This window comes from Erwinia sp. GW821-FHT03D09, assembly GCF_059420805.1.
In genome coordinates, this window is record NZ_JBWKUK010000002.1 from 31,382 (window position 1) to 88,558 (window position 57,177).

The 57,177-nt window shown below is 56.5% G+C and carries 54 protein-coding genes (1 of these 54 running past the window's edge); 36 read left to right on the top strand and 18 right to left on the bottom strand.

What is annotated here, in order from left to right; translation table 11 throughout:
* The coding region (locus AC07U6_RS01860) for an FKBP-type peptidyl-prolyl cis-trans isomerase N-terminal domain-containing protein (protein ID WP_494764783.1) at positions 1-1,767 on the top strand (1,767 nt) is incomplete at its 5' end.
* A gap of 79 nt (positions 1,768-1,846) precedes the next feature.
* Here AC07U6_RS01860 and AC07U6_RS01865 read toward each other — a convergent pair.
* Complete coding sequence (locus tag AC07U6_RS01865) at positions 1,847-2,107, bottom strand: FaeA/PapI family transcriptional regulator (RefSeq protein WP_494761133.1); 261 nt, start codon at positions 2,105-2,107, stop codon at positions 1,847-1,849.
* 365 nt (positions 2,108-2,472) lie between these two features.
* On the opposite strand from AC07U6_RS01865, the gene AC07U6_RS01870 reads away from it, so the two are divergent.
* Positions 2,473-3,300, top strand: a complete 828-nt coding sequence (locus AC07U6_RS01870) for a winged helix-turn-helix domain-containing protein (RefSeq protein ID WP_494761134.1) — start codon at positions 2,473-2,475, stop codon at positions 3,298-3,300.
* Complete coding sequence (locus tag AC07U6_RS01875; protein ID WP_494761135.1) at positions 3,297-3,767, top strand: FidL-like protein; 471 nt, start codon at positions 3,297-3,299, stop codon at positions 3,765-3,767. The genes AC07U6_RS01870 and AC07U6_RS01875 overlap by 4 nt, the downstream gene beginning before the upstream one ends.
* Before the next feature lie 64 nt (positions 3,768-3,831).
* Here AC07U6_RS01875 and AC07U6_RS01880 read toward each other — a convergent pair whose 3' ends face one another.
* The 4 genes from AC07U6_RS01880 to AC07U6_RS01895 all read right to left on the bottom strand — a co-directional run bounded on the left by AC07U6_RS01880 (position 3,832) and on the right by AC07U6_RS01895 (position 8,926).
* Positions 3,832-4,833, bottom strand: a complete 1,002-nt coding sequence (locus tag AC07U6_RS01880; RefSeq protein ID WP_494761136.1) for an ABC transporter permease — start codon at positions 4,831-4,833, stop codon at positions 3,832-3,834.
* On the bottom strand, positions 4,830-6,335 hold the full coding sequence (locus tag AC07U6_RS01885; RefSeq protein ID WP_494761137.1) for a sugar ABC transporter ATP-binding protein: 1,506 nt from the start codon (positions 6,333-6,335) through the stop codon (positions 4,830-4,832). Before AC07U6_RS01885 ends, AC07U6_RS01880 begins: the two co-directional genes overlap by 4 nt.
* Positions 6,336-6,724: 389 nt before the next feature.
* A complete protein-coding gene (sodA, locus tag AC07U6_RS01890) occupies positions 6,725-7,342 on the bottom strand; it encodes a superoxide dismutase [Mn] (protein ID WP_105593634.1) in 618 nt (205 codons plus the stop codon).
* 243 nt (positions 7,343-7,585) lie between these two features.
* On the bottom strand, positions 7,586-8,926 hold the full coding sequence (locus AC07U6_RS01895) for an aspartate aminotransferase family protein (RefSeq protein WP_494761138.1): 1,341 nt from the start codon (positions 8,924-8,926) through the stop codon (positions 7,586-7,588).
* Between the two features lie 182 nt (positions 8,927-9,108).
* On the opposite strand from AC07U6_RS01895, the gene AC07U6_RS01900 reads away from it, so the two are divergent.
* Positions 9,109-9,885: a DeoR/GlpR family DNA-binding transcription regulator gene (locus tag AC07U6_RS01900; protein ID WP_494761139.1), complete on the top strand. Its 777-nt coding sequence runs from the start codon at positions 9,109-9,111 to the stop codon at positions 9,883-9,885.
* Between the two features lies 1 nt (position 9,886).
* Here AC07U6_RS01900 and fdhD read toward each other — a convergent pair whose 3' ends face one another.
* The gene (gene fdhD, locus AC07U6_RS01905; RefSeq protein ID WP_494764406.1) at positions 9,887-10,672 is read right to left on the bottom strand and encodes a formate dehydrogenase accessory sulfurtransferase FdhD; all 786 of its coding nucleotides are present in this window, start codon (positions 10,670-10,672) and stop codon (positions 9,887-9,889) included.
* A gap of 183 nt (positions 10,673-10,855) precedes the next feature.
* Between fdhD and fdnG the strand changes: the two genes are divergently transcribed.
* From fdnG to ghrB, 16 genes are all read left to right on the top strand, one after another.
* A complete protein-coding gene (gene fdnG, locus AC07U6_RS01910; protein WP_494761140.1) occupies positions 10,856-13,903 on the top strand; it encodes a formate dehydrogenase-N subunit alpha in 3,048 nt (1,015 codons plus the stop codon).
* Positions 13,904-13,906: 3 nt separating this feature from the next.
* Positions 13,907-14,791 carry a formate dehydrogenase subunit beta gene (fdxH, locus tag AC07U6_RS01915; protein WP_494761141.1) on the top strand — a complete coding sequence of 295 codons (885 nt, stop codon included), beginning with the start codon at positions 13,907-13,909 and terminating at the stop codon, positions 14,789-14,791.
* Complete coding sequence (gene fdoI, locus AC07U6_RS01920) at positions 14,788-15,438, top strand: formate dehydrogenase cytochrome b556 subunit (protein WP_494761142.1); 651 nt, start codon at positions 14,788-14,790, stop codon at positions 15,436-15,438. Before fdxH ends, fdoI begins: the two co-directional genes overlap by 4 nt.
* Complete coding sequence (gene fdhE / locus AC07U6_RS01925) at positions 15,438-16,364, top strand: formate dehydrogenase accessory protein FdhE (RefSeq protein WP_494761143.1); 927 nt, start codon at positions 15,438-15,440, stop codon at positions 16,362-16,364. The genes fdoI and fdhE overlap by 1 nt, the downstream gene beginning before the upstream one ends.
* Before the next feature lie 58 nt (positions 16,365-16,422).
* Positions 16,423-17,802: an L-seryl-tRNA(Sec) selenium transferase gene (gene selA / locus AC07U6_RS01930; RefSeq protein ID WP_494761144.1), complete on the top strand. Its 1,380-nt coding sequence runs from the start codon at positions 16,423-16,425 to the stop codon at positions 17,800-17,802.
* Entirely contained in the window at positions 17,799-19,637 is a 1,839-nt protein-coding gene (selB, locus tag AC07U6_RS01935) for a selenocysteine-specific translation elongation factor (RefSeq protein WP_494761145.1), read from the top strand. Before selA ends, selB begins: the two co-directional genes overlap by 4 nt.
* A 151-nt stretch (positions 19,638-19,788) precedes the next feature.
* Positions 19,789-20,976, top strand: coding sequence for a NapC/NirT family cytochrome c (locus AC07U6_RS01940; RefSeq protein WP_494761146.1), 1,188 nt, complete (start codon positions 19,789-19,791; stop codon positions 20,974-20,976).
* Positions 20,966-23,440, top strand: coding sequence for a trimethylamine-N-oxide reductase TorA (torA, locus tag AC07U6_RS01945; protein ID WP_494761147.1), 2,475 nt, complete (start codon positions 20,966-20,968; stop codon positions 23,438-23,440). The genes AC07U6_RS01940 and torA overlap by 11 nt, the downstream gene beginning before the upstream one ends.
* 44 nt (positions 23,441-23,484) lie before the next feature.
* Positions 23,485-24,048, top strand: a complete 564-nt coding sequence (locus AC07U6_RS01950) for a DNA-3-methyladenine glycosylase I (RefSeq protein WP_494761148.1) — start codon at positions 23,485-23,487, stop codon at positions 24,046-24,048.
* Between the two features lie 109 nt (positions 24,049-24,157).
* Positions 24,158-24,820 (top strand): OmpA family lipoprotein, encoded by a 663-nt coding sequence (locus AC07U6_RS01955; protein ID WP_494761149.1) that lies wholly within the window; start codon positions 24,158-24,160, stop codon positions 24,818-24,820.
* A 127-nt stretch (positions 24,821-24,947) separates the two neighbouring features.
* On the top strand, positions 24,948-25,934 hold the full coding sequence (locus AC07U6_RS01960) for a LacI family DNA-binding transcriptional regulator (protein WP_494761150.1): 987 nt from the start codon (positions 24,948-24,950) through the stop codon (positions 25,932-25,934).
* Positions 25,935-25,993: 59 nt separating this feature from the next.
* Complete coding sequence (locus AC07U6_RS01965) at positions 25,994-27,022, top strand: LacI family DNA-binding transcriptional regulator (protein WP_494761151.1); 1,029 nt, start codon at positions 25,994-25,996, stop codon at positions 27,020-27,022.
* A 197-nt stretch (positions 27,023-27,219) separates the two neighbouring features.
* Positions 27,220-27,969, top strand: a complete 750-nt coding sequence (locus AC07U6_RS01970; RefSeq protein ID WP_494761152.1) for a sugar phosphate isomerase/epimerase family protein — start codon at positions 27,220-27,222, stop codon at positions 27,967-27,969.
* Positions 27,970-27,972: 3 nt separating this feature from the next.
* Positions 27,973-28,926 (top strand): sugar kinase, encoded by a 954-nt coding sequence (locus AC07U6_RS01975; protein WP_494761153.1) that lies wholly within the window; start codon positions 27,973-27,975, stop codon positions 28,924-28,926.
* Between the two features lie 133 nt (positions 28,927-29,059).
* Positions 29,060-30,301: an MFS transporter gene (locus AC07U6_RS01980; protein WP_494764407.1), complete on the top strand. Its 1,242-nt coding sequence runs from the start codon at positions 29,060-29,062 to the stop codon at positions 30,299-30,301.
* Between the two features lie 53 nt (positions 30,302-30,354).
* Positions 30,355-31,335 (top strand): glyoxylate/hydroxypyruvate reductase GhrB, encoded by a 981-nt coding sequence (gene ghrB / locus AC07U6_RS01985; RefSeq protein ID WP_494761154.1) that lies wholly within the window; start codon positions 30,355-30,357, stop codon positions 31,333-31,335.
* A 565-nt stretch (positions 31,336-31,900) separates the two neighbouring features.
* Here the strand turns inward: ghrB and AC07U6_RS01990 are convergent.
* Both AC07U6_RS01990 and AC07U6_RS01995 read right to left on the bottom strand, forming a co-directional pair.
* Positions 31,901-32,143, bottom strand: a complete 243-nt coding sequence (locus AC07U6_RS01990; RefSeq protein WP_105593615.1) for a DUF1158 family protein — start codon at positions 32,141-32,143, stop codon at positions 31,901-31,903.
* Positions 32,144-32,204: 61 nt separating this feature from the next.
* Positions 32,205-33,092: a LysR substrate-binding domain-containing protein gene (locus tag AC07U6_RS01995; RefSeq protein ID WP_494761155.1), complete on the bottom strand. Its 888-nt coding sequence runs from the start codon at positions 33,090-33,092 to the stop codon at positions 32,205-32,207.
* 101 nt (positions 33,093-33,193) lie between these two features.
* Here AC07U6_RS01995 and AC07U6_RS02000 point away from each other — a divergent pair, with 101 nt between their 5' ends.
* The 3 genes from AC07U6_RS02000 (at position 33,194) to AC07U6_RS02010 (ending at position 35,479) form a co-directional block, all read left to right on the top strand.
* Positions 33,194-33,790 carry a short chain dehydrogenase gene (locus tag AC07U6_RS02000; protein WP_494761156.1) on the top strand — a complete coding sequence of 199 codons (597 nt, stop codon included), beginning with the start codon at positions 33,194-33,196 and terminating at the stop codon, positions 33,788-33,790.
* Positions 33,791-34,105: 315 nt separating this feature from the next.
* A complete protein-coding gene (gene mntP, locus AC07U6_RS02005; RefSeq protein ID WP_205067409.1) occupies positions 34,106-34,672 on the top strand; it encodes a manganese efflux pump MntP in 567 nt (188 codons plus the stop codon).
* A gap of 36 nt (positions 34,673-34,708) precedes the next feature.
* Complete coding sequence (locus AC07U6_RS02010; protein WP_494761157.1) at positions 34,709-35,479, top strand: AraC family transcriptional regulator; 771 nt, start codon at positions 34,709-34,711, stop codon at positions 35,477-35,479.
* On the opposite strand, the gene AC07U6_RS02015 is transcribed toward AC07U6_RS02010, so the two are convergent.
* The gene (locus AC07U6_RS02015) at positions 35,469-36,101 is read right to left on the bottom strand and encodes a LysE family translocator (protein ID WP_494761158.1); all 633 of its coding nucleotides are present in this window, start codon (positions 36,099-36,101) and stop codon (positions 35,469-35,471) included. The genes AC07U6_RS02010 and AC07U6_RS02015 overlap by 11 nt on opposite strands.
* Before the next feature lie 255 nt (positions 36,102-36,356).
* Between AC07U6_RS02015 and azuC the strand changes: the two genes are divergently transcribed.
* Together azuC and AC07U6_RS02025 are read left to right on the top strand one after the other, a co-directional pair.
* Positions 36,357-36,434, top strand: a complete 78-nt coding sequence (gene azuC / locus AC07U6_RS02020) for a stress response protein AzuC (protein WP_370347978.1) — start codon at positions 36,357-36,359, stop codon at positions 36,432-36,434.
* Positions 36,435-36,740: 306 nt separating this feature from the next.
* Complete coding sequence (locus tag AC07U6_RS02025) at positions 36,741-37,268, top strand: cysteine hydrolase family protein (RefSeq protein ID WP_494761159.1); 528 nt, start codon at positions 36,741-36,743, stop codon at positions 37,266-37,268.
* 100 nt (positions 37,269-37,368) lie between these two features.
* On the opposite strand, the gene AC07U6_RS02030 is transcribed toward AC07U6_RS02025, so the two are convergent.
* The 4 genes from AC07U6_RS02030 to AC07U6_RS02045 all read right to left on the bottom strand — a co-directional run bounded on the left by AC07U6_RS02030 (position 37,369) and on the right by AC07U6_RS02045 (position 41,292).
* A complete protein-coding gene (locus tag AC07U6_RS02030) occupies positions 37,369-38,541 on the bottom strand; it encodes a Gfo/Idh/MocA family protein (protein ID WP_494761160.1) in 1,173 nt (390 codons plus the stop codon).
* Positions 38,542-38,555: 14 nt separating this feature from the next.
* Positions 38,556-39,476 carry a TIM barrel protein gene (locus tag AC07U6_RS02035; protein ID WP_494761161.1) on the bottom strand — a complete coding sequence of 307 codons (921 nt, stop codon included), beginning with the start codon at positions 39,474-39,476 and terminating at the stop codon, positions 38,556-38,558.
* Between the two features lie 16 nt (positions 39,477-39,492).
* On the bottom strand, positions 39,493-40,023 hold the full coding sequence (locus tag AC07U6_RS02040; RefSeq protein ID WP_494764408.1) for an MFS transporter: 531 nt from the start codon (positions 40,021-40,023) through the stop codon (positions 39,493-39,495).
* Positions 40,024-40,251: 228 nt separating this feature from the next.
* On the bottom strand, positions 40,252-41,292 hold the full coding sequence (locus tag AC07U6_RS02045) for a LacI family DNA-binding transcriptional regulator (protein ID WP_494761162.1): 1,041 nt from the start codon (positions 41,290-41,292) through the stop codon (positions 40,252-40,254).
* A gap of 288 nt (positions 41,293-41,580) precedes the next feature.
* On the opposite strand from AC07U6_RS02045, the gene AC07U6_RS02050 reads away from it, so the two are divergent.
* Together AC07U6_RS02050 and AC07U6_RS02055 are read left to right on the top strand one after the other, a co-directional pair.
* Positions 41,581-42,195, top strand: a complete 615-nt coding sequence (locus AC07U6_RS02050; RefSeq protein WP_494761163.1) for a TetR/AcrR family transcriptional regulator — start codon at positions 41,581-41,583, stop codon at positions 42,193-42,195.
* Positions 42,192-43,082 carry a helix-turn-helix domain-containing protein gene (locus tag AC07U6_RS02055; protein WP_494761164.1) on the top strand — a complete coding sequence of 297 codons (891 nt, stop codon included), beginning with the start codon at positions 42,192-42,194 and terminating at the stop codon, positions 43,080-43,082. The genes AC07U6_RS02050 and AC07U6_RS02055 overlap by 4 nt, the downstream gene beginning before the upstream one ends.
* 41 nt (positions 43,083-43,123) lie before the next feature.
* On the opposite strand, the gene AC07U6_RS02060 is transcribed toward AC07U6_RS02055, so the two are convergent.
* The 3 genes from AC07U6_RS02060 to AC07U6_RS02070 all read right to left on the bottom strand — a co-directional run bounded on the left by AC07U6_RS02060 (position 43,124) and on the right by AC07U6_RS02070 (position 46,003).
* Positions 43,124-43,333 carry a YdgH/BhsA/McbA-like domain containing protein gene (locus tag AC07U6_RS02060; protein ID WP_494761165.1) on the bottom strand — a complete coding sequence of 70 codons (210 nt, stop codon included), beginning with the start codon at positions 43,331-43,333 and terminating at the stop codon, positions 43,124-43,126.
* A 173-nt stretch (positions 43,334-43,506) separates the two neighbouring features.
* On the bottom strand, positions 43,507-44,859 hold the full coding sequence (locus AC07U6_RS02065; RefSeq protein WP_494761166.1) for an MFS transporter: 1,353 nt from the start codon (positions 44,857-44,859) through the stop codon (positions 43,507-43,509).
* A gap of 238 nt (positions 44,860-45,097) precedes the next feature.
* Positions 45,098-46,003: a GntR family transcriptional regulator gene (locus AC07U6_RS02070; RefSeq protein ID WP_494761167.1), complete on the bottom strand. Its 906-nt coding sequence runs from the start codon at positions 46,001-46,003 to the stop codon at positions 45,098-45,100.
* A 135-nt stretch (positions 46,004-46,138) separates the two neighbouring features.
* Between AC07U6_RS02070 and AC07U6_RS02075 the strand changes: the two genes are divergently transcribed.
* Positions 46,139-47,161 carry a zinc-binding alcohol dehydrogenase family protein gene (locus AC07U6_RS02075; RefSeq protein ID WP_494761168.1) on the top strand — a complete coding sequence of 341 codons (1,023 nt, stop codon included), beginning with the start codon at positions 46,139-46,141 and terminating at the stop codon, positions 47,159-47,161.
* Positions 47,162-47,172: 11 nt separating this feature from the next.
* On the opposite strand, the gene AC07U6_RS02080 is transcribed toward AC07U6_RS02075, so the two are convergent.
* Both AC07U6_RS02080 and AC07U6_RS02085 read right to left on the bottom strand, forming a co-directional pair.
* Positions 47,173-48,093, bottom strand: a complete 921-nt coding sequence (locus tag AC07U6_RS02080; protein WP_494761169.1) for a nucleoside hydrolase — start codon at positions 48,091-48,093, stop codon at positions 47,173-47,175.
* A gap of 43 nt (positions 48,094-48,136) precedes the next feature.
* Positions 48,137-48,532 (bottom strand): polyketide cyclase, encoded by a 396-nt coding sequence (locus AC07U6_RS02085; protein ID WP_494761170.1) that lies wholly within the window; start codon positions 48,530-48,532, stop codon positions 48,137-48,139.
* 256 nt (positions 48,533-48,788) lie between these two features.
* On the opposite strand from AC07U6_RS02085, the gene AC07U6_RS02090 reads away from it, so the two are divergent.
* From AC07U6_RS02090 to kdpD, 8 genes are all read left to right on the top strand, one after another.
* A complete protein-coding gene (locus AC07U6_RS02090; RefSeq protein ID WP_494761171.1) occupies positions 48,789-49,706 on the top strand; it encodes a DMT family transporter in 918 nt (305 codons plus the stop codon).
* Positions 49,707-49,811: 105 nt separating this feature from the next.
* Positions 49,812-51,287, top strand: a complete 1,476-nt coding sequence (locus tag AC07U6_RS02095; protein WP_494761172.1) for a UbiD family decarboxylase — start codon at positions 49,812-49,814, stop codon at positions 51,285-51,287.
* Between the two features lie 89 nt (positions 51,288-51,376).
* Complete coding sequence (locus tag AC07U6_RS02100) at positions 51,377-52,264, top strand: LysR family transcriptional regulator (RefSeq protein ID WP_494761173.1); 888 nt, start codon at positions 51,377-51,379, stop codon at positions 52,262-52,264.
* A gap of 175 nt (positions 52,265-52,439) precedes the next feature.
* Positions 52,440-52,529: a K(+)-transporting ATPase subunit F gene (gene kdpF / locus AC07U6_RS02105; protein WP_105593590.1), complete on the top strand. Its 90-nt coding sequence runs from the start codon at positions 52,440-52,442 to the stop codon at positions 52,527-52,529.
* Positions 52,529-54,214, top strand: coding sequence for a potassium-transporting ATPase subunit KdpA (gene kdpA / locus AC07U6_RS02110; protein WP_494761174.1), 1,686 nt, complete (start codon positions 52,529-52,531; stop codon positions 54,212-54,214). Before kdpF ends, kdpA begins: the two co-directional genes overlap by 1 nt.
* Before the next feature lie 18 nt (positions 54,215-54,232).
* A complete protein-coding gene (gene kdpB, locus AC07U6_RS02115; protein WP_494761175.1) occupies positions 54,233-56,281 on the top strand; it encodes a potassium-transporting ATPase subunit KdpB in 2,049 nt (682 codons plus the stop codon).
* Between the two features lie 11 nt (positions 56,282-56,292).
* Positions 56,293-56,859, top strand: coding sequence for a potassium-transporting ATPase subunit KdpC (gene kdpC / locus AC07U6_RS02120; RefSeq protein WP_494761176.1), 567 nt, complete (start codon positions 56,293-56,295; stop codon positions 56,857-56,859).
* A 91-nt stretch (positions 56,860-56,950) separates the two neighbouring features.
* On the top strand, positions 56,951-57,177 hold the 5' portion of the coding sequence (gene kdpD / locus AC07U6_RS02125; RefSeq protein ID WP_494761177.1) for a two-component system sensor histidine kinase KdpD. 2,455 nt of this gene lie beyond the right edge of the window; the window shows 227 of its 2,682 coding nt (coding positions 1-227); its start codon is at positions 56,951-56,953; its stop codon lies off the right edge, out of view.

The following is a 57,177-nucleotide window of genomic DNA, read 5'->3' on the forward strand; positions in this document are numbered from 1 at the left end:
CAGCATCAGCAAACGGCTCTGTTGGCAGATAAAGAAAAACTTCAGCGTCAGCTTGAGCATGCACCCACTTCTGCGCAGTTGGCCGACAGCCAGCAGAGAGTTAAGGCTCTGCAAAGTGAGTTGGATGCCAACGCTATACTGCTGCAAAAGGAAATCGGCGCCAGTCAACAGGTGAAAGCGAGCAATGTCGTTCTACTGGCAGAGAAACAATTGGCTGATAATACAATTAAGGCGCTACAGGAAAAGCTGAATGCATTACAGATTCAGCAGACTGCTCTGCTCGCTGAAAAGCAGGAATTCCAGCAGAAACTGCAGGGCGAGCTCAAAAGTAATGAACAACACAGCTCGGCTTTATCCGCACAAATGAAAGAGTTGCAGGATAAACTCGCCGCTGCCGAGCAGCAGCGAAAAGCTGTAGTAGATGAAAAAGAGCAATTACAACACCAGCTGGAGAAAGCGCCAACTGAAGCCCAGATGGCTGATAGCCAGCAAAAAATAAAAGCTCTACAGGCGCAGCTTGATACCGCCATGCTGTTACAGAAAAAAGGCAGTATCACCAGTGAGCAGATTCAGGCCAGCAATGCGACATTAATGAAGGAAAAGGCAGCCGCTGAGGATAAGGTCAAATCTTTACAGAAGGAGCTGTCGGCAGTTCAGGCACAGTATGCAGCGATTCGGGCAGAGAAGTTGCAGAGCCAGCAGAAGCTACAAAGCGATCTCAAGGATAATGACGAAAATCATGCTGCCCTCGTTATGCAGTTAAAAGAGCTGCAGGACAAACTGGTTTCAGCTCAGGAACAGCAAAACGCTGTTCAGTCAGAGAAAGATAAATTACAACATCAGCTTGATAACGTGCCTGGCACGGCTCAGTTGGCTGATAGTCAGCTGAAAATAAAAGCACTTCAGGTGCAATTAGATACTGCGTTGATGTTGCAGAAAAAAGCCGTTTCAACCGGAGGCGTTGCCAAAACTGATGATTCAATGCACGCCACAGATTACAAGGTAGCCGAGAATAAGATTAAAGAGCTACAGTTAAAACTGGATGCAACTCAGGCTGAGCTTACCGAAGTGACAAAGCAAAGTGCCTCATCCAAAGCTAAAGGCTTAGTGGAGGTGACGACTGAAACGCTGAAGAAAAAATCAACCCGTGAAGCATATGCAATAGGTGTTTCTCTTGGAACAGAGATTCTTCAGCTCCAGGCCGAAAACCGTAACTGGGCATCAACGGATAGCGACAAGCCGAGCGTTCTTGCTGGGATCATCGATTCATTCCAGGGTAAGGAAAAACTTCCTCCGGCTGAGTTGCATAAGGCATTAATGAACATTAGCGAACGGGTGAAATCGGGTCGTGAGAAATACATGGGCGATTTAGATAAATCGACTAAAAAGTTCATAGATAATTTTACTAAACAGAAAAATGCCAAAAAAAGTGAATCTGGTTTTTGGTATCGTATAGGGTATACGGGTGATACGCCTATTCCCGCTGGTGCAACAATTGACGTTGTTGTCAAAGAGAGTCTGGCAAATGGTATGGTTGTTGAGGATATGGATGCTAAAGGCATTGTTCTGTCTCAGCCGATATCAGCATTCCCGCCGGTATTCCGTGAGGCGTTATCTAAGCTTAAAAACCATGGATCGATTACCATAGTGGTTCCACCTGCGCTAGCTTATGGTGATAAAGGATATCCGCCAAAGGTACCACCTAATGCGACTATGGTTTACGATCTGCGCGTTTCAGATGTTTATCCAGAACGTGAGAAAAAGTAATGATGATGCGGGATGGTTAGAGAAAATAAACATACGCATTCAGTAGCACTGATACTGAATGCGTCATTTTATTTTTTAGTTAATCCGTGAATGAGTCGGTTTTATTCCAGTAAAGACCCTTCCGCTGCTTAACGGAAGTAATAAATCCTTCTTTTTCCAGCTTGATTAAAATATGCCGTGCATTATAGATGCTGAGTTCAGATCTGTCGGCGATATCTCTGGTACTGGCATATGTCGTGGCATCATCATTTGAATCACTTTCTTTAAAAAAATCATGAAGTGCATTGATAACGCGCTCAACGGATGTTGCTCTTTGAAAACCCTTGGTGGATTCAATCATTTTATAACTCCTTCTTAGTAAACCCGGCTCCTGCCGATTAATAAAAAACAAACCCCCTGATAATCAAGGCACAATGATAACTTTTGTTGTCAGAAATCAAAACTTAATATTAATTGGTTAAAAATTACATAATAAAAATCCATTTTAATAAATAATGCTAGCAGAATATCCGGTTTTTTTGTTGTAAAGCTTAGTTGTTAAGAGTATTAACTCGCAAAATTAAGATATGGCATGACTTAAAATCCTAATGATTAAGTGAATGGTTATTATAAATAAGGAGTTAAAGATGTCGGGTGAGATCGTTTTTATCTTAAATAAAATGATATTTATACATATATCAATGAACATTCACATAAAGATACCTAATGAAATATTTGATAAATGATTTAGTGGAATTTGATGCTTGCGTTGGAATACTGATTCTGCTAGATGGTGAAAATATTCCGATACAGCTTTCAAAACCTGGTTGCAGGCTTTTAAATGAACTAGTTACTCATTCAGGTATAACGTTGACGCGTGATGAATTGCTACAAAATGTTTGGGGGAATCACGGGTTAACTCCCTCCAGCAACAACCTTAGTAATCATATCAGTTTCCTGAGAAAGATTTTTTCGCAGCTGGGATTAGAGGATATCATTATTACCTCCCCAAGAGAGGGGTTTAGGCTTGATGCTGAGGTACTGATAGTCGGTGAAAGCCAGTATGAACAACACGAAAAAATTGAAGAGGAGGAGAGTGTTGACGAATTACAACCTGATACCAGAGAAGGTAATTTAAAAAGATTTCAACGCTTTATAAGTACTTTCATCAGAAGGGAAATTTTTAATATCAATTTCATTACTCTGGCAGTTATTTTGTTCTCGTTGGTTATTATAAAATTTCAATTTCAGGATGGTTTTTTATCCAGTGATAAAAGCGCATTTTCTTCAGTCGGGCTGTGCCATGTTTTTGATTTAGAATCAGGTGGAAGAATTATTGATAAGGATAAAATGAATATCGTTAAGAAAATTATTAATGAAAAAAACATTAACTGTGTTAATAAAAAAAGTCGCATTTATCTGAAGGCGACTCAATTTACAAACGACGCCGAACATAATCAGCAGGCCACTTTTCTTGTGCAATGTTTCTCCGAGCAGAGAGACAATAAATCGAAATGTGAGAACTATCTTTCACTAACCATACAAAAACCATGAAGAAAATACTTCTTTTCTGCTTTGTTATTCTGGTTGTCATTCTCATCCAGGGCAAAAAAAATGCCTACTTTGCTGAGGATAAACTGGTGCTCTCCTGCAGTGCAAAGGTGGATATTGAGATAAGACAGCCTGATGCATTGGCACATATGGAGGGGTGTCTGAGCCTGGCAACATTGGGCAGCAAACGTCTGGCATTACTTTATACCGGCCGTCTGGTAGCGCCTGAGGGGCGTTTCATACTGAGCAGAACGCTGTTAATGGATTATCGCTATCATCCTGAAAACCACGCACTTGAAATGACCTGGGAGCAGAGTAACGTCGGTCAAACAGATACGGCTCCGGATGAGGTGTTTTACCGTAATCTGATGAAGAGCAAATCCTTCGTCCTGTATTTGACGCGATTTAATGACGATGCATGGATGGTTTCAGGGCTGACGACTCCGCTGTATGTTTGCAATGATGAATGAAAAAACGGCTTATTGCACAGGGCACATAAACCGTTTTATCTGAGCTAAGATGGGCTTTCGGCAACTACTGCCGACGCTGAACGTAGGTTATCGCCAGCGCTACCGCCAGCACCAGGCCTTTAATAATATCCATGGCGTAGTAGGGAACGGAAAGCATCACCAGACCGTTTTGCAGCACGCCGAGGATCACCGCGCCAAGTAGGGTTCCCAGTGCGTTTGGCTTGCCGGCACCGGCAAGAGAAAGCCCAATCCACGCAGCTGCCACCGCATCCATTAAGTACCCGCCGCCAGCGTTAACCTGCGACGAACCGATACGGGAAGCCAGCAGAATACCGCCCAAACCAGCCAGCAGTGAGGCGATAACATAAGCCACCACGCGATAACGATTGGTGCGGATACCGGACAGGCGCGCTGCCTCCGGATTGCCGCCGATGGCGTACATGCGGCGTCCGTGCTTGGTCAGTGAGAGCAGCAACTGGGCTAACACCGTCACCACCAGCATGACGATAACAATAATCGGTACCTGCCCCAGCAGCGAGAACACAGCCGGAATGGTTCCTTCAGCCATATCTCCGCTCGGCAGCACCATATTCTCGGTAATGGAGCCACCAAAGCTGTAGGTCATCGCCACACCCTGCACCACAAACAGGCTGGCGAGCGTGGCCAGCATGTCAGGGATTTTCAGTACGACGATCATAAAGGCATTAAACAGGCCAACCAGCGTACAGAGTAGCAGCGTCAGTGCAATTGCTGCCGTGGGGCCGAATCCGTACCAAACGAAAAAGGAGATCACCAGCGAGTTTGCCAGCGACGCGGTTGATCCGACAGATAGGTCAAAGCCGCCGATAGTCAGGGATATGGATACGCCAATCGCAATCACCGTCACGATAGCGATTGAGCGCAGAATATTGATGATGTTACTCGGCTCCAGGAAGCTGTCTGATGCCAGGCCAAAACCAATAATCAGCGCCGTCACCGTCAGCAACATTCCCCACTTATAGAGAAAATCAAACAGCTGGTGCCGGACAGAGACTGTCGGCTTGAGGGAAATTTCTTTGCTGCTCACGCAGGTGTTCCTCCGGTCGAATAAAGTAAAAGTGTTTCTTCGTCAGTCTCGCTGGCGGCCATTTCAGCGACAATACGCCCGTCCCACAGCACGCAGATGCGGTCGCAAAGCCCGACCAGCTCGGCAAATTCGCCGGAGGCATAAATCACCCCCTTGCCCTGGCGAGCCAGTCCGTCGATAAGTTCAAACAGATCGGTTTTTGCTTTTATATCAACGCCTTTTGTTGGCTCATCCAAAATTAACACGTCGGCATCGTTACGCAGCCACTTGCCAATCGCCACTTTCTGCTGATTCCCGCCGGACAGGCGGCGCAGCGTTTGTCGTGGACCGGTGGTTCGAATCCCCAGTTTGCTAATGACCTCTTCCGCCCAGCGCCACGCCTGGCGGTGGCCAAATAGGCTCCAGCGAGAAAAACTATTGTCGGCGCTGACGCTAAGATTCATCACCACCGATTCATCGATAAAAATACCCTCTTTGCGCCGCTCTTCGGGGATGAGTGCCATGCCATTTTCAACGGCAGCATGGGGAGAAGAAGGCTTCCACGGTTTGCCGTGCAACTCTCCCCGCGCAACCCGGCTTGCGCTGGCACCAAACAGTGCCTTGCACAGCTCTGTTTTCCCAGCGCCCGCCAGCCCGGCAATCCCCAGGATCTCGCCTTTCCGCAGCGTCAGCGTAATGTCTTTCAGCAGCTGTTCATCGTGCAGGCCGTCGATATGCAGCAGGATCTCCTCGCTGAACGGCGGACGGCGGGGTGGATAAATATCGTCTAACTGGTGGCCCAGCATCCTTTCCACGATCTGCTCACCGCTCAGATCCTGCATCGGTCCGCTTTCAATCAGCTCACCATCGCGCAGCACCGTCAGGCGATCGCAGATAGCCTTCAGTTCGTGAATGCGGTGCGAGATAAACACCACGCCAATACCGGTGTCCTGCAGGCGGCGAACCACCGTAAACAGGCGCTCGCTTTCATGCTGGTCGAGCGGTGCCGTTGGCTCATCCAGAATCAGGAACCGGCAGTGATGGGAGAGTGCGCGGGCCAGCAAAATCTGTTGTTTTTCTGCCAGCGTGCAGTGCTCAACCCTACGGCGCACATCAATATGTACATCCAGCTGTTCCAGCAGCGCGCTGGCCTGGCGGCGCATTGCGCCCCAGCGATAGAGCTGGCCACCTTCGGCCAGCCGGTCCAGCATGATGTTCTCCGCTACGCTCAGCCCCGGCACCAGGGCCACATCCACTTCCTGCTGGACAAGATGAATGCCCAGCTGTTTGGCATCACGCGGGGATCGAATGGTTACCGGTTGGCCGTCGAGTAGAATTTCACCGGTAAAATGATCGTATGCACCTGAGAGAACGGCCATCAGCGTTGATTTACCGGCCCCGTTAGCGCCGGTCAGTGCGTGAACGGAGTGTCCCTCGAGGGTGAGGTCCACCGATTTGAGAGCCATAAAACCGCCAAAAGCGATGGAGATATGGCGCATTTCAAGGCGATTTTGCGCGGTCACAGGCGTATATTCTCTGGTTAATCAATGAGGGTGCGCTGCATTTTTTAATGAATTATCACGGCAGGCAACAAACGAAAGAGCATAAGCTAACACAAAATCTTATTAGCCATCCAGATGTCCATACATAACGGAATTAAGCGCTGGTCGATAGATGATTATCAGCATGCAAAATCAAATAAATACAATTAGTCAGCATTTATAAATGTTTGCATTCGTTTGAATGAAAGGATACGTGTGGGAAGCAGGAAGCAGGAAGCAGGAAGCAGGAAGCAGGAAGCAGGAAGCAGGAAGCAGGAAGCAGGAAGCAGGAAGCAGCGGTCAGGCTCAGTATTGGCATAAAAAAGCCGGTAACGCTGCGCGTCACCGGCTTTTATCACGCCTGCGGCAAATTACTTCGCAGCAGCGAACAGGGCAGCAGCCTGATCCCAGTTAACCACATCCCAGAAGGCTTTGATGTAGTCAGGGCGTTTGTTCTGATATTTCAGGTAGTAAGCGTGTTCCCACACGTCCAGACCGATGATTGGCGTACCGGATGCACCGGAGATCGCTTCACCCATCAGCGGGCTGTCCTGGTTAGCCGTTGAAACGACCGCCAGCTTGTCGCCCTTTTTAACCAGCCACGCCCAGCCTGAACCGAAACGAGTGGTTGCTGCTTTTTCGAATTCAGCTTTGAACGCGTCAACGCTACCGAAATCTTTTTCGATAGCGGCTTTCAGATCGCCGCCCAGCGTGGTGCCGGTTTTCAGACCTTTCCAGAAGAAGCTGTGGTTAGAGTGGCCACCGGCGTTGTTACGCAGTGGGCCTTTCTTATCCGCTGGCAGCTGGTCCAGTTTAGCGATCAGTTCATCAACAGGCAGATTGGCGAATTCAGTCCCTTCCAGCGCGGCGTTAGCGTTGTTAACGTAGGCCTGGTGGTGTTTGGTGTGATGGATTTCCATCGTCTGCTTGTCGAAATGGGGTTCCAGCGCATCGTATGCGTAAGGCAGGGATGGTAGTGAATAACTCATGTTCATCATCTCCATTAATCTTAGGGGGGCCAGTACGGCACCGGGTAAACAGTCGGCTCATTATAGTTAAATAAATGATCGGGAAAAGGGTTATCAATGCCCCGATTACAGTAAGGGTATCTGAGACAGCAGGCGTAACGCACTGGATATAGCATTTAGCCACCGCGTTACAATGAAATGATCTAAGAGAATATTTTCGAGTTGGAGCAGGAGTTGGCCGGATAAACCCCGGCCACGAGGAGGTTAACGGGCCAGTGCCGCGAGGGATTTATCCAGCGCCCCGACCAGCCAGTCGATATCGCTTTCCTGGAATGCCAACGGCGGGCGCAGCTTCAGCACGTTGCCGTAAGGCCCTGTTACCGAGGTCAGTACGTGGTTGTCGCGCAGCATCTCGGTGACGTCCAGCGCCAGCTGCTTGTTCGGGGTTTTACTGGCTTTATCCGTTACCAGTTCAAAACCGATAAACAGTCCGGCACCGCGAACGTCGCCAACGCACTCGTACTTCTCTTTCAGCGTTAACAGTTCCGCCAGCAGTTTCGCTCCCACGACGCGGCTGTGTTCCTGGAGCTGCTCTTCTTCAATTACCTTCAGTACTGCCTGTGCCGCGGCCATCGCCACCGGGTTACCGCCAAAGGTATTGAAGTAAGGACTATCATCGCTGAAGGCCGCCAGCACGTCGCTTTGCGCCAGCAGGCCGGAAACTGGAATCCCGTTACCCATCGGTTTACCGGTAGTGATCACATCCGGTACCACGTCGTGACGGGCAAAGCCCCAGAAGGTATCCCCGGTACGGGCGAAGCCGGGCTGAACTTCATCGGCAATAAAGATGCCGCCGTTCTTATGCACCACGTCAACGGCCTGTTTGAGGAAGCCTCCTGGACCAGGCAGCACGCCGTCGGAGGAGAAGATGGAGTCGGCAAGGAAGCCGGCAAACTTGATGCCGTGCGCCGCCATATCGTCGATCTGCTTTTGAATTTCACCGGCAAACCAGGCACCGAGGTCCTGTGTATTCACCCGGTAATGGTCCGGCGGTGGCACCAGCCGGGTCGTTGCTGCCAGCGGCTGCCCGGTACCCAGCGCGGGAGAGGCACCGGAAGTGAGATCGCTGGTGCCATGATAAGCCTCCTGGCTGACGATAATCCCGGTACCGCCACTGTACGCACGCGCAATGCGGATTGCCAAATCGTTCGCTTCCGATCCGGTGCACATATACATGGCGCGGTCGATGGCGGACGGTGCCGTAGCTAACAGTTGCTCGGAGTAATCAAGGATAGATTCATGCAGATAACGGGTGTGGGTGTTCAGCTGCTGCATCTGCTGATAGACCGCATCAATCACCGCCGGGTGGCAGTGGCCAATGCTGGCAACATTGTTATAAACGTCGAGGTATTTGTTTCCTGCCGCATCCCACAGATACTGCCCCTTACCTTTAACCAGATGTACCGGCTTGCGGTAGAACAGGCGGTAGGATTCACCCAGCACTTTGCTGCGCTTATCGGTCAGTTTACGCACGTCGGCATCCAGCCCGTCAGCGTGCTCGGCTCGAAAACTGTTGGTATCCATGATGGTTGAACGTGTAGCCATTGATCGCTCCCGTTACATAAATGAGGTTTGCCCGGCGGCAGGCATTCAGTGATATCTGGGGATTATCATGGCAACTTTTTCGGAAAATGCAACAAAATACACAAATACAATAAAATACACATGCAGAGTACCGTATTGTCAGTTAGGCTATGACAGTGAGTTATCGTCAGGAAATCAGAATTATGCTGCAGGAAACACGCTTACATCGCATCCGCGCGCTGCTCAGCACGTTGAATCAGGTGAGTACCGAGCGAATTATCAAAGAGCTGGGGATCTCTCGGGAAACCGCGCGTCGCGACATTATTGAGCTGGAAGCGCAGGGCATGGCGCGCCGGGTACACGGTGGCCTGGTGGCGCTGGACGCCGTGCCGGAACCGCCGCTAACTGTGCGCAGTGCCTCCATGGCAAAAGAGAAACGCGCGATTGCCCGTGCGGCAGTGCAGCTTTTACAGCCCGGACAGACCCTGTTTATTGATGCGGGCAGCACCACTACCATGCTGGCAGAAGAGCTGCGTTCGATGTCCGGCCTGACGATTATCACCAACAGCCTGAATGCCGCGCTAAAGCTCAGTGCAGCGGAAGAGCACGAGGCGCTGAACAACGAGGTGATCCTGCTGGGCGGCTGTATGCGGGCGGGGGCACAGGAAACGCGCGGCGAGCTGACGGTCAGTGAAATTTACCGCTATCGTGCCGATCTGGCGCTGCTGTCGCCGGTGGGCGTGGAAGCCCGGCAAGGGGCCAGCAGCTACCACCCACACGAGGTGGCCATCGCCAGAGCGATGACCGCACAGTCCGGCGGGCTGATCCTGCTGGCCGACCACACAAAAATTGGCATCAGCAGCCGGATGAACTACGCCAGCGTCCAGCAGATCGGTACGCTAATCAGCGATCAGGGTGCCGCCACGCTGCCAGCACTGGCGGCCCTACAACAGAAACTTCCGCGGGTTTTACTGGTGTAAATCAGCTGCCGATCAGCCGCTGTGGATGGGTATATACCATCGCGCGGCCGGGCTTGCTGAAGCCGACCAGCGTCAGGTTGCTGCGCTGTGCCACCTCAACCGCCAGTTGGGTGGCGGCGGAGACGGCAAACAGGATCTCCACGCCGCACATCGCGGCCTTCTGCACCATCTCATAGCTGGCGCGGCTGGACACCAGTACCGCCCCTGCTCCCCAGTTGTTCCGGCTGCGCAGGCCAAGCAGTTTATCCAGCGCCACGTGGCGGCCAACGTCTTCACAACCGGCGGTTAAATTACCGTCAGGCTGTATCCAGGCGGCGGCATGGGTGCAGCCGGTCAGCTGGCCTACCGGCTGGAAGTCACCCAACTGGTGCAGGGCTGTGTCGAGATGGCTAAGATCAAAGGTCTGACTGAACGGCAGGGAATCGATAGGCTTGCCGATCTCTTTCAGCTGCTCCACGCCGCAGACGCCGCATCCGGTCCGCCCGGCCATCGCCCGGCGGCGCTCTTTCAGCCCCATAAAGCGGCGGCTGGACAGCTCAACGTGTACCTCAATTCCTTCGCAGGCGGGCTGAATATCGATGCCGTAAATCTCTGTTGGGCTGCTGATAATCCCTTCTGATAACGAGAAACCCATGGCGAAAGCTTCCAGATCTTTCGGCGAGGCCATCATCACTACGTGAGAGATGCCGTTATACACCAGCGCGACCGGAACCTCTTCCGCCAGCCAGTCCGACCGGGAATGCAGCAGGCTGTCTCGCGGCCACACCTCAGCTAAACCGGCGCCGATAACCTCTGCCGGTTTTTTGTCGATATTGTGCTGTTTTTTGCTCAATCTGTTTTATCCTTAACCAACAACCACACGGTTAATGTGGTAGCATTATGACCGTATGCGTTTAAACTGAGGCAATTGTGAACCTCTGAAGGAAGCGCCGCAAAAATAATTGAGCAACATCGATACAGGAAGAATGCGATGAATGTCAGCAGAAGACGTTTTTTTAAAATCTGCGCGGGAGGGATGGCAGGCACCACGGCTGCCGCTTTGGGATTTGTCCCGACTGCCGCGCTGGCGGAGAGCCGCCAGTATAAACTGTTACGCGCTCGTGAAACCCGCAACACCTGCACCTACTGTTCCGTTGGCTGTGGCCTGCTGATTTACAGCATGGGCGATGGGGCAAAAAACGCCAAACAGTCAATATTTCACATTGAAGGCGACGCGGACCATCCGGTCAACCGCGGTGCCCTTTGCCCGAAAGGTGCTGGCCTGCTGGATTACATTCACAGCGACAGCCGCCTGAAATATCCCGAATATCGCGCACCCGGCTCCGACAGCTGGCAGCGCATCAGCTGGGATGAAGCTTACGATCGCATTGCCCGCCTGATGAAGGACGATCGCGATGCCAACTTTATTGCCCGCAATGAAGATGGCGTCACGGTTAACCGCTGGCTGAGTACCGGCATGCTGTGCGCTTCCGCCTCCAGCAATGAAACCGGCTATCTGACGCAGAAAATCACCCGTTCGCTCGGCATGCTTGCCGTCGATAACCAGGCGCGCGTCTGACACGGACCTACGGTAGCAAGTCTTGCTCCTACGTTCGGTCGCGGTGCGATGACCAATCACTGGGTCGATATCCGCAATGCGAATCTGATAATTGTTATGGGTGGCAACGCCGCTGAAGCGCATCCGGTGGGATTCCGCTGGGCGATGGAAGCCAAAATCCATAACAACGCCAAACTTATTGTCATCGATCCGCGCTTCACACGAACCGCGTCGGTCGCTGATTTCTATACGCCTATCCGTTCCGGCAGCGATATTACCTTCCTGTCCGGCGTTCTGCGTTACCTGATCGAACACGATACCGTCCAGCATGAATACGTCGCGTCCTACACCAATGCCAGCCTGCTGGTGCGGGAAGACTACAGTTTTGATGACGGCCTGTTCAGCGGCTATGACCCGGAAACACGCAGCTACGATAAGAGCAGCTGGAACTATCAGCTGGATGACCAGGGCTATGCGCTACGCGATCCTACGCTACAGCACCCCCGCTGCGTGTGGAATCTGCTAAAAACGCACGTCAGCCGCTATACGCCTGAAATCGTGGAGCGCATCTGCGGCACGCCGAAGGCGGATTTCCTGAAAGTCTGCGAAATGCTGGCCGAAACCAGCGTCCGCGACCGCACCGCGACCTTCCTCTATGCCCTTGGCTGGACGCAGCACTCGGTGGGTGCGCAGAACATCCGCACCATGGCGATGATCCAGCTGCTGCTCGGCAACATGGGTATGGCGGGCGGCGGCATTAACGCCCTGCGCGGCCACTCCAATATTCAGGGATTAACCGACCTTGGCCTGCTGTCGCAGAGCCTGACCGGCTATATGAACCTGCCTTCCGACAAACAGGCCACGCTGCCCGCTTATCTGGATGCCAACACGCCAAAAGCGCTGCTGCCGGGCCAGGTGAACTATTGGGGCAACTATCCCAAGTTCTTTATCAGTCTGATGAAGTCCTGGTGGGGCGATAAAGCGCAGGCGGAGAACAACTGGGGCTTTGACTGGCTGCCGAAGTGGGATAAAGGCTACGACGTGCTGCGCTACTTCGACATGATGCACCGTGGTGAAGTGAACGGCTATCTGTGTCAGGGCTTTAACCCGCTGGCCTCCTTCCCGCATAAGAAGAAAGTCAGCGAGTCGCTATCTAAGCTGAAATTCCTGGTGGTTATCGATCCGCTAAATACCGAAACCTCAACCTTCTGGCAGTCCCACGGCGAGTTTAACGATGTGCATCCGGCTGATATTCAGACGGAAGTATTCCGCCTGCCGTCAACCTGCTTTGCAGAAGAAGACGGTTCGATCGTCAACTCGGCGCGCTGGCTGCAGTGGCACTGGAAGGCGGCGGACGGTCCGGGTGAAGCGCACAACGATGGTGAAATCCTGGCCGGTATCTACTCGCGTCTGCGCAAGCTCTACGCCAGCGAAGGCGGCGCACTGCCGGAGGCGGTGATGAACATGACCTGGGATTACCTGACGCCTGATTCACCGGCATCAGAAGAAGTTGCGCAGGAGAGCAACGGCCGTGCGCTGGCGGATCTGGTCGATGACAAAGGCACCGTGCTGGTGAAAAAAGGCCAGCAGCTCAGCAGCTTTGCGCAGCTGCGTGCCGACGGTACGACGGCCAGCGGCTGTTGGATCTTTGCCGGCAGCTGGACGCCGGAAGGCAATCAGATGGCACGACGCGATAACAGCGATCCGTCCGGTCTGGGCAATACGCCGAACTGGAGCTGGGCGTGGCCGCTTAACCGCCGCATCCTCTATAACCGCGCCTCCGCCGACCCACAGGGGAAAGCCTGGGACCCTGAACGCCAGCTGCTGCACTGGGACGGCGCGAAATGGAGCGGGCAGGACGTTGCGGACTACGGTACCGCTCCGCCGGGTAGCGAGGCCGGGCCGTTTATCATGCAGGCGGAAGGTCTGGGGCGTCTGTTTGCTCTCGATAAAATGGCCGAGGGGCCGTTCCCGGAACACTACGAGCCGTTTGAAACGCCGATCGGCACTAACCCGCTGCATCCTTCGGTGATTTCTAACCCGGCGGCACGCGTCTTTGCCGACGATCTGAAGGCGATGGGCACAGCGGCGGAGTTCCCGTATGTCGGTACAACGTACCGCCTCACCGAGCATTTCCATTACTGGACCAAGCATGCGCGGCTCAACGCTATTGCACAGCCGGAGCAGTTTATCGAAATCGGTGAAGTGCTGGCGGAGAAGCTGGGCATTGCCAAAGGGGACTGGGTGAAGGTCAGCTCTAACCGTGGCTACATCAAAGCCGTGGCTGTGGTGACCAAACGCCTGCGGCCGCTGATAGTTGACGGGAAAACGGTCGATACCATCGGTATCCCGCTGCACTGGGGCTTTACCGGTGTGGCGAAGAAGGGATTCCTGGCGAATACCCTGACGCCGTTCGTCGGCGATGCCAATACACAAACGCCGGAATTTAAGGCGTTCCTGGTCAACGTGGAGAAGGTGTAAACGATGGCTTATCAATCTCAGGACATTGTCCGCCGTTCTGCCACCAACGACCTCACCCCCGCGCCGCGTGCGCGGGATCACCAGCAGGAAGTGGCAAAACTGATCGACGTCACCACCTGTATCGGCTGCAAAGCCTGTCAGGTGGCCTGCTCCGAGTGGAACGATCTGCGCGATGAGGTGGGCAGCAACGTCGGGGTGTATGACAACCCTGCCGATCTGTCCGCGCAGTCATGGACGGTGATGCGCTTCTCGGAAGTGGAAGAGAATAACCGGCTGGAATGGCTGATTCGTAAGGACGGCTGCATGCACTGCGCCGATCCCGGCTGTCTGAAGGCCTGCCCGTCCGAGGGGGCAATTATTCAGTATGCCAACGGCATCGTCGATTTTCAGTCGGAGCAGTGTATTGGCTGCGGCTACTGCATTGCCGGCTGTCCGTTTAACGTGCCGCGCATCAACCCAAAGGACAACCGTGCCTACAAATGCACGCTCTGTGTTGATCGCGTTAACGTCGGGCAGGAGCCCGCCTGCGTGAAAACCTGCCCAACCGGCGCGATCCACTTCGGCAGCAAAGAGGATATGAAAACGCTGGCGGCCGAACGTGTGGGTGAGCTGCAGGGGCGCGGCTATCAGCACGCCGGACTGTACGACCCCGAAGGTGTGGGCGGTACGCACGTGATGTACGTGCTGCATCACGCCGACAGGCCGCAGCTTTATCACGGTTTGCCACAGAACCCGGCGATTAGCCCGGCGATCACCTTCTGGAAAGGCGTCTGGAAACCGCTGGCGGCGATTGGTTTTGCCGCCACCTTTGCCGCTTCGGTATTCCACTATGTCGGTATCGGACCTAACCGTGTTGAAGAAGACGATGATGATGAGGAACAGCCATGAAAAAGCCGCAGCGAATTCAGCGTTACAGCGCCCCGGAGCGTATTAATCACTGGCTGGTGGCCATCTGCTTTATCCTGGCCGCGGTGAGCGGCCTGGGATTCTTCTTCCCGTCGTTTAACTGGTTGATGCAGATCATGGGCACGCCGCAGCTGGCGCGTATCCTGCATCCCTTTATCGGTGTAGTGATGTTTGCGGCTTTTCTGCTGATGTTTTTCCGCTACTGGCGGCACAATTTGCTGGAGCGAAACGACATCCTGTGGGCGAAAAACATCCATAAAATTGCGCAAAACAAAGAGGTGGGAGATACCGGGCGCTATAATTTTGGTCAGAAGTGCGTATTCTGGGCAGCGATCCTCAGTTTAGTGCTGCTGCTGTTAAGCGGCGTGGCGATCTGGCGTCCCTGGTTCGCCGGCTACTTCAGCATCCCGCTGATTCGGCTGGCGCTGGTGGTGCATTCTGTCTCAGCCGTTGTGCTGATTGTGGTGATTATGGTGCACGTTTATGCGGCACTGTGGGTGAAAGGGACGATAACCGCCATGGTCGAAGGCTGGGTTAGCGTAAGCTGGGCTAAACGGCATCATCCGCGCTGGTATCGATCACTACGCGAGCAGCAAAACCCACCGCGACAACACGAAAAAGGTCCCTGATGACGATTAGAATTATTCCGCAGGACCGGCTGGAGAAGGAAAAAAGCAACGCGGCGGAGGGCATCCCGCCGTTACTTTTCCCTCAGCTGAAACACCTGTACAGCCGCCGGGCTGCCCGTCTGCGGCAGCTGGCGGAGAAGAATCCACTGGGCGACTATCTGCGCTTTGCGGCGGTTATCGCCACCGCGCAGGAAATCGTCCTCTACGATCATCCGCTGCGGCTGGATTTGCAGGCGCGGCTGGAAGAGAGTGCCCGCCTCGGCAAACCACCGCTGGACATCGCCACGCTGCCGCGCGATGCCCACTGGCAGCAGATGCTGCATTCGCTGATCGCCGAACTGAAGCCGGAGATGAGCGGGCCTGCATTGTCGGTACTGGAAAATCTGGAAAAAGCCTCCGCCAGCGAGCTGGAGCAAATGGCCGGGGCGCTGCTGGCCCACGATTTCGCCCAGGTGAGCAGTGATAAAGCGCCGTTTATCTGGGCGGCGCTGTCGATCTACTGGGCGCAGATGGCGGCGTTGATCCCCGGTAAAGCCAGAGCTGAATCGGGCGAACAGCGCCAGTTTTGCCCGGTGTGTGCCAGCGTGCCGGTTGCCAGCGTAATCCATATGGGCAGCCACAAAGACGGCTTGCGCTACCTTCATTGCAACCTGTGCGAAAGCGAATGGCACGTGGTGCGGGCGAAGTGCAGCAACTGCGAGCAAACGCGAGATCTGCACTACTGGTCGCTGGATAGCGAAACCGCCGCGATTAAAACCGAAAGCTGCGGCGACTGCGGGACCTACCTGAAAATGCTTTACCAGGAAAAAGATCCGGCCGTTGAACCGGTTGCCGACGATCTCGCTTCGCTGATCCTTGACGCGCGGATGGAGCAGGAGGGCTTTGCCCGCAGCAGCCTGAATCCGTTCCTGTTTCCCGGAGAATAAGCCATGAAGCCGACCGGTAATGTTTTTCCGTTTCGTCTGCGTAGGGTGACGATTGACCGTGAGTAACCTGTTTCATCAGCTGCCTTCCATTGACAGCCTGCTGCGCCAGCCCGCGATGCAGGTGCTTTCCGGTGAATGGGGCCATGTCAGGCTGGTTGCCATCCTGCGTGAGATGCAGCAAAGCGCGCGTGAACATATCCGGCAGCATCAGCAGCTCCCTGCCTGGAGCCAGGACTGGGCGAGTTATGCCAGCGCTCAGCTTCAGCGGCAGGGACGCAGCGGACTGCGCCCGGTGCTCAACCTCAGCGGTACGGTTTTGCACACCAATCTTGGCCGCGCGCAGCTGGCCGAAACCGCCGTTGCCGCGGCAGCTCAGGCGATGCGATCCCCCGTGACCCTCGAATATTCGCTGGATGATGCGGGGCGCGGCCACCGTGACCGGGCGCTGGCCGACTTGCTATGCCAGCTGACCGGGGCGGAGGACGCCTGCATCGTCAACAACAATGCAGCGGCGGTGCTGCTGATGCTGGCCGCGCTGGCACCGGGTAAACAGGTGATCGTCTCACGCGGTGAGCTGGTGGAAATCGGCGGCGCTTTCCGCATCCCGGATGTAATGACTCAGGCGGGCTGTACTTTGCGCGAAGTGGGCACCACCAACCGCACCCATCTGAAAGATTACCGCCAGGCGATTGAGGAGGACACCGCGCTGCTGATGAAGGTACACACCAGCAATTATCAGATTCAGGGCTTTACCAAAGCCGTCAGCGAAGCGGAATTGATCGCGCTCGGGGAGGAATCTGACCTGCCGGTGGTGGTTGATTTGGGCAGCGGTTCGCTGATCGATCTCAGCCAGTATGGCTTACCCGAAGAACCGATGCCGCAGCGGCTGATCGCGGCGGGTGTCAGCCTGGTCAGCTTTTCCGGCGATAAACTGCTGGGCGGGCCGCAGGCCGGGATTATCATCGGCAAAAAAGCACTTATCGAACGCCTGCAGCAGCATCCGCTGAAGCGTGCGCTGCGGGTGGATAAAATCACGCTTGCGGCGCTGGAAGCCACGCTCCAGCTTTACCGCCAGCCGGATAAGCTGGTGGAGCAGCTGCCTACGCTCCGATTCCTGACCCGCACCCGGCAGGATATTCATGCCCAGGGACTGCGGCTGCTGCCCGCTGTGGAAGCCGCCTGCGGGCAACAGTTCTCCGTGGCGCTGGTACCCTGTTCTTCGCAGATCGGCAGCGGCTCACTACCGATTGAGCGCCTGCCGGGCACGGCGCTTACTCTGGCCCCTCGCGACGGCAGCGGCAGCACTCTGATGGCGCTCGCCAGCAAACTGCGTGAGGGCGATGTGCCAGTGATTGGGCGCATTCACGACGGCTCTCTGTGGCTCGATCTGCGCACGCTGGAAGACGAAGAACTGTTTATCAGGATGATAAGTGCATGATTATCGCCACCGCCGGTCACGTTGACCACGGTAAAACCTCGCTGCTACAGGCACTGACCGGTGTGAATGGCGACAGGCTGCCGGAAGAAAAATTGCGCGGCATGACCATTGACCTCGGCTACGTCTACTGGCCGCAGCCGGATGGCGCGATCGTCGGATTTATTGACGTTCCCGGCCACGAAAAATTTCTCAGCAATATGCTCAGTGGCATTGGCGGCATCGATCATGCTCTGCTGGTGGTTGCCGCCGATGATGGTGTGATGCCGCAAACGCGTGAACATCTGGCGATCCTTCAGCTAAGCGGTCGGCCCGCGCTGACCGTGGCCATCACCAAAAGCGACAGCGTGGAACCCGAGCGTCTGGCTGATGTGGCGCAGCAGACCGCTGCTATCACTCAGCAGATGGGCTGGCAGCAGGTTGATCAGTTTCCTACCAGCACTCTGAACGGTGCAGGGATAGCGGCACTGGCGGACCATCTGCGCCGGCTACCGGCCGGGAAGTCCCGTCGCGAGGGGCCGTTTCGCCTCGCTATCGATCGGGTGTTTAACGTCAAAGGGGCCGGGCTGGTGGTGACCGGCACCGCGCTGTCTGGCGAGATCGGCGTGGGCGATACGCTGTGGCTGAGCGGCGTGAATCAGGTAGTCCGCGTTCGCGGTTTGCACGTGCAGAATCAGCTGAGCCAGACGGCGCACGGCGGGCAGCGGGTGGCGCTGAATATTGCCGGCAGCGTGGAAAAATCAGCGATTACGCGCGGCGACTGGTTGCTGTCTGCACTGCCGGAAACCCCCTGCCAGCGGATTATTGTTGCACTTGAACAGCACCAGCCGCTGCGGCAGGGCCAGCCGCTGCATCTTCATCACGGTGCCCGCCATATCACCGGGCGGCTGTCGCTGCTGGAGGGTAATCTGGCCGAAATACTGCTCGATGCGCCGCTGTGGCTGGCCGATAACGACCGCATGATCCTGCGCGATATCGGCGCGAAGCAAACGCTGGCAGCGGCACGGGTGCTGCTGCTGGCCTCGCCGAAACGCGGAAAGCGCCAGCCCGAATTTATCGCGTGGCTGCGCCAGCTGGAACAGGCAGAGGATGATGCTGAGATTATCGATCTGTATTTGCAGCAGCGTCCGCGGCCGCTGTCGGAACTGGGCTGGGCGCGTCAGCTGCATGAAGATGCGTTGGTTAATCTGGACTACCGCCTGCACCCGGAGATTATTGCCGGACATATGATTTTGCCGCAGACGATTCAGGGCTGGCAGCAGCGGCTGCTGGACGAGATGGCGCAATATCACCGCAGCAATAGCGATCGTCCAGGCCTGGGGCGCGATCGTCTGCGGCGCATGGCGCTGCCCGACCAGCCTTCTGCGCTGGCAGGCAGTTTGATTGATGGACTGATCGGCAGCGGCAGGCTGGTTAACAGCCGGGGCTGGCTGCATTTACCCGATTTTGCTATTCGCTTCGAGCCGCAGGAAGCCGCGCTCTGGCAGCGAGCTGAACCACTGTTTGCCGATAACGCCCGCTGGGTGCGGGACCTGGCTCTGGCGCTGAACTGCCCGGAGGATTTGATGCGGCAGGTGCTGCGTAAAGCGGCACAAAGCGGGCTGATCGTCGCCGTAGTGAAGGATCGTTACTACAGCCACAGCCAGATAACCCGTTTTGCCGATATTATTCGCCAGCGTGATGCTGAGGGACTGGGCAGCAGCGCCGCAGATTTTCGCGATCGTCTCGGCGTAGGCCGCAAGCTGGCGATACAGATTCTGGAATTTTTCGACCGCAGTGGTTTTACCCGCCGTAAAGGCAATGAACATCTGCTGCGCGACGGCGGAATATTTCTGTAAATCGTACTTTACCGATTTTTTATGCAGCTGTCGTAACGTCCCCCTGAGTTGATTGACCACAAAAAAACCATTCGTAGATTGTGGGATAAAAGTAAGTACGCTTACTTTTCAGTGCTCTGTACAGAGCCAGGCAGTATCAACAGGGGAAGTTATGAATTATTTCAGGAAAGAGGGGAGGCTGAAGTGGCTGTGCGGCTGGCGCGCGCTGTTGCTGATGCTGCTGGGTCTGGTCATCGGCCTGCTGCTGGTCGCCGGTGGTGTTACCGTGATGCATAAAACCAGCAACACGGCTTTTTGTGTTTCCTGCCACAGCATGGAAAGACCGCTGGCTGAGTATCAGGGCAGCGTTCATTTCGAAAACCACGCCGGTATCCGCGCCGAGTGTGCCGACTGCCATGTTCCTACGGCTCCTGTCTCCTATATGCTGACGAAGATTGCCGCAGTTAAGGATGTTTACGGCGAAATTACTGGCAAGATAGATACCGAAGAGAAGTACAACGCCCATAAACTGGCGATGGCGGAATCGGTATGGAAGACCATGAAGGCCAACGACTCAGCCACCTGCCGCAGCTGTCATAGCTTTGAAGCGATGGATATTCTTGCTCAGCGGCCTGAAGCCCGTAAGGCACACCCGGTTGCGATGAAAGAGAATCAAACCTGCATTGACTGCCATCGTGGCGTGGCACATATCCTGCCGGACATGACCTCAAGTAACGCGGCCGGTGCCAGCCAGCTTGCGGCCCTGACGACCGAAGTCAAACCGGCGGACAGTCCGCTTTACAGCATTAAAACGCAGTCTTTTGTACTGGAGCCTGGCATCACCAACTCTGCCGGTACGCTGTTCCCGTCTGCACCACTGATCCCGCTGCGCCGTGAAGGTTCGCTCACAGAAGCGCGTCTGGAAGGCTGGCAGCAGGATGGCGTCACCGGGGTGATCTATGGTGCACCCGGCCGGCGAATTATTCGTGCGGTGCTGGATAACAACAGCCAGCAGCAGTTGAAAATGCTGGGTTCGCAAACCGACAGCCAGACCGATACGCAGTGGCATCATGTTGCTCTGACCGCCTGGTTCCCCTCCGAGGCGCTGATCGCCAACCAGCAAAAAATCTGGCAGTACGCCAGCGACTTGATGTCCGCTAACTGTACCGGCTGCCACGGCCTGACCGCACTGGACCACTTCACCGCAAATCAGTGGATTGGCGTCATGAAAGGTATGGCCCCGCGTACCGCGCTGAACGAGGAGCAGCTGCGCATTTTGACGCTGTACGCGCAAAACCACGCCAGCGATATGCCACCTGCCGGACAGCCCTCTGAACAAGGAAGCTCTCGTGAAAAATAATGTCCTCACCGGCCTGTCGCGCCGTCGTTTTTTGCAAATGGGCAGCACGCTGCTGGCCGCCAGCTCATTAGATCTGCTGTTCTCTCCTTCCGCGGTAGCCCGTGCGGTAAGCCAGGCGATGCCGCTGTTTGCCGCGCTGCGCCCGGCGAAAAAGGGCATTCTGACCTCCGCCCACTGGGGGGCCTTTGAAGCCACTGTTGAGCAGGGAAAAATGGTGGGCGTGCAGCCGGTTCAGGACGATCCGGCGCCCAATGAACTGATTGAGATGGCGCCGTGGCAGGTGCACGCCGCCAATCGTATTACCTCGCCGGTCGTACGTAAAAGCTGGCTGGAAAACGGTCCCGGCAGCCGCAACGATCTGCGCGGGCGCGATGAGTGGGTGAAGGTCAGCTGGGAAAAAGCGATCCAACTGGTCAGCGATGAAATCCGCCGATTGCAGTCGGCCTACGGCCCTTCCTCGATTTATGCCGGGTCCTGCGGCTGGAAAAGTACCGGCATGCTGCATAACTGCCGCGCGCTTCTGCACCGGCTGATGAATCTGAGCGGCGGTTTTCTGAGCTACAGCGGCGACTACTCTACCGGTGCTGCGCAGGTGATTATGTCCCACGTTGTCGGCTCGACCGAGGTATACGACCAGCAAACGACCTGGCCCAACGTCATTGATAACAGCGAGCTGGTGGTGCTGTGGGGATGTAACCCCTATACCACGCTGAAAAACAGCTGGAACGTGCCGGATCACGTCGGGCTGGAAGGCTTTGCCGCACTGGCGAAAAAAGGCACGCGGATTATCACCGTTGACCCGATCAATAACCCCGGTTCAAAACAGCTGAACGCGGAGTGGATTGCGCCCCACGCCTATACCGATGCGGCGATGCTGCTGGGTATTGCGCATACTCTGCTGAGTGAAAAACTGCATGATGAAGCCTTCCTGCAGCGCTATACCACCGGCTTTGCCCGGTTCCGCGAAAGCCTGCTTGGCGAGCACGACGGCGTGGCTAAAACGGCGGAATGGGCCAGCACGATTTGCGGCGTCGAGGCGGAAACGCTGCGCCAGCTGGCGCGCGATATGGCGAAGAAGCGCACGATGATTATGGCGGGCTGGGGCATCCAGCGGCAGCATCACGGTGAACAGCCGCACTGGTTGCTGGTCACCGTTGCTGCCATGCTCGGCCAGATTGGCCTGCCGGGCGGCGGTTTTGGCTTTAGCTACCACTACTCTTCCGGCGGCAGCCCGTCGGCGAAAGGCGGTATCCTGTCCGGCATCAGCGCCGGAGAAGCGCCACAAAACTCACCTGTTCCGGTTCCGGTGGCCAGAATGGCAGACTGCCTGGCCAATCCGGGAAAAACCATTGATTACAACGGCCGCCAGGTCACCTATCCCGACGTTAAAATGGTTTACATCGCCGGCGGTAACCCGCTGGTACACCAGCAGGATACCAATAATCTGCGGCAGGCCATGCAGCATCCTGAAACCATCGTCGTGCATGAGCCCTGGTGGACGTCCACGGCAAAATTCGCCGATATCGTCCTGCCGTGCACCACCAGCTATGAGCGCAACGATATGGATATGGGCGGCGACTACTCCCAGCGCTATGTTTTCCCGATGCACCAGTGCGTGCCGCCGCAGCATGAGTCGCGTAACGACTTCGATATTTTCCGCGATATAGCCGCGCGGCTTGGCGTTGAACAGGCCTTTACCGAAGGGCGCGATGAGATGCTGTGGCTGAAATCGATGTATGACAATATGAAGACCCAGGCCCGCAATGCGGGCGTGCCGCTGCCGCCGTTCGATCAATTCTGGCAGTCGAACAATTACATCCGCTTCCCTGTCCCGGAAGAGAATAAAAACTGGGTACGCTTTGCCGATTTCCGCACCGATCCTTTGCTCAACCCGCTGGGTACACCGAGCGGACGTATCGAAATTTTCTCCCGCAGCGTGGCAAAAATGGATTACGACGACTGCCCGGGGCTGCCGGGCTGGTTCCCACCGCACGAGTGGCGCGGAAGCGCGGTCGCGCAGCGCTATCCGCTGTCGTTGAATACCTCACACCCGTCGCACCGCCTGCATTCGCAGCTGGATAATACACCCCTGAGAGACAAATACGCAGTCAGCAACCGGGAGGCGATTCTGATCAATACCCAGGATGCTGCGGCCCGGCAAATCCAGTCGGGAGATCTGGTGCGGGCGTATAACGATCGTGGGCAGATCCTGGTGGGAGCGCAGGTGAGTGATGATATCCGCCCCGGCGTAGTTCGGGTGTGTGAAGGGGCCTGGTACGACCCGGCAGATTTGTCAGAGCCTAAAACCCTGTGTAAAAACGGCAGCGTTAACTGCCTGACCTTTGATATTGGCTCCTCTCGGTTAGCGCAGGCTAACTGCGGCCATATGGCCCAGCTGGAGGTGGAAAAATATTGCGGCGAGGAGCAGAAAAACACCGCTCATTCGGTGCCTTTTGGCGCTTAAACGGTTAAATTCAGTACTCAACCCGTTAATAAGGAATGTTATTTATGCAACGCTGTGGCTGGGTATCTGAAGATCCGCTATATATTGCCTATCACGACCGCGAGTGGGGCGTTCCCCATCATGACGCCCGTTCGCTGTTTGAAATGATTTGTCTGGAAGGCCAGGTTGCCGGGCTGTCCTGGCTGACCGTGCTGAAGAAAAGGGAAAACTATCGCCAGCATTTTCATCACTTTGACGTTAAGGCCGTCGCCCGGATGGATGAAGACGATATTGAACGGCTGATGCAGGAGAGCGGCATTATCCGCCACCGGGGAAAGATTAACGCAATTATCGCCAACGCCCGCGCCCTGCTGACGATGGAAGCCGCCGGTGAATCGTTCCGCGACTTCGTCTGGGGTTTCGTTGATAACGAACCGCAAATTACCCGCTTCGGCCACTACCGAGAGGCTCCGACCACTAATGCCGCTTCCGACGCTCTTTCTAAAGCATTAAAAAAACGCGGTTTTAAGTTTGTCGGGTCCACGACCTGCTACTCGTTTATGCAGGCCTGCGGATTAATCAGCGAGCACACGACTGACTGTTTTTGTCACCCGGATAACATTAAATAACTTTCGCTTACACTTTGAGAATTTGCCTGAGTATTTTCCTCACAATTGAGCGCCATAATTAGCGCTTGCAGGCGACGTTGCCTGCGGTGAACGAATGAAAGGAATATTCATGAAAAAAAGCGCTATTACTCTTTCCCTGATATTGAGCGGCACGCTTGCGCTGGCCGGTTGTACCACTAACCCTTACACCGGTGAACGCGAAGCAGGGAAGTCCGGTATTGGTGCGGGTATCGGTGCCGCGGTAGGCGCAGGGGTGGGTATGCTCTCTTCTTCGAAGAAAGATCGCGGTAAGGGTGCTCTGATTGGTGCAGCCGCCGGTGCTGCTCTCGGCGGGGGCGCGGGTTATTACATGGACGTGCAGGAAGCGAAGCTGCGCGACAAAATGAAAGGCACCGGAGTCAGCGTGACCCGCAACGGCGACAATATCGTGCTGAATATGCCGAGCAACGTCACCTTTGACAGCAACAGCAGCACGCTGAAACCTGCCGGAGCCAACACACTGACCGGCGTGGCAATGGTACTAAAAGAGTACCCGAAAACCGCCGTGAACATTATCGGTTACACCGACAGCACCGGCAGCCGCCAGCTGAATATGTCGCTGTCGCAGCAGCGTGCGGACAGCGTCGGCAGCTCGCTGATTACTCAGGGCGTTGAAGCAGGCCGCGTGCGCACCAGCGGAATGGGCCCGGATAATCCGGTGGCTTCTAACACCACAGCCGAAGGGAAAGCTCAGAACCGCCGTGTAGAAATCACCCTCAGCCCGCTGCAGTAATTCCCTCAGCCCCGGCATACAGCGTGCCGGGGCCGTTATTCTCTTTTTTGGGAATAATCATGCAGGACCATAGTGACCATTAGTCGTTTGTGCTACCCTGCACAAAAACTGCTCAGTACGCACACACATGTCACTTAAAGATATTGCCTCCGCGCTGGGGCTTTCCGTCACTACCATCAGCCGCGCGCTTAACGGCTACGACGATGTGGCTGAGGAAACGCGCCTGCGTATTCAACAGGAAGCCCGACGGCGAGGATATCGCCCTAATCCGGTCGCGCGCAGCCTGAAAACCGGAAAAACCAACGTTCTCGGTCTGCTATTTCCCTCCTCACCTCTTCCTTTCAACGGTACCAGCTTTGTCGATGTGATCGGCGCTATCGCCCAGGCGCTGGCCGAACGCGAAGTGGATCTGCTGATCGTCGCCGACACGCCTGAAAACGACTATCGTTCCCTGCAAAGGATGCTGCGTTCGCGCTATGTCAGCGGACTGATTGTGGCGCATACCACTCGCCAGGACAGCCGACTGGCGAAACTTCAACAGCTGAATTTTCCGTTTCTGGCGCTGGGGCGCAGCGAACTGACCGCTCCCTACGCCTGGTTCGACTTCGATCATTACACCGGGCCGCGGATGGCAGTGGATCACTATGTTGCACAGGGGCTTCGTCGTATCGCCTGGCTTGGCAGTCATCTCGATCAGGCCTTTGTCAGTCAGCGGCGCGAAGGCTATCTGAGTGCGATGCAGCGGCACGGCTTCGACAGCGACCTCTGCTGGCAGACAGAACCCAGTCGCCTTGAGGGCTACCGCGCAACCCGGCAGCTGCTTGCTCTGCCGCAGCCACCGCATGCGCTGATCGCCGATTCCAGCTCGCTGGGTGAAGGCGCGGCAATTGCCCTACGCGAGATGGGCCGCCTGAGCGGGCCTGAACGTATCGAGTTGATGATCTACAACGGTTTGCCCGCAGATTCGGTGATCGATGTGCCCGTTGCCAGCATTGCTCAGGCCACCTGGCCTGCTATCGGGCAGCAGGTGGCAGAGATGGCGCTGCGGCTGATGGCAGGGGAGCCCGTTTCCTCCCTGCAGGTGCTGTGGCAGCCGGAGCTGAAAATACCCTGATGCTGCCGCCGGCGGGCAGTTATGGTAGTCTCACGCTATTCACATCATCAGGGATAGCCATGAATAACAAGGCCGCCAAAGCTACCATTAGCGACGTCGCCAAAGAGGCGCGTACCGGAAAAACCAGCGTTTCGCGCTACCTGAACGGTGAATTCAGCGCGCTTTCAGACGATCTGAAGCAGCGCATTGAAGCCGCTATCAGCACGCTAAACTACCGCCCCAGCCAGATGGCGCGCGGGCTGAAGCGTGGGCGGACCCGGTTAATCGGACTGATTATCGCGGATATCACCAATCCCTATTCCGTGGATGTGCTGAGCGGCATTGAGTCCGCCTGCCGCAGCCACGGCTTCACGCTGCTGATGTGTAACACCAATAACGAAGTCGATCTCGAGCAGTACTACCTGAACCTGCTAAACAGCTACCAGGTGGAAGGCATTGTGGTCAACGCGGTAGGCATGCGTGAAGAGGCGCTGAGTCAGCTGCAAAAATCGCTGCTGCCGATGGTGCTGATCGACCGAAAAATACCGGATTTCGCCTGTGATGTGGTCGGGCTGGATAACCGTGCGGCGGCGCTGCAGGCCACTGAACATCTGCTGGCGCAGGGCTATCGCGCACTGCTGTTTATCAGCGAGCCGCTCGGCCTGGTGAATACCCGGCTGGAGCGTCTCCACGCGTTCCATGAGCGTATGGCGCAGCAGCCCGATCTCACCGCCGAGCACGCTGAAGTGAAGCTGGACGATGAAACGCGCATAAGTGACGTACTGAGCGAGTTCTATCAGCGTCACCAGGGAACGCCCTGCGCGGTGATGGCGGTAAACGGCGCGCTGACGCTACAGGTTGCACGCGCCCTGCGTCGGCTGAATCTGAACTGGGGCGAGCAACTGGGCCTGCTGGGTTTTGACGAGCTGGAGTGGGCGGAGCTGGCGGGCGTTGGCATCACCACCCTGAAGCAGCCAACCTGGCAGATTGGGTATGCCGCGCTGGAGCAGGTTATCAGCCGCATTGACGGCGGAGATCAGCCGCTGCAAGAACAGGTATTTTCCGGGGAACTGGTGGTGCGGGGCTCAACGCAGCCGATTGTCCGCTAAGCATGTGTTCTCTTCATCACCCGGGGGCCGGTTGTCCCCCTGAAAGGCCTCCGACCTCCTCCTCCTGTTCATAATTTCCACACAGAAAAACGTTCACTCCGTGAGCGTCGTCATAAAATCCCGTTTTGGTACTTTTTTTTGGAACCGGTTCCATTTAACGTTTTTCCATCAAATCGGGTGAGTTAACCGGAGAAATTATGAAAAGAGAAGTCATCGTTGTCGCCGCGGCCTACGGCAATCAACAGGTGCGCGAGCTGGGGGGACAGCAGGCTCTGCTGCCGATTATTGCTGCCGCAGGTGCAGACGGCGTGGAAATTCGCCGCGAACTGTTGGATGAGCAGGAACTGGAGCAGCTTTCCGCGCTGGGCACGGACATTGCCGCTAAAAAACTGATCTCTTTCTACTCCGTACCAGAGGCGCTGTTTACCGAAGACGGATCGCTTAACCCGCATCTGGACAGGCATTTTGCGGAAGCGGAACAGCTAAACGCCCAGCTGATTAAATATTCGCTGGGCCACTATCGTCACGATTTCGACAGCAGCGAACTGCGCAGCCGGCTCGCGGGTAAGAAAGTGCACCTGGTGGTGGAAAATGACCAGACCGAATACGGCCGCTTCGCCGCCATCGATACCTTTTTCCATGCCTGTGGCGAAAGCCGCATCTGCAACGGCATGACTTTTGATACCGGAAACTGGCTGTGGGTGGGCGACAAACCGCTGCCGGCAGCGGAAAGCCTGAGCCGCTACGTTAGCTACATCCACGTTAAAGCGGCTGTGCCGCACGGCGACAGCTGGCGCGCCATTCCCCTTGATGAAGCCGATAACCTGTGGCGTGAAACGCTCGCCCTGCTGCCGACGGACGTACCGCGGGCTATTGAATTCCCACTGGAAGGTCCGGACCTGGTGGCGGTTACCCGCCACTATGTTGACCTGCTGCGCGAGGCATAAATCATGACGACCCATACCAACGGCACGCTGGATGTTGTCACGATCGGTGAAGCCATGGCGATGTTTGTCGCGGCAGAAAACGGTGACCTTGCTTCGGTTGAGAAATTTACCAAACGCATCGCCGGTGCCGAACTGAATGTGGCGATCGGTCTGGCGCGCCTGGGCCTGAAAGTGGGCTGGGTTAGCCGTGTCGGCGATGATTCGTTTGGCCGCTTTACCTGTCAGCAGCTGGCTCGTGAAGGCGTCGATCGCCAGCAGGTGACGCTGGACGCGCGTTTTCCTACCGGTTTTCAGCTGAAGTCGAAAGTGGACGATGGTTCCGATCCGCTGGTGGAATATTTCCGTAAAGGTTCTGCCGCCAGTCATCTCTCCTGCGATGACTTTAACCGCGACTACTTCGGCGCCGCACGCCACCTGCACCTGAGCGGCGTGGCAGCCGCGCTTTCTGACAGCTCACTGACCCTGTCAAAACATGCCGCGCAGGAGATGAGGGCGATGGGCAAAACCATATCTTTTGACCCCAACCTGCGGCCGGTTCTGTGGTCCAGCGAGCGGGAAATGGTGACCCAGCTGAACGAACTGGCGTCTTATGCTGACTGGGTTCTGCCTGGCATCAAAGAAGGCAAAATCCTCACCGGCTATGACCAGCCGGAAGCGATTGCCGACTTCTATCTGGCTATGGGGGTAAAAGCCGTGATTATCAAAACCGGCTGTGAAGGCGCGTGGTTTAAAACCGCCGACGGCGTGAAAGATCGGGTCCCGGCGATCGTGACCACCAACGTGGTAGATACCGTCGGTGCCGGAGATGGCTTTGCAGTCGGGACGATCAGTGCCCTGCTGGAAGGAAAATCGCTGCCTGCGGCCATCCGCCGCGGCAATAAAATCGGTTCTCTGGCGATCCAGGCAATCGGTGACAGCGAAGGACTGCCAACCCGGGCGGCACTGGGCGATTTTTAACCCTGACGGTCGGTCGGAAACATAACATCACCACATCGTTCCCCTACAGAACAGAATGTGGCCCCTCAACGGAGGAAACACCGTGAACGAGCAGACTAAGCAGACAATCGCGCCAAAACGCTGGTGGTACATCATGCCCATCGTGTTTATCACCTACAGCCTGGCGTATCTGGACAGGGCAAACTTCAGTTTCGCCTCCGCAGCAGGGATTAATGACGACCTCGGCATCACCAAGGGCATTTCTTCCCTGATCGGTGCGCTGTTCTTCCTCGGTTACTTCTTTTTCCAGATCCCCGGCGCGATTTATGCTGAACGCCGCAGCGTAAAAAAACTGGTGTTCTGGTGCCTGGTGTTGTGGGGCGGCTGCGCCTCGCTAACCGGGATGGTCAGCAATATTCCCATGCTGGCGGTGATTCGTTTTACTCTCGGGGTGGTGGAAGCGGCGGTAATGCCGGCAATGCTGATTTATATCAGTAACTGGTTTACCAAATCTGAACGTTCGCGTGCCAATACCTTCCTGATCCTCGGAAATCCGGTGACCGTGCTGTGGATGTCGGTGGTTTCCGGCTATCTGATCAACGCCTTCGGCTGGCGCGAAATGTTTATTATTGAAGGCTTCCCGGCGGTGATCTGGGCCGTGGCCTGGTGGTTCCTGGTGCAGGATAAACCGTCGCAGGCGAAGTGGCTGAGCGACGCAGAGAAAGCTGCTTTGCAGGCACAGCTGCAGAAAGAGCAGGAAAATCTGAAAGCGGTGCGTAACTACTCTGAGGCCTTTAAATCGCGTAACGTTATCCTGCTGTGCGCGCAGTATTTTGCCTGGAGTATTGGCGTGTACGGTTTTGTGCTGTGGCTGCCGTCCATTCTGCGTAACGGCACGCAGATGGGCATCGTTGAAGCCGGATGGCTGTCGGCGGTGCCGTATCTGGTAGCGGCCATTGCGATGATCGTCGTTTCCTGGGCCTCCGATAAGTTACAAAACCGCAAATTGTTTGTCTGGCCGTTACTGTTGATTGGTGCACTGGCCTTTTTAGGCTCATATTTGGTGGGTTCCGACAATTTCTGGCTGTCCTATGCCCTGCTGGTGATTGCCGGTGCGTCGATGTATGCACCGTACGGCCCCTTCTTCGCCATCATCCCGGAAATGCTGCCGCGCAACGTTGCCGGGGGCGCGATGGCGCTGATTAACTCGATGGGAGCGCTGGGTTCTTTCCTCGGCTCCTGGGTGGTGGGATACCTCAACGGTGCCACCGGCAGTCCATCTGCATCCTATATCTTTATGGGGAGCGCATTACTGGTGGCCGTGTGGCTGACGCTCATCGTCAAGCCGTCGCGGGATCGACAGACTCCGCTGCCCCATGATGCAAAACATGCTTAAATTAAAACGGGTCAATGCTGGCCCGTTTCACTGTACTGAACAGGGAGAACCGTATGAAACCGTCTGTGGTGTTGTATAAGTCGTTACCTGACGCTCTGCGTGCACGGCTGGATGCGCATTTCAACGTGACCGAAATTAACGGCTTAACCCCAGAAAATATCGCCACCCACGCCGAAGCTTTCCGTCAGGCGGAAGGTATCCTCGGCTCCGGCGGTAAAGTTGATGCTGAGTTTCTACAGCAGGCGCCTAAGCTGCGTGCGGCCTCCACCGTATCCGTAGGTTATGACAACTTCGATGTGGCGGCGTTAAATGATAAGGGTGTGGTATTGATGCACACCCCGACCGTGCTGACTGAAACCGTCGCGGACACCATGATGGCGCTGGTGCTGAGCAGCGCCCGTCGGGTGGTGGAACTGGCCGAGCGGGTGAAGGCCGGAGAATGGCAGAAAAACATTGGCCCTGACTGGTTCGGCATTGACGTGCACCATAAAAAGCTGGGTATTCTGGGTATGGGGCGTATTGGCCTGGCGCTGGCGCAGCGTGCCCACCTCGGCTTCAGCATGCCGATCCTCTATAACGCGCGTAAGCATCATCAGGAAGCGGAAGATCGTTTTGATGCGCAGTACTGCGATCTTGATACGCTGCTGGCGGAGTCAGATTTCCTCTGCATCAGCCTGCCGCTGACCGCCGAAACTCACCATCTGATTGGCCGTGAGCAGCTGGCGAAAATGAAGCCGGGCGCGATCCTGATTAACGCGGGTCGCGGGCCGGTGGTGGATGAGCAGGCGCTGATTGACGCGCTGAAGGACGGTACTATTTTTGCTGCCGGTCTGGATGTGTTTGAGCAGGAGCCGCTGCCGGTGAATTCCGAGCTGCTGAAGCTGCGCAATGTAGTGCCGCTGCCGCATATTGGTTCCGCGACGCACGAGACGCGTTACGGGATGGCGCGCGATGCGGTGGATAACTTGATTGCGGCGCTGACCGGGAAGGTAGAGAAGAACTGCGTGAATCCGCAGGTATTGAACAAAGGCTGATTCTCGTTGCTGCACGTTTGGCTGCTGTGCCGCTGGTGAGTACAGGTTGCGGCAGGTTCTGCGCCGGGCGTATCGGGGTTATCCGGAACGCGGACCCGCTGTCACGTCCATGTCCGCTCGGCCTCGCACTTCCCTGTGCTCGGACGGTCCGCTTATCCGGATATCCCCGATTGCCTGAAGATTTTGGTGTTGCTTGTGGATTCAGGTTGCGGCAGGTTCTGCGCCGGGCTTATCGGGGTTATCCGGAACGCGGACCCGCTGTCACGTCCATGTCCGCTCGGCCTCGCACATCCATGTGCTCGGACGGTCCGCTTATCCGGATATCCCCGATTGCCTGCATATTCCTGAGTAGCTGCCTGAAAGCCACTTTCCTCTGGCAGCAACCCAATTATTCGAAGGGGAACCGTTACGGGACAGGTTAGCCGGGTGTCTGCCGCAAGGATGCGGCAGCCAGGCCCCCAGGGACTGGGTTCACGGCGCCCCGGCGATCTGCCCGTAACGGTAGCCCCGTTCACGGACCCCATCGCGACCAGCCCCGTAACGATCATCATCGGCTTCCGCCAGGCTACGGCCGAATAAACCGCACATAAATAAACCGCACGATATAAAACTCCACCGCACCCAGCAGCAAAAACCATAAACAAAACACCAGCGTATAAAGCTGACCAATATCTTCCAGATGGAACATCTCCACCAGCCTGCGGGTTAGCGCCAGGCCAAACCATGGGGCGGGTAGCAGCAGCGCGGAAAGAAAACCGAACATCAACGTGCTCAGTGGCATTAAAAAGGTTTCAAACGGACTTTTCATCATGATTCCGGCGTGTAAACAGTTGCACCATTTTCAGCGATCCCTCCCGCAGGTTCAATCCTTAAACCGCCAGCGCTAACGGCAGCTGCTCGTGCAGCCAGGCAATAAAACTGCTGCGCTTTTCCGACGGGCTGAGATCCTGGCGCCACAGCAAATGGATCGGACGGCTGGCCTGCTGCCATTGTTGCAGTACCGGCACCAGCCTGCTGGCGGCAATGTCTTCCGCCAGCAGGATTTCCGGCTGTAGCACCAGCCCGGCTCCGGCCAGCGCAGCCTGACGCAGCGCCTGACCGTCATTGCAGATAAAACTGCTGTCCGCAGGCCAGAGCACATCGCCCAGCTGCCAGGCATTGCTCTTATTCCACGCCATATTGGCCAGGCAGCGATGCAGGTACAGTGCCTCCGGGGCCTGCGGTGTGCCGTGCTGCGCCAGATACTTTGGCGCGGCGCACACCACCATGCGGTAATCGCCGATTTTTTTTGCCACCAGTGGCTCGGCCGGATTGAGGCTGCCGATGCGAATAGCAAAATCAAATCCCTGACCGATGAGATCGACAAAACTGTCGCTGAGATCCAGCTCGATCCGCACCTGCGGGTAGTTGAGTTGATAGCGGGCAACCAGTGCGGCGATCGCCGCCGATCCCAGATTGAGCGGCGCGCTGATCCGCAGCAGTCCCGACGGCGTACGCTTCATATTCTCTACTGTATCTTCTGCCAGCCGCAGCTGAGCTAGTGCCGCCTTGCACTGCTGGTAGTAGCTTTTCCCGGCTTCAGTCAGATGCTGCCGCCGGGTATTGCGCTGCAGCAGGCGGCTGTCCAACGACTTTTCCAGCTGACGCACGTGCTTGCCGACCATCACCGCACTGATATCCAGACGGTGTGCGGCTTCGGTGAAATTGCCGCATTCCACTGCGCAGATAAAGGCCTCAATGCTGCTTAATTTATCCATAATTACAAACCTTTGGTTCGGAGTTCTCGAAAGTATGGTCCGTTTATCCACTGCTGGCACTGCTTCATGATGGGGTAACCGTTATTTACAGAGGAAATGCGATGAAAATTTTAGTGATTGGGGCATCAGGCACCGTCGGCCAGGGTATCGTTAATGAGCTGAGCCGTGATAACCAGGTTATCCGCGTGGGGAAAACCCGGGGTGATTATCAGGTGGATCTAACCCGTGAAGAGAGCGTTCGCGCGCTGTTTGCCCAAACCGGTAACGTGGATGCGGTGATCTCCGCCACCGGCGGCGTGCACTTCGGTCCGCTGTCTGAGATGACCAGCGAGCAGTTCAACAGCGGCCTGCAGGATAAGCTGATGGGTCAGGTTCGGCTGGTGCTGATCGGCAAAGAGTTTGTCAATCCGGGCGGCTCGTTCACTCTGACCACCGGTATCCTGGCGCAGCAGCCGATCCGTACCGGTGTGAATGCGACGGCGGTAAATACCGCACTGGAAGGTTTTGTGTTTGCCGCCGCCAATGAACTGTCGGGTCTGCGGATTAATGCCGTCAGCCCAACTGTGCTGACCGAAGCGCTGGACAGCTACGGCCCGTTCTTCCCCGGTTTTGAAAGCGCCTCCGCCAGCCGCGTAGCGCTGGCCTATCGCCGTAGCGTGGATGGCGTAGAAACCGGTAAGGTTTATCGCGTCTGGTAGCCGACAATTTTTTGGGGAAATGAGGCGATAAAGTGCTGAAAATTTCCCTAACCTCTTCGAGGTTATATATCCACACGCTCTGTGTAACACGGTAATTCTTTTAGAGTTTCCCGCCAATATTTACTCGCAAAAATAGCATCCGTTAAAAATTATAGCCGATGCTATACTCAAATACATGATTTTGTTGTCTTTTTTTCTGGCGATTAGCGTGATAGGATGCACTTCACTTAAATGGACCGGTGGTTATTTTTCCTACATAACCTGGGGTTTTAACGATTTGGAATGCACCCGACGCTTCAAACCGGGATAAATACAATGAACCTATACGCAACTCTGATTCTGGCTTTTGCCATGTCGATGGATGCCTTCGCAGCCGCCATTGGCAAAGGTGCCAGCCTGCATCGTCCAAGCCTGAAAGAAGCTCTGCGCACCGGTCTGATCTTCGGCGTTATCGAAGCCCTGACGCCGCTGGTTGGCTGGGCTATCGGCCTTGCTGCCAGCAAATACGTGATGGCGTGGGACCACTGGGTTGCGTTCGGTTTACTGCTGATCCTCGGCGGAAGAATGGTCGTTGAGGGGATACGTAAAAAAGAGTGCCGGCCGGAAGATGCCCCACAGAGCCACGGTTTCTGGCTGCTGGCCTGTACCGCCGTTGCTACCAGTCTGGATGCGATGGCCGTCGGCGTCGGGCTGGCATTTTTGCAGGTCAACATTGTGACCACCGCGCTGGCAATCGGTGCTTCAACCATGATTATGGCCACGCTCGGCATCCTGCTGGGCCGCTTCCTTGGCCCGGTGATGGGAAAATGGGCGGAAATTTTTGGTGGCGTAGTGCTGATCGGCATCGGCTGTAGTATTTTGTTCGAACATCTGGGCAAATAAGCAGAAGGCGCGCCCGGTCACTTGCACGGGGCGGCTATGGCATTATCGGTAGTAGACTGGAACACCCGGAATAATATTGAGTGCTCGCACCTCACCGCCAGCAACGCGGCTTTTCCGCTGCACACCCACGAAGAATATGCGATCAGCGCCAACCTTAGCGGCGTCGAAAAACTCTTTCTGAATCAAAAAAACCTGTCGGTCCTCGCCGGGGATATCACCGTTTATAATCCTGGAACGCTACAGTCGTCAGAGTTTGGTGAGCAGCCGGTCGAGTTTTTCAGCGTTCATTTACCGGCGGCTGTTTTTGCCGATCTGGCCGATCGTTCGTTACCGATCCTGCATGAAGGCGTACTCCGCGATCCGCTGCTGTTTGATGCGATCTGCCATTTCGTTCGTTCTCCTGACGACGATCAGGTTCAGCAGCAAAACCTGCTGTGGCTGACCAGCCGGCTACTGCATCACAGCAGCGAGAAGGATGTTGCACTGGCTCCTGCATCCGTAGGACGTGCGTTGGAACACATGCGCGATAATCTGACGCAGAAACTGACGCTGGATGAGCTGGCGGTCACTTGCGGGTTGAGTAAGTATCACTTTGTCCGCCAGTTCCGTCAGGAGATGGGCGTGGCACCGCTACAGTATCATATGCAGCTGCGTCTGCTGGCGGCGCGTAACTTGTTACGGCACCGCAGCAGCGCATTAGATGTGGCACATCAGCTGGGTTTCTACGATCAAAGCCACTTTATCAACAGCTTTCGCAAGATGCTGGGCATCACCCCGTACCACTATCTGCGTATGCTCAGCCGATAAACTCACGATAGCCTGAAAGGATTACGTACCCGGCGAAGTAGAAGAAAATCACTGCCGAAGCGATATACGACCAGCGTAACATCTTCGTACCGAGCATACGCCCGCCGATGCTGCCCACAGCGCACAGCGCTATCGCCCACGTCACGCCCGCAAGGAAGAAGCCTGAGAGGAACCAGGCCGATGCCGCCGTACTGCCGGTACCCATCCGTGAAATCAGTGCGCCTCCCACGGCGGCAAACCACAGGATCGCCGAAGGGGACGACATCGCGAGGAATATTCCCCGCAGGAAATTCTGCCGTGGGCTGAGTGCTTCGCCAATGTCACCCGCACTCAGTGTTGCGGCGGGTTGCAGCGCGCTTTGCACCATTTTCCACGCAAACCACAGCAGGATCAGCGAGCCGCCAATCCACAGCACCCAGCGCACGCTGGTGAATTGCAGCAGTACCGCCATCCCGGCCATGGCGAGGATCGCATAGATCAGATCGCCGATGCAGGTACCGATCCCCAGCCAAAAGCCGTGAAAAAAGCCGCGCTGCATGGCCAGGGTGATCATCGCGATATTGGCGATGCCGATATCAAGGCACAGGGAAAGACTCAGTAAAAAACCATTAGAAAAGGGCATAGTGTGGCGTCCGTTAAGCGTAATGTGGTGATTATCGGCACGCGCGCTGTGAAGATATTGGAAAAAATTGCGCAGCGGCGGGTGCGATGTTGAATTAAGGCGTGCCGGCCAGCAGATTAATTCTTTGCCGCATGCCTCACGGTTTTGGCTATAAAAGGTCTGTTTTTGTGATCTAATTCAAAAATTTTTGCCTAAAAAAGCACCGTTCGTTATAATTTATGGTGTATTTTTTGACAATATTTGTCACAGGCAATCATGAAAAAATTCTTCCGCAACGTGTTTCGTTCTTATGTAAATACCTTCAAACACGTTCCGCCGGGCGCGGTTCGCTAAACCCGCCGAGCTTACACCCTCGATAACCGCGGTCAGGGACTGGACCGATGGTTATCACTTATTCCCGCTGTTCCCATTCTTCATTTATCGATAAAAAACGTGCCAGCGGCACGGTGATATGCAATTCTGTGGGTTATGAAAATGACCCGACTGTTCCTCACCGCGACCACCACCACGACCGCTTCTGGCGGGGTGAGGTCGGTTTGCGTGCCTGAGAAATAGCAAATTCGCTCCATCCCGCCGGTTTCCGACGGGGTTGAATGTTTCTCCGCCGTGGCCGGTTAACGGTAATCAAGGAGAAATACCATGTCCGATGCGTCCGCGCTGTTAGTGATCGATATGCAGGCAGGTTTGCTGCATGCCCCACAGCCCCCATACCTGAAAGACCAGCTTATCGCCAATACCGTCGAGCTGATCCATGCCGCCCGCGCGGCACAGAAACCGATATTTTTTGCCCGGCATACCGGGCCGGATGGATCGCCGATCGCGGCGGGCAGCCCGCTGTGGCAGCTGGCGGATGAACTGCCGCTGGAGGCGGGCGACAGGTACTTTAATAAAACCCGCCCCAGTTGTTTTTTCAATACGTCGCTGCTGGCAGAACTGCAGCAGGCGCAGGTGAAACGGCTGGTGATGGTGGGCATGAAAACCGACTACTGCGTGGATACCACCTGTAGGGCGGCGGCGGACCTCGGATTTGACGTGGTGCTGGTCAGCGATGCGCACAGCACCACCGATAACGCGATACTCAGTGCGGCGCAGATCGTTGCCCACCATAACGCGACGCTGGCGGGGCCGTTTGTCACCCTGCTGGCAACGGACGACGTCAGGTTTTAACGCAAAGTAAAAGGGGCAGCCATTGGTAAATGGCTGCCCCTTCAGGCAACAGATTTGGAAACCTGGTTCGCTAGCGACCGGAGATTCGACCCGTTAGCGATTACTCGAAATCAACCCAGGTCGCGCCCGCGTCGGCGGACTGGACACAGCGCTCAACCCACTGCACGCCCGTCACACCGGCGTGCACGTCCGGGTACCAGAAGTTCTCCAGCAGCGCTTTATCGCCACGGTCGCTGGCATCCATCGCCACTGCGAAGCGGCGATAAAGGTTAGACCAGGCTTCGAACAACCCTTCCGGGTGGCCGCCGCCGATGCGGTCTTCTTCCAGCGCACGCGGAGCGAGGTAGCCCATGCCGCGTTCCAGAATCTGCACCGGCTCGCCCTGCACTTCATAGCGCAGCTGATTAGGCTGTTCGTCCCACCACTCCAGGCTGGCCTTCGATCCGATCACGCGGATCTTCTGTCCATGCATCGATCCGCAGTTCACCGCCGAGCACCACAGCGATCCCACCGCGCCGTTATCGTACTCCATCAGCACAAAGGCGTTATCTTCCAGCGGCGCGCGGGTTTTCACAAAGCTCTGGCGCGAGCACATCAGGCGTTTAATTTTCAGTTCCGGCAGCATGGTTTCGGCCAGGAACAGCGGGTGAGTGGCGAGATCCCCCAGCACGTAGCTCGGCCCGACAAATTTCGGGTCCACGCGCCAGCGGGTGCTTGGGTTAGCCAGTTCGACCGCTTCGTTGTGGAAGCCGTGGGAGAACGACATATTCACGATGCGGATTTCGCCCAACAGACCTTCGGCGATCATGCTGCGCGCCTGCTGAATCAGCTGGTGGCCGGAGTAGCCGTAGGTGACGCCGATAATTTTGCGCTTCGCTTCGCTCAGCGCCGCCAGCTCTTTCGCTTCTTCGGTGGTGAAACACAGCGGTTTTTCGCACACCACATGCAGGCCAGCTTCCAGCGCCGCCTTACAGATGGCGAAGTGAGTGTTGTTTGGCGTGGCGATCGATACCGCTTCAATGCCGTCAGTGCGCTCGGCTTCCTGCTGGAACAGGGTCTGATAGTCCGGGTAGCAGCGGTCGCCTGCCACGCCCAGGCTGGCACCGAAGGCACGCCCGCGTTCTGCATCAATATCGAACGCACCGGCCAGCAGAGTGAAGGTATTATCGCGCAGCGCGGCTGAACGGTGGATATAGCCAATCTGGCTGGTGCCGCCGCCGCCAACCATACCCCAGCGGAGGGAGCGATCGAGAGGTTTAATGCCGTTAATCATCGGATGTTCCTTAATTAAAATCCAACGGAGTTCAGGTAGCGCAAGCTTTCGGTCACATCGTGCAGGCTGCCGTCGGCATTGCGCGGGTCGCGCTCCTGTTCAATAGTGATCCAGCCCTGATAGTTGCGTTCGGCCAGGAAGGCACGCACGGCCGGGTAATCAATGGCACCCTGGCCAATCGGGCACATCACGCCTTCCGCACAGGCGCTGAAGAAGTCCACTTCACGGGCGATAACGTCGCGGAATACGGTGTCGTTAACGTCTTTAAAGTGGATGTAGTCGATACGATCAAAGTAGCGGCCCAGCCAGGTAATCGGGTCCATATCGGAGTAGTACAGATGGCCGGTATCCAGGCACAGACCGGCAACGCTGTGCGGAAGATCCTGCACCAGCTGTTCGATCTCGTCGGCGTACTCAATGCAGCCACCGGCATGCGGATGGATCACCGGGCGCACGCCATACTCCTGCGCAATGCGGCTGATTTCGGTGATGTGCGACATCATGCGCTGCCAGTCACTGTCGGAGAGGCGCGGTGCTTTGTCATACTGGCCGGCCAGGCGTGCGCGCTCGGCGTTACCGAAATCAATAATGACCAGATACGGCGATGGGAAATTATCACCGTGGGTTTTGGTCGCGGTCGGCACTTTTGACAGGTTGCGGCAGATGTTGTGCGTCAGCTCAATCATCGCCGGGAAGTTCTCTTCGCTGACCAGGTCGTCAAAAATAGTACCGGCAACCAGTGACAGGCCGTACTGATTCAGCTTCTCGGTCAGAACCTGCGGATTGGTCGGTAAGTAGGTCCACGGCCCCAGCTCGATGCTCTTATAACCGGCCTGCGCGGCTTCTTTCAGCACTTTCTCATACGGCGGCAGATGCGGGTTTTTTGGGTCATCCACGCCCCAGCTGCAGGGTGCGTTAGCAATATGAATCGTCATTTTGGTGTCCTTAAAATCAATGTGTGGCTGTTTTGCTTTCGCGTTGAGTGGTTTCAAAGCGTTCCAGAATCAGGGCTTCCATTTTTTCCAGTGAAACACCTTTGGTCTCCGGCAGCAGCGCCTTCACGAACCACCAGGAGGCCAGTGAGCACACCGCGAACAGCAGCAGTGGGAAACCGCCGTGGAAGTTATCGTTGAGGAACGTGCTCTGGTTCATCATCGGGAAGGACTGGCTGACAAAGAAATTGCCGGCCCACATAGCGCAGATAGAGAAGCCCATACCGGCACCGCGCAGGCGGGTCAGGAAGATTTCGCCGATCACCGTCCACACCACCTGGCCCCAGGTCCCGCCGAACAGGAACATAAAGCCAAACAGGCCAATGACGCAGCCGATAATCACGTTAGAGACGGCCCAGCCGGTTTCAGCCGGGGAAAGCTGATAGTGATGCGTGATAGGTTCAATCGCGCCGGAGATGACCGAAGAGTCATAGCCGAACAGCAGCCCGCCGAGCGCGGCAACCGCGCAGATGGCCATCACGTAGGCCATATTGTGTTTTGGTGTTTGCAGCGGCACGAAACAATCCTTCCTGTTTTAATTTGAAGGAAGTATCAAACGAATGTTCCATTATCATCAATGATAGAATGTTTGTTTTTTGATGGCGATCTCAATAATCATGATGGATTTTTTTGATAAAAATATATCATTTTCGCGTTATCAGCGGGTTAAACGGTGAGCTTCCGCGGCGTGTCATATCCGTAAAAGCCGCTGCGCCGCTTACACATTCTCTTTAGTAATCAGCTCAAAACTGCTGTGAAGTGAAATGAAATTTCCATGCGCCTCGGAACTTGCCTGCAGCATGGCTTCAACCACCGATCCCGCCAGCTCTTCAAGGCGATGTGACACCATAATATCTAGCGTGCCGTCGATCAGCGCCAGCTGTGCATCCTGCAGCGGGCCGTGGCAGATCAGCGTGATCTTATCCTTCTTGCCGCTGTCGCGCAGGGCATTGACCACCCCTTCAACCCCGCCGCAGGGGGCATAGATTACCGACAGGTCGGGGTGGGTCTGGATTAGCTGAGTGGTGACATGATAGCCCTGCTCAACGTTTTCAAAGCTGGTGACCGGTTCCAGCACGGTATGCCCGGTGGCGTGTTCGCGCAGATACGAGCGGAAGCTGATTTCGCAGGTTTCCTGACACAGGAAGCGATTATCGCCGATGATCACCCCAACTTTGCCCGGTGGGCCGCTCAGTCGCTGAACGATCCAGGCGGCAGTGCGGCCCGCTTTGCGGTTATCCAGACCAATATAGCCGGTGTGATCGCAGGGGGAGAGATCGGAAAGCAGGGTAAAGACTTTTACCCCTTTCTTTGCCGCCTTCTGCACCGCACGCCGCACCAGCGCGTTGTCCAGCGCAATCAGCACCAGTGTATTTACACGATTGCTCATCTCATCAATGCTGGCGGCGGCCGCTTCCACGGCGTGGATATCGTGGAAAACAAATTCCACCCGCGTTCCTGGCTGGCAGTGCGGCGAGGCCTGTTTTTCCAGCGAGCGGGCAAAAGTATCGTAGAAGGAGTAGTCGCGCGACAGCAGGATCACCCCAATGCGCAGCGCACCGCTGGTTCCTGACGTGCCATCCGCGGCGGCATCGGCCAGAAATTCCGGTGAAAAACGGTAGCCGAGCCGCGTTGCAGCCTGTACCACGCGATTTTCCGTTTCGGCACGCACGGGTGCCCGTCGGTTGAGTACCCGGTCTACGGTAGCGATCCCGACTCCGGCCTCACGGGCGATATCGTTGAGCGTGGTTTTCTTCATCGAAAGTTCCAACTGAATATGAATGAGGAAAAACTATCATAAAACGCGCAGGGGCAGGGAATTAAGATGCTAAAGATATGACAATGCTCAGATTATATTTTTTAACAATCCGGTGTTAAAGCATAAAAGTTTCATTTTTCCATTCTTCGTACTGCTGGTGATTTTGGCGATTTCTGTGCTTTTTCACTTTATCCCCGGTGATTAGTTCTATCTGAGCGTCATTATTTTATGGTATTTTGCAGGAAACATACCGAGCAGTATCTTTTTTGTATTAACCTGTAAATTTAAATGAAAAAGCTAATTGAATCAGATATACCTCAGAACACGGGGCCGGGCAAAACGGCCTATAACCGAAAAAAACAGCCTGAGCAGGTGCGAAACGCCCTGATTGAATCTGCTGCTGCGCTGGCCGTCAGTCGCGGGTTAAATGGCATCACCGTGCAGGCGGTCGCCCAGGCCGCCGGTGTGACCAAAGGCGGTTTCTTTCATCATTTTCCCCACAAGCAGGCGCTGCTGGACGCCATGTTTGATGCCTTTCTGGCGGAAAGCGAGCGGGAGATTGACCGGCTGATTGCTGAAGATAGCCAGCAATCGGGCTGCTTTAGCCGTGCCTACGTCATCGTTGCCTTTAACGAAATCCAGCAGGGCTTAACCAGCATGCGGGTACCGCTGTCGCTGCCGATGATGGCTTCTCCGGCGCTGTGTCAGCGCTGGGCCGCATGGCTGAAAGGGCGGCTTGAGCGCCATCGGCGGACGGACAGTTTGCCGCTGCATCAGATGGTGCGGCTGGCCGCAGACGGTGCCTGGCTTGCTCAGTCGCTGGTCAGCGGTGACACCATCCACGATATGCAGGTGCTGCGCGACGATTTGCTGGCGCTTATCAGGGGGAACGATAAAGAGTGAAAACCACATTTAAGCAGGAAGTTGTGCATCAGCTGCTGCGCTGGCTGGAAGGCAATATCCATACGCCGCTGACCATTAACGACTTCGTTGAGAAGTCCGGTTACTCCAAATGGCACCTGCAGCGTATTTTCAAAGAAGTTACCGGACAAAAGCTGGCCTCCTACTGCCGGCAGCGTCGGCTGACCTCCAGCGCGGTGATGCTGCGGCTGTTTGATAAGCAAATCGATTCGGTTGGCAGCGAACACGGCTTTTCCAGCCATAACGTTTACCACAAAACCTTTAAGCGCCATTTTAACGTCACGCCAGCTCAATACCGCGATGCACCGCACTGGTCGTGCGAGGGGCTGTGCCCGCCGATCAATTTGACCGCAATGAACGTGCCGGAAGGTGAGCTGGTTGAGCTTGACGGATTACATCTGAGCGGCTGTGTGAACAACTATGCGTTTACCCTGGACACCATTGAGGATTTTTCCTGGCGCGAGCGCGACAGCTTCTGGCAGCGGCGGCTTAATGCGTTGACCGAGCAGCCGGATATGCTTTACGGGCTGATCAATATCATCAGGGGCGGACCCCGTACGGGCGATCGTGCCACATTGCAGTATCTGACGTGCCTGGAACAGAATACCTGTGCGACCGATGCGGCGCAGATGCAGCTCAGCATTGAAAAGCAGGCTTATTTGAAATTCAGCTACCGGGGTGATGAGCGTCTTTACAAAAAGTTTATTGACCTGATTTATCAGCATGCGCTGCCTGACGCAGGAGCCGTTCGCCGTGACGGTTATGATGTTGAACGCATTGATCGCCGGGAACCGCAGGAGGGTAGAGTGGTGGTGGTGGATTATTTTGTGCCGGTACTGGCCGAAAATTACAGCATGCCCGTCCCCTGAGTGTCAGGGTTCGGGCACTGCCGCTGCTACGATAAGACGCCTTATTTGATTAGCTGAGCAGTCATATGCACGCCGTTGTTGCTGTTGGCTTCAATGATGCGGTAAGAAGCGCCGGCCTGCTGAGCCTGAGCGGCAATTTTTGCTTCAGCGCTGTCGATAGTTGCACCGGTCGCGGTAACGGTCTGAGCGAAGCTGCCAAAAGAAACTACGGACAGGGCGATAACTGCAGCAAAAGTTTTGATAGATTTCATAATGTCATTCCTTCAGATGGTTTGTTTGTATAAGGCGGTGTGCCTTCGTTGAAAACAATGATAGGCCGATGGAAGACATTCTGATAGCGGATTGATTTGCTGAATTTTGTCAAAAAAATTGATTGTCTGGTGTATGTGCTGCCGCACCGAAAGGCGCGGCAGCAGCGGGTCTATCAGGCATCCACAATCGGGTCGCGAACGATAAACAGATAGGAGAGCGCACCGATCACCGTTACGCAGGCACAAACGGTCAGCGCCATGCTGAATGAACCGGTCGTATCGAGTATCCAGCCGGTCAGCACTGGAGCAAACGAGGCAAACACGAAGCTGGCAAAGTTCTGAATACTGCCCACCGAGGCGGTCATACGCGCGGTTACCGAGCAGTGGATCAGGCCCCAGCACGATGTGCCGGCGAAGTGGATGCAGAACAGCGCCATGCCGATCAGCAGGACCGCGCTCCATGTTGTAGTGGCATGCGGCACCACGGCGGTAAAGGCGGCAGAAAGCAGCATACCGGCAATAATGCACACCTTACGGGTTTTCAGCGGATGCGCTCCGCGGTTCACCACTGCATCCACCACGTAGCCGTTCAGCAGCATGCCCGCCGCGCCAAACAGGAACGGGATCGCGGTCATCCAGCCGGTGCTTTTCAGATCCAGGTTGTAGGTTGCCTGCAGATAGCCCGGTAGCCAGGCCAGGTACAGCCACGCGGTGTAGTTAATGCCGCTGAAGCCGATCATCATGCCCCACATGGTGCGGTTCTTGAACAGGCCGCACCACTCTTTCATGGTCATCGGCTCTTTTTTCGCCACCACGCTGCCCGCTTCCAGATAGTTAATTTCTTCCTGGGTCAGGGTGTTGTTGTTGCGGTTGCGGTAAATGGTGTACCAGCCGATGGAGAGGATAATCCCCAGCACGCCGATAGTAATGAACATCGCACGCCAGCCCATGGTGAGCATCATTGCCGCGAGGATCGGCGGGCTGATAGCCAGACCAATGGTGGAGGCGGCGTTGAAAATACCCATCGGCATACCGCGATGGCGGATGTTAAACCAGTCGTTAATCACCTTAACGCCGCACGGGTTCATTGGCGCTTCGCCAATCCCCAGGCCGATGCGTACCAGCACAAACTGAGTAAAGTTCTGCACCATACCCGCTATGGCCTGGAAGCAGGACCAGACGAACATACCAACGCCGAGCATAATGCGCGGGCCTTTACGGTCCAGCAGCAGGCCGCACGGCAACTGAGCGATACCGTAAGCCAGCGAGAAGGCGGAAAGCAGAATACCGATTTCGGTGCCGCTCAGTCCCAGGTCACCACGGATCGTCTGGTTAGCCACGGACAGCGAGCTGCGGTCGAGGTAGTTAATAATCGCCGCCAGGAACAGCAGGATCATCGCGGTGGTTTGTACGCGCTTAATGCGCGCCGAGCGCTGCAGCGGACCGCGCTCTGGCACCACGGTGGCCTGTGGCTCTTTGTGGCTGGCAGGGCAGTTTTGACCGCGAACGGTCTGGCTATTTTCCATACGGTACTCCCCGGGTATAAAAAGTATTGTTATTAGCATCGGGCCGGGGCACTGCTTTAAAACCACGGCCAGAACAGGGTTGAAGTGAGGCTGAATAGCAGACTAGTGGCGGCCGAAGTCGGTGTTGCCAACTTGTTATCTTTTTCGTGCGGCAGGCGGCGATTTACGGTTTTTAATCGGCTTTTAATTACTGTGGTTGATGGTTTTTATCGATAAAAAGCCAAGATCGGTTAAAAAATCACCCTCTGTACTGGCGGATTGAGCGCTGCATCGACTCCTTGGCGGTAATCAGATGGCGGTGAAATTCGATGATCGCTTCGACGTCATTACGGCTAACCAGCGCGGTCAGGATCGCCAGATGCTCCTCCAGCGCCACGATATTTCGCTGCTTCAGGTCGCTTTCATCCCACAGATAGTGGAAGTGGAAAATCACCGAAATTACCTCAAGCGACTGATCGAAAAAGGGATTGTTCGCCGCTGAGAGGATAAGCTTGTGCATCTCGCGGTCCAGCTGCGAAAAGTTACGATAGCTGGTAGCAATTGTATCGCGCATCTGGCGGTGGCGGCTCAGCAGGTCGCGGGCGGCAATCCAGCGCGGGTCGTCGGCGGGCAAATTGATAAAGCGCTTCAGGGCGTGGATCTCCAGCATCTCGCGCAGCTCAAACAGCTTCTCCGCGTATTCCTGGTCGAATTTCTTCATCAGCCAGTGGCCGCGCCGTACGTTTTCAATCAGCCCGTAGCGGCAGAAGCGCAGCAGAAACTCCCGCGCCGCCAGTGGACTAACGCCCACCGCCTGCGCCAGCTGCAGTTCGGAAAAACTGTCGCCGGCCATCAGCTGGCGCTGGTTAATCATTTGAAAAAACGCCTGTTCCACCAGATTCGTCTGCGCTTCCGGCCTGGGTAGCGTTGCCGCGAAACCATCGGCATCATCGGGCTGGCGGGCGATCACCCAGCTGCCGTTGACTTTTTCCAGCACGCCGCACTGCTGTAAGTGGTCCAGCGAATGGCGCACGGTGGTACGGCTGATGTTAAACATTTCTGCCAGGGCGGCCTGGGGCGGCAGCGGTGAAGGAATATGCTGCTGGACGATGGCTTCCAGCATCTGATTCACGACGTTGTGACGAAGGTTCTGCGTGCGGCTCATGGCTTCTCATGGTTTTTTATCTATTAAAAACCAATTCAGAACAGCGAAAGGCGCGCTGGCTCACAGATCCAATTCTTTAACAAAACGCGCCGATTGATTTGCGCCATAACCCTGTGCAGACAACGGAGAAAAACCATGACAACGATGAATACGCTGGTGTGTCTGGAGCCGAAACAGATGGCTTTCCAGACGCGTAATAAACCGCAGCCTGCTGCGGGTGAAGCGCTGCTGAAAATTATCAGCGCCGGAATTTGCGGCACCGATATTCACGCGTGGGGCGGCAATCAGCCATTTTTCAGCTATCCACGTGTGCTGGGGCATGAACTCTGTGGCGAGGTGGTGGAGCTGGGCGAAGGCGTCAGCGGCTGGAAAGTTGGTCAGCGCGCGGCGGTGATCCCGTACCTCTCCTGCGAACAGTGTTCAGCCTGCCTGAGCGGCAAAACCAACTGCTGTGAAAATATCTCGGTGATCGGCGTGCATCAGGACGGCGGTTTCTGTGACTACCTCAGCGTGCCGGTGAAAAACCTGCTGTCGGCAGAGGGCATTGACCCTGACGCGGCCGCGCTGGTTGAACCTTTTGCCATCAGCGCACATGCGGTACGCCGCGCGGCGCCGGAGTCGGGCAGTAACCTGTTGGTGGTGGGTGCCGGGCCGATCGGGCTGGGCGTTGCCGCCATTGCTCACGCCTCGGGCGCCAACGTGGTGGTGGCCGATACCAGCGAGTTTCGCAGACAGCACGTGGAGCAGAACCTGAAGCTGGTGGCGCTGGATGCGGCGACGGACGATTTCCCGCAGCAGCTGCGTGACCAGTTTAACAGCCAGCTACCGTCCACGGTGATTGATGCCACCGGCAATGCGGCAGCGATGAACGGCGCGGTGCGCCTGACGGCCCACGGCGGCACGCTGGTGTTCGTTGGCCTGCATAAGGGCGACATTCAGATCCCTGACCCGGAATTCCACAAAAAAGAGACCACGCTGATGGGCAGCCGCAATGCTACTCGCCAGGACTTCGAGCGCGTCGCCAGCCTGATGGCCGACGGAAAAATTACCGCAGAAATGATGCTCAACCAGCGCTTCGAGTTTGCCGCGCTGGCGGAGATTTTCGAACAGCAGGTGATTAACAATCGCGGGCTGATTAAAGGCGTTATCCGCTTCTGAGCCCCGCAGGTTTAATCGCGTAGCGCCGCCAGGAAATGCGCTTTGACCCGTTCGCTGTCCACCGCCAGGCACAGTTTCTGGATGCCGACGCCGGCAAATGGGTCATCGCGTGAAGCCAGCGGATGCAGCCGGTGCAGCGTCTGGCCGCGTGAAATCCCTTCCGTCACCACCCGCACCGGTGATTCGGTAATGCCGAATAATTCGGGATGATTCAGCCAGGAAATAGTCAGCGTATCGTGCAGTGCCATCCCTTCGAACCCTTCTTTCTCCAGGCTGTACTGCAGGTAACCACGGGAAATCGCCTCCAGCTCCGGCCGGTTCAGGCTGCGAATATCTTCTCCGCTAATCTGCACCTGATGGGTCACATCCAGCGGCAGCACCACGATTTTCAACTGTGAACTGAGTACCTGATCCGCCGCATGCGGATCTTTCCAGATATTGAATTCGGCAAACGGTGTGACGTTGCCGCCGTGGCCCTGCGTGCCAAAAGCACCGCCCATAATCACCAGCTGCCCCACCTTCGCCACGATATCCGGGGCCTGATTGATGGCCGTGGCGATATTGGTCAGTGGTCCGATGGCAACGAGAGTTATCAGGCCGGGATGCTGGCGAACGCGGTTGATAATAAAATTAATGGCGTTATCCGCTTCGCCGCTGCACGGGTTATCAAAAACGCCGCCGAGGCCGTCCTTGCCGTGCACCTGAAGGGCGGGAGCGGAAGGCGCGCAGGCCAGCGGGCGGGAGCTGCCGCGATAAATCGGCACATCCAGGCCGATTTTCTGGCTGAACAGGCGGGCGTTTTTAACCGCCTGCTCCACCGGCACATTGCCAAATACCGTGGTAATGCCGAGAATTTCGGTGCTTTTCGCCGCATAGGCCAGCGCGAAGGCGTCATCCACACCGATATCGGTGTCAAAAATAATTTTCTGCATCAGATTCTCCTTTCTGTAATGACTGACATCCCTGTGCGCGGTATCAGGTGGTCAGCAGGGTGTGCAGCGTCTGCAGGTCCTGTTTTACCATCTCCAGTTCCTGAGCAAAACGTTCGTCAGAGAGCAGCGGCTGGCGGAACACCGTAATCAGCACCTGAGATCCGGCGCCGTTAGCCACAATGCGCATCGGCACGAAAATCTCTTTGCTGAGGCCGGTATCCACGTAGTGATCCATAATGCAGAACGGATTATGTTCAGTAAAACGCACTTTTACCGCGCCCAGTGGGCCTTTACCGCGCCAGACGTTACCATCCTGCTCCAGCGGCGTTTTACTCAGCCCGGAAGCCCATTTAGGAAAGAATTCCGGTTTCCAGATAGTTTCATATAAATCGACCCAGTTACGGGGAATAGCGATGCTAAGGGTATGTGAGGACAGCATAAAACCTCCGATCGATGATGAATCAACCCTTCATCGTTTAAAGTAAAGTGCAGATAGCGGATTTAAGCACCCCGGCAGACTAATGAGAAGTCTTTCACATTCTCACCTTTCCAGATCACGACACAGCTCCCACTTTCCGTTAACAAATCTCCATGGCCGATAACGGCTTGTTTTGCCAAACGACGAAGCATATAACTACTCTTTCCGCTGACGGGATCGCCCTGCGGCAGTGAATTTTTATCAACGGGAGAAGTGAGTGAGACAAGGGGATATGGGTCGTTTACTGCTGCTTGCCGCCATCTGGGGTGCCAGCTTTCTGTTTATGCGGGTTGCCACGCCGGTTTTTGGCTCGCTGAATACCGCCTTCCTGCGCGTTTTCTTTGGCTGCCTTGGCCTGGTTGCACTGCTGCTGATCCTGCGAGTGAAGTTCACCTTTAATGGTAAAGCGCTGCCGGCGCTGCTGCTGGGGGGGATCAATTCCGCCGTGCCGTTTGTGATGTACTGCCTGGCGGCAAAATGGCTGCCCGCGGGCTATTCCGCCATTCTGAATGCCACCACACCGCTGATGGGCGTACTGATCGGCGGCCTGCTGTTCAGCGAACCGTTTACGCTGCGTAAGCTGGGCGGTGTGGTGCTGGGATTAGCGGGAATTGTGCTGCTGACCACCACCGGCAGCCTGGCGCTGACCCACGATGTGCTGTTGGGTATCGCCGCCTGTCTGGTCGCCACCGCCTGCTATGCAATAGCCGGGTTCCTCACCAAAAAATGGATCGGCGATCGCGGCGGGCTGGATGCCAAACTGGTGGCGCTCGGTAGCCAGGTGGGGGCAACCCTGTTTATGCTGCCGATCTTTATCACGTCGGTCGCCGTCCAGCCGGCGGTTGACTGGCAGCACCCCGGCGTCTGGCTCTGCGTACTGGCGCTGGGACTGGTGTGTACCGCCTGGGCGTATATCCTGTTCTTCCGCCTGATTGCTGATATCGGCCCGCTGAAAACATTGACCGTCACCTTCCTGATCCCGCCTTTTGGCGTGCTGTGGGGCTATCTGTTTCTTGGCGAAACGATCTCCAGTGGCTTTATCGGCGGTGGGGTGGTGATTATCGTGGCGGTGTGGCTGGTGACCGGCAGTGTAAAACCGAAGACGAAGATTACGGATGCCTCGCTGAAGTCCTGATGCCACGCATTAGCCAAAAGGTATAGCAGGTTAGCTTTTCAGTCATATTCACGGCCGCCGGGTGCATCACATACTGGGGGCTGTGAATCACTGAGGAAGATAACCATGACCGAGACGGTTTACGATCTCCGCTCCGCGCTGGCGCGGCTGGCGACAATGGACGGCGCGCTGGTCAGCACCGACACCGAGGTTGACCCGCATGCCGAGCTGTCGGGCGTGTATCGTTATGTCGGCGCGGCCGGAACGACCCGGCGACCAACGCGTGAAGGCCCGGCGATGCTGTTTAATCGGGTGAAAGGCTTTGCGGATTTCCGCGTGGTGACCGGGGTGATGGCCTCGCGCCGCCGCGTGGGGGCGCTGCTGGGCTGTGAGCCCGACAGGCTGGGCCATCTGCTGATGAATTCGGTAAAAAATCCCATACCTCCCGCGCTGACGCAAAGTGCGCACATTCCCTGCCAGGAAGTGGTTCACCTCGCCAGCAAGCCGGGCTTTGATATTCGCACGCTGTTGCCCGCGCCGACCAATACCGAAGAGGACGCTGGTCCCTATTTCACCATGGGGCTGTGCTACGCCACCGACCCGGAAACCGGCGAGTCGGATATTACTATTCATCGGCTGTGTATGCAGGGGCCTGATGAACTGTCGATGTATTTTGCTCCCGGGCGTCACCTGGACGTCTTCCGCGCGAAAGCGGAAGCGGCAGGCAAAGCGCTGCCGATCACCATTAGCCTTGGCGTCGATCCGGCGATTTATGTCGGCGCCTGCTTTGAGCCACCAACCACGCCGCTGGGCTTTGACGAGCTGAACATCGCTGGTGCGCTGCGCGGTAAGGCGGTGGAACTCGCGCAGGGCGTGGCGGTGAATGCCCGGGCGATTGCCCATGCGGAGGTGGTAATCGAAGGGGAACTGATGCCGGAGGTGCGCTATCGGGAAGATCGCAACACCAATACCGGCAAAGCGATGCCGGAGTTCCCCGGCTACACCGGGGCCGCCAATCCCTCATTACCGGTAATCAAAGTAAAAGCGGTTACCCATCGCCGCCATCCGATCCTGCAGCACACCATCGGCTGTAGCGAAGAGCACGTCAATATGGCCGGTATCCCCACTGAAGCGAGTATCCTGGGCATGGTAGAGCGGGCGATGCCGGGCCGCCTGCTCAACGTTTTTGCCCACTCTTCCGGTGGCGGTAAGCTGATGGCGGTGATGCAGTTTAAGAAAAGCATCCCGGCGGATGAAGGGCGCCAGCGCCAGGCCGCGCTGCTGGCTTTTGCGGCATTCCCGGAGCTGAAGCACGTAATGCTGGTAGACGAAGACGTGGATATTTTCGACAGCAACGACGTGCTGTGGGCGATGCAAACACGCTATCAGGGCGATGTCGATACCGTCTTTATCCCCGGCGTGCGCTGCCATCCGCTCGACCCGTCGCAGAGCCCGGAATACAGCCCGAGTATTGCCGCTAAGGGTATCGCCTGCAAAACTATTTTTGACTGCACCGTACCGTTTGCGCTGAAAGAGCATTTCCAGCGCTGCCGGTTCAAAGAGGTCGATGTGCGGCGTTTTCTGCCTGATTTTAAAACCTGATCGCCGCTCTGGCATGATGCGCTTTGTTTTGATCGCCCGTGCGGGTGTAAAAAGAGTTATCCGGTCAGCAGACACAGGAAAACGCTGCGATGTTGAAACTCAAACCCCTGTATTACTTCAAAACGGTAGTGGAAAAAGGCTCGATTTCGGCGGCTTCTGCGGTGCTGTATACCGCCCAGCCGCCGATTAGCAAAGCGATACAGCAGTTGGAAGCCCAGTGGGATGTGTTGCTGTTTGACCGAACGTCGCGTGGGATGGTCCCCACCGATGCCGGGCGCTATCTCTATCACCGGGCGGGGGATCTGCTTCTACAGGCGCAGAATATCGACAGCGAAATGTGTGCCTTTAGCGAAGGGCAGCGCGGCGTGGTGCGTCTGGGCTGCGTGGACATGGGCATTGGCCTGCTGGCCGAAGCCATCGCCGCGCTGCGTTCGCGCTATCCCGATCTGCAATTCTCGTTGTATCAGGGCGACCCGCCGTGGCTGGAAGAACTGCTGGAGCGGCGGCAGGTGGATGCCGCGCTGATCCATCTGCCGCTGACGCTGAATCCGCACAATATCGCCAGTATTCCGCTCAACCAGCTGAACGTTCGTGTGCTGTGCCTGGCCGACTCGGCGCTGGCCGATCTTACCGCCGTCACGCTGGCACGGCTGGCGGAACAGCCGCTGGTGTTGCTGCGGCGTAAAACCGGTTTCGGCATGTACGATCGGGTCCTGCAGTGCTTTACCCAGGCGGGACTGACGCCAAATATTGTGGCGCAGGCCAGCGATCTGCCGGTGATGAAGCAGCTGGTGCGCCAGGGCGTGGCGGTGGCGCTGGTGCCATCGCTGACCGAGGCGGAAAGCGAAGCCGGGTTGATTTCGCTCCCGGTGCCGGAGCTACACTCCGCTGCCGACAGGCTGGCGCTGATTTACTATCAGCAGCATGCGGAGAGCGCGGTGCTGAAACCGCTGCTGGAATACTTCTTCTCGCGTTAAGGGCGCGGCAGGCGATATCTTTACGCGTGCCGGTTCCCTGCCAGGCGAGCAATAATCGCTGAAAAAATCAGGCCATTTTTATACTTTTTTTACACCCTTCCCCCGCATTTTTACACCAACTTTGCACGCCGCTCGCAACAATATCAGCCATCTGAAACGCCTCTGGAGGTGTGCTGTGAGCGCTGCTGTAATAACCGGTATCGTGCTGGTATTTGCCCTGTTGGGCTATCTGATTTATGCCCTGCTTAACGCGGAGGAGTTCTGATGGCTGCCTCCGCCTTTTTACTGATCTGCTGTTATATGGTGCTGCTGCTGGTGTTTGCCCGTCCGTTAGGCCGCGGTCTGGCGTGGCTGATTGCAGACTGTCCCGTGCCGGGTTTTTCCGCTGCAGAATCCCTGCTGTGGCGTGTAAGCGGCGTTGCGCCGGGCGGAATGAACTGGCAGCGCTATCTGCTGGCGATCCTGCTGTTTAACGCCGTCGGACTGCTGGTGCTGTTCCTGATGCTGCTCAATCAGGGCCACCTGCCGCTTAATCCGCAGGGATTACCGGGGCTGAGCTGGCATCTGGCGCTGAACACCGCGGTCAGCTTCGTCACCAATACCAACTGGCAGTCCTATGCCGGGGAGAGTACCCTGAGCTATTTCAGCCAGATGGTCGGCTTAACCGTGCAGAACTTCCTCTCCGCCGCCACCGGCATTGCCGTGGCATTCGCGCTGATACGTGGCTTTGCCAACCGCGCGCTGGACGATTTGGGCAACGTCTGGCGTGATATCACCCGCGTCACCCTCTTTGTGCTGCTGCCGCTTTCCCTGCTGATGGCGCTGTTCCTGGTCAGTCAGGGGGTGCTGCAAAACCTGAATGGCTATGTGGAACTGACCACGCTGGAGGGAGCAAAACAGGTGCTGCCGATGGGGCCGGTGGCTTCGCAGGAGGCGATCAAAATGCTGGGCACCAACGGCGGCGGCTTCTTTAACGCCAACTCCGCGCACCCGTTTGAAAACCCCACCGCGCTGAGTAACTTCGTGCAGATGCTGGCGATCTTCCTGATCCCGGCGGCGCTGTGCTTTGCCTTCGGTGACGTGCTGCGCGACCGGCGTCAGGGCCACACGCTGCTGTGGGCGATGTCGCTGATGTTTATTGCCGCCGTTGCCGTGGTGATGTGGGCGGAACTACAGGGCAACCCGCACTTCCTGACGCTGGGGGCCGATAGCGCTGCCAATATGGAAGGCAAAGAGACGCGGTTCGGCATTCTCAATTCCAGCCTGTTCGCGGTGATTACCACGGCGGCCTCCTGCGGTGCGGTGAACGCGATGCACGACTCCTTTACCGCGCTGGGCGGCATGGTGCCGATGTGGCTGATGCAGATCGGTGAGGTGGTGTTTGGCGGGGTGGGCGCGGGGCTGTACGGCATGCTGCTGTTTGTGTTGCTGGCGGTGTTTATTGCCGGGCTGATGATCGGCCGCTCGCCGGAGTATCTCGGCAAAAAAATCGACGTCTGGGAGATGAAAATGACCGCGCTGGCGATCCTGGTCACACCGACGCTGGTGCTGCTGGGCAGTGCGCTGGCGATGATGACCGACGCCGGACGCAGCGCGATGCTGAACCCCGGCACCCACGGTTTCTCCGAGGTGCTGTACGCGGTGTCATCAGCGGCCAACAACAACGGCAGCGCCTTCGGTGGCCTCAGTGCCAACACGCCGTTCTGGAACCTGCTGCTGGCGTTTTGCATGCTGGTGGGCCGCTTCGGCATCATCATTCCGGTGCTGGCCATCGCCGGTTCCCTGGCGCGCAAAAAAATCCAGCCGCAGGGTAACGGCACGCTGCCCACCCACGGTGCGCTGTTTATTGCCCTGCTGATTGGCACCGTGCTGCTGGTGGGCGCGCTGACCTTTATCCCGGCACTGGCTCTGGGGCCGGTGGCGGAACATCTGCACATGCTCAGTCGTTAACGAGCGGAGAATCACGAGATGAGTCGGAATCAACAGGCGCTGTTTGACGGCGCACTGATCGGCGTGGCGCTGCTTGATGCGCTGAAGAAGCTGGACCCGCGCGTACAGGTGCGTAATCCGGTGATGTTTGTGGTCTGGCTGGGCAGCGTCATCACCACGCTGCTGGCGATCGCCATGGCGGCGGGGAAAACTCCGGGCGAGGCGGGCTTCACCGCCGCTATTTCCCTGTGGCTGTGGTTTACCGTGCTGTTCGCCAACTTTGCCGAAGCGCTGGCGGAAGGGCGCAGCAAGGCGCAGGCCAACAGCCTGAAGGGCGTGACCAAAACCAGCTTTGCCAAAAAACTCAGCGAAGCGCGCTACGGGGCCAGCCATCAGCCGGTGGCGGCGGATAGCCTGCGCAAAGGTGACTGGGTGCTGGTGGAAGCTGGTGACATCATTCCCTGCGACGGCGAAGTGCTGTCCGGCGGTGCCTCGGTAGATGAAAGCGCCATCACCGGTGAGTCTGCACCGGTGATCCGCGAATCCGGCGGGGATTTTTCCTCGGTGACCGGCGGGACGCGCATTCTTTCCGACTGGCTGGTGGTTCAGTGCAGCGTGAATCCGGGGGAAACTTTCCTCGATCGCATGATTGCCATGGTGGAAGGTGCAACGCGGCGTAAAACGCCGAACGAGATTGCCCTGACCATTCTGCTGGTGGCGCTGACCATCGTCTTCCTGCTGGCCACCGCGACGCTGTATCCGTTCTCCGCCTGGGGCGGCAGCACGGTCAGCATTACCGTACTGGTGGCGCTGCTGGTCTGCCTGATCCCCACCACCATCGGCGGCCTGCTGTCGGCGATCGGCGTGGCGGGCATGAGCCGCATGCTGGCGGCTAACGTCATTGCGACCAGCGGCCGCGCGGTTGAGGCTGCGGGTGACGTTGACGTGCTGATGCTGGATAAAACCGGCACCATCACCCTCGGCAACCGGCAGGCGACGCAGTTTCTGCCCGCGCCGGGCGTGACGGCGGAGCAGCTGGCCGATGCGGCACAGCTGGCGTCGCTCGCCGATGAAACCCCGGAAGGGCGCAGTATTGTGGTGCTGGCGAAGCAGAAATTTAACCTGCGCGAACGCGATCTGAGCAGCATGGACGCCACTTTTATTCCGTTCTCGGCGCAGACGCGCATGAGCGGGGTTAACGTGCAGCAGCGTGCCGTGCGCAAGGGCGCGGTGGATGCAGTGCGCCGCCATATCGATAGTAACGGCGGCCAGTTCCCGTCGGAAGTTAACGGCCTGGTAGAACAGGTTGCGCGGGCGGGCGGCACGCCGCTGGTAGTGTGCGACGGCGCGAAAGTGATGGGTGTGGTGGAGCTGAAGGACATCGTCAAAGGCGGTATCAAAGAGCGCTTCGCTGAAATGCGCAAAATGGGCATTAAAACTATCATGATCACCGGCGATAACCCGCTGACCGCCGCTGCCATTGCCGCCGAAGCCGGGGTGGATGACTTCCTGTCGGAAGCCACGCCGGAAGCCAAGCTGGCGCTTATCCGTCAGTATCAGGCGGAAGGCCGACTGGTAGCGATGACCGGCGACGGTACCAACGATGCCCCGGCGCTGGCGCAGGCCGACGTGGCGGTAGCGATGAACTCCGGTACCCAGGCAGCGAAAGAGGCGGGGAACATGGTCGATCTGGACTCCAACCCGACCAAACTGCTGGAGGTGGTGCACATCGGCAAGCAGATGCTGATGACCCGGGGTTCGCTGACCACCTTCAGCATTGCCAACGACGTGGCGAAGTATTTCGCTATCATCCCGGCGGCCTTTGCGGCGACTTATCCGCAGCTGAATATGCTCAACGTTATGCACCTGCATTCCCCCACCTCGGCGATGCTGTCGGCGGTAATCTTTAACGCGCTGATTATCGTGTTCCTGATCCCGCTGGCGCTGAAGGGCGTGAGCTACCGTCCCCTGAGCGCGGCGGCGCTGCTGCGCCGTAACCTGTGGCTGTACGGCGTGGGCGGGCTGCTGGTGCCGTTCGCCGGTATTAAGCTTATCGATATGCTGTTGACCGTAACCGGTCTGGCGTAAGGAGAACTATCATGAGTCAATGTCGCCCTGCACTGTTTTTACTGTTGATACTGACGCTGGTCGTCGGCGTGTTTTATCCTTTACTGACCAACGGGCTGGCGCAGTGGTGGTTCCCGCATCAGGCCGGTGGGTCGCTGATTGAGCTGCGGGGTGAACCGCGGGGTTCTGCGCTGATCGGGCAGAACTTCAGCCAGCCGGGCTACTTCCAGGGGCGTCCATCCGCCAGCGGTGATGCGCCCTATAATCCACTAGCCTCCTCCGGCAGTAACCTGGCGGCGAGCAACCCGGCGCTTGACCAGGCGCTGGAACAGCGAGCGGCGGCGCTGCATGCGGCTAACCCGCAGGCCCCCGGATCGATCCCGTTAGATCTGCTGACCGCTTCCGGCAGCGGGCTTGATCCGGCGATTTCACCGCAGGCGGCGCGCTGGCAGGCTCCCCGCATTGCCGCAGCGAGGCAGCTGCCGCTGGGCGTGGTACAGAAGCTGATTGAGCAGCAGACCCACACGCCGATGCCGGCGTTTATCGGTGACCCAACGGTTAACGTGCTGGCGCTGAATCTGGCGCTGGATGCCATGTAGAAGAAAGGTAGCCTTACTGGGCTGATGCAACGGGCCGCACGGCGATTTTAATCCGGTGCGGCTTTTCGCCGTTTTGATCACAGGGAGCATTATGAACGATGAACTCCAGCGCCCGGACCCGGATGCGCTGCTGCGCCAGGCGGCGGATGAGGGCCGTGGCAAACTAAAAATCTACTTTGGTGCCTGTGCCGGGGTGGGTAAAACCTGGTCGATGCTGCAGGAGGCACAGCGCCTGCGCGGCCAGGGGCTGGAGGTGCTGGTCGGCATCGTTGAAACCCACGATCGCCCGGAAACTGCGGCGCTGCTGGCCGGGCTGAC

Excerpts from the sequence above, each read along its gene's own strand:
- AC07U6_RS01865 (WP_494761133.1), bottom strand. The coding sequence starts at position 2,107 with ATGATTGAATCCACCAAGGGTTTTCAAAGAGCAACATCCGTTGAGCGC.
- AC07U6_RS01870 (WP_494761134.1), top strand. The coding sequence starts at position 2,473 with ATGAAATATTTGATAAATGATTTAGTGGAATTTGATGCTTGCGTTGGA.
- AC07U6_RS01875 (WP_494761135.1), top strand. The coding sequence starts at position 3,297 with ATGAAGAAAATACTTCTTTTCTGCTTTGTTATTCTGGTTGTCATTCTC.
- sodA (WP_105593634.1), bottom strand. The coding sequence starts at position 7,342 with ATGAGTTATTCACTACCATCCCTGCCTTACGCATACGATGCGCTGGAA.
- AC07U6_RS01895 (WP_494761138.1), bottom strand. The coding sequence starts at position 8,926 with ATGGCTACACGTTCAACCATCATGGATACCAACAGTTTTCGAGCCGAG.
- AC07U6_RS01900 (WP_494761139.1), top strand. The coding sequence starts at position 9,109 with ATGCTGCAGGAAACACGCTTACATCGCATCCGCGCGCTGCTCAGCACG.
- fdxH (WP_494761141.1), top strand. The coding sequence starts at position 13,907 with ATGGCTTATCAATCTCAGGACATTGTCCGCCGTTCTGCCACCAACGAC.
- fdoI (WP_494761142.1), top strand. The coding sequence starts at position 14,788 with ATGAAAAAGCCGCAGCGAATTCAGCGTTACAGCGCCCCGGAGCGTATT.
- fdhE (WP_494761143.1), top strand. The coding sequence starts at position 15,438 with ATGACGATTAGAATTATTCCGCAGGACCGGCTGGAGAAGGAAAAAAGC.
- selB (WP_494761145.1), top strand. The coding sequence starts at position 17,799 with ATGATTATCGCCACCGCCGGTCACGTTGACCACGGTAAAACCTCGCTG.
- AC07U6_RS01940 (WP_494761146.1), top strand. The coding sequence starts at position 19,789 with ATGAATTATTTCAGGAAAGAGGGGAGGCTGAAGTGGCTGTGCGGCTGG.
- AC07U6_RS01950 (WP_494761148.1), top strand. The coding sequence starts at position 23,485 with ATGCAACGCTGTGGCTGGGTATCTGAAGATCCGCTATATATTGCCTAT.
- AC07U6_RS01955 (WP_494761149.1), top strand. The coding sequence starts at position 24,158 with ATGAAAAAAAGCGCTATTACTCTTTCCCTGATATTGAGCGGCACGCTT.
- AC07U6_RS01960 (WP_494761150.1), top strand. The coding sequence starts at position 24,948 with ATGTCACTTAAAGATATTGCCTCCGCGCTGGGGCTTTCCGTCACTACC.
- AC07U6_RS01965 (WP_494761151.1), top strand. The coding sequence starts at position 25,994 with ATGAATAACAAGGCCGCCAAAGCTACCATTAGCGACGTCGCCAAAGAG.
- AC07U6_RS01970 (WP_494761152.1), top strand. The coding sequence starts at position 27,220 with ATGAAAAGAGAAGTCATCGTTGTCGCCGCGGCCTACGGCAATCAACAG.
- AC07U6_RS01975 (WP_494761153.1), top strand. The coding sequence starts at position 27,973 with ATGACGACCCATACCAACGGCACGCTGGATGTTGTCACGATCGGTGAA.
- AC07U6_RS01980 (WP_494764407.1), top strand. The coding sequence starts at position 29,060 with ATGCCCATCGTGTTTATCACCTACAGCCTGGCGTATCTGGACAGGGCA.
- ghrB (WP_494761154.1), top strand. The coding sequence starts at position 30,355 with ATGAAACCGTCTGTGGTGTTGTATAAGTCGTTACCTGACGCTCTGCGT.
- AC07U6_RS01990 (WP_105593615.1), bottom strand. The coding sequence starts at position 32,143 with ATGAAAAGTCCGTTTGAAACCTTTTTAATGCCACTGAGCACGTTGATG.
- AC07U6_RS01995 (WP_494761155.1), bottom strand. The coding sequence starts at position 33,092 with ATGGATAAATTAAGCAGCATTGAGGCCTTTATCTGCGCAGTGGAATGC.
- AC07U6_RS02000 (WP_494761156.1), top strand. The coding sequence starts at position 33,194 with ATGAAAATTTTAGTGATTGGGGCATCAGGCACCGTCGGCCAGGGTATC.
- mntP (WP_205067409.1), top strand. The coding sequence starts at position 34,106 with ATGAACCTATACGCAACTCTGATTCTGGCTTTTGCCATGTCGATGGAT.
- AC07U6_RS02010 (WP_494761157.1), top strand. The coding sequence starts at position 34,709 with ATGGCATTATCGGTAGTAGACTGGAACACCCGGAATAATATTGAGTGC.
- AC07U6_RS02015 (WP_494761158.1), bottom strand. The coding sequence starts at position 36,101 with ATGCCCTTTTCTAATGGTTTTTTACTGAGTCTTTCCCTGTGCCTTGAT.
- azuC (WP_370347978.1), top strand. The coding sequence starts at position 36,357 with ATGAAAAAATTCTTCCGCAACGTGTTTCGTTCTTATGTAAATACCTTC.
- AC07U6_RS02025 (WP_494761159.1), top strand. The coding sequence starts at position 36,741 with ATGTCCGATGCGTCCGCGCTGTTAGTGATCGATATGCAGGCAGGTTTG.
- AC07U6_RS02030 (WP_494761160.1), bottom strand. The coding sequence starts at position 38,541 with ATGATTAACGGCATTAAACCTCTCGATCGCTCCCTCCGCTGGGGTATG.
- AC07U6_RS02035 (WP_494761161.1), bottom strand. The coding sequence starts at position 39,476 with ATGACGATTCATATTGCTAACGCACCCTGCAGCTGGGGCGTGGATGAC.
- AC07U6_RS02040 (WP_494764408.1), bottom strand. The coding sequence starts at position 40,023 with ATGGCCTACGTGATGGCCATCTGCGCGGTTGCCGCGCTCGGCGGGCTG.
- AC07U6_RS02045 (WP_494761162.1), bottom strand. The coding sequence starts at position 41,292 with ATGAAGAAAACCACGCTCAACGATATCGCCCGTGAGGCCGGAGTCGGG.
- AC07U6_RS02050 (WP_494761163.1), top strand. The coding sequence starts at position 41,581 with ATGAAAAAGCTAATTGAATCAGATATACCTCAGAACACGGGGCCGGGC.
- AC07U6_RS02060 (WP_494761165.1), bottom strand. The coding sequence starts at position 43,333 with ATGAAATCTATCAAAACTTTTGCTGCAGTTATCGCCCTGTCCGTAGTT.
- AC07U6_RS02065 (WP_494761166.1), bottom strand. The coding sequence starts at position 44,859 with ATGGAAAATAGCCAGACCGTTCGCGGTCAAAACTGCCCTGCCAGCCAC.
- AC07U6_RS02070 (WP_494761167.1), bottom strand. The coding sequence starts at position 46,003 with ATGAGCCGCACGCAGAACCTTCGTCACAACGTCGTGAATCAGATGCTG.
- AC07U6_RS02075 (WP_494761168.1), top strand. The coding sequence starts at position 46,139 with ATGACAACGATGAATACGCTGGTGTGTCTGGAGCCGAAACAGATGGCT.
- AC07U6_RS02080 (WP_494761169.1), bottom strand. The coding sequence starts at position 48,093 with ATGCAGAAAATTATTTTTGACACCGATATCGGTGTGGATGACGCCTTC.
- AC07U6_RS02085 (WP_494761170.1), bottom strand. The coding sequence starts at position 48,532 with ATGCTGTCCTCACATACCCTTAGCATCGCTATTCCCCGTAACTGGGTC.
- AC07U6_RS02095 (WP_494761172.1), top strand. The coding sequence starts at position 49,812 with ATGACCGAGACGGTTTACGATCTCCGCTCCGCGCTGGCGCGGCTGGCG.
- AC07U6_RS02100 (WP_494761173.1), top strand. The coding sequence starts at position 51,377 with ATGTTGAAACTCAAACCCCTGTATTACTTCAAAACGGTAGTGGAAAAA.
- kdpA (WP_494761174.1), top strand. The coding sequence starts at position 52,529 with ATGGCTGCCTCCGCCTTTTTACTGATCTGCTGTTATATGGTGCTGCTG.
- kdpB (WP_494761175.1), top strand. The coding sequence starts at position 54,233 with ATGAGTCGGAATCAACAGGCGCTGTTTGACGGCGCACTGATCGGCGTG.
- kdpC (WP_494761176.1), top strand. The coding sequence starts at position 56,293 with ATGAGTCAATGTCGCCCTGCACTGTTTTTACTGTTGATACTGACGCTG.